Raw genomic sequence first — 55906 nt, forward strand, 5'->3', positions numbered from 1 at the left:
TGGAGCATTTGAAACTGCCCCATTACGTGGATTTCCAGGCCGAGCTCGGGCTGGTGCGCAAGATGCGCTCCGATATCGACAAAGCACGCTCCAAAGCCCGCAGCGGCGACAATCTTAGCCAGGAGGCAGCCGAGTGACCGATCTCGCCACCTATAATTTCGCTTACCTGGACGAACAAACGAAGCGGATGATCCGCCGGGCGATCCTGAAGGCCATCGCCATTCCCGGCTACCAGGTACCGTTTGCCTCGCGCGAAATGCCGATGCCCTATGGCTGGGGAACCGGTGGTGTGCAGGTGACGGCTGCGATCCTCGGGCCGGACGACGTGCTCAAAGTCATCGACCAGGGTGCCGACGACACGACCAATGCGGTCTCGATCCGCGCCTTCTTCCAGAAGGTGGCCAATGTCGCCGTGACGACGCATACCAGGGATGCCACCATTATCCAGACGCGCCACCGGATTCCCGAGGAGAAGCTGACGGAAGGCCAGGTCCTTGTTTATCAGGTGCCGATCCCCGAACCCTTGCGCTTTCTTGAACCGCGCGAGACCGAAACGCGGAAGATGCATGCGCTTGAGGAATACGGGCTCATGCATGTGAAGCTCTACGAGGATATCGCCCGCAACGGCCATATCGCCACGACCTATGCTTATCCCGTCAAGGTCGCTGGCCGCTATGTCATGGACCCCTCGCCGACGCCGAAATTCGACAATCCGAAAATGCACATGTCCGAAGCGCTGCAGCTCTTCGGTGCTGGCCGCGAGAAACGCATCTATGCGGTACCGCCCCATACGGAGGTGGTGAGCCTAGACTTCGAGGACTATCCGTTCGAGATCCAGAAGTTCGAGCAGCCCTGTGCGCTGTGTGGAGCCCATGACGTTTATCTCGATGAAGTGGTTCTCGACGACAAGGGCGGCCGCATGTTCGTTTGCTCCGACACCGACCATTGCGAGGACCGCCGCGACCACGGCCATGCCGGCGCCATGCTGGCCCCGAAGAAGGAGGCCGCGGAATGACTGACACTCCTCTCCTCAAGGTTGGCGGTCTCTCGAAATTCTATGGCAGCCGTATCGGTTGCAAGGATGTTTCCTTCGAGCTGTGGCCCGGCGAAGTGCTGGCCATTGTCGGCGAATCCGGCTCCGGCAAGACCACGCTTCTCAACTGCCTTTCGACGCGGCTGATGCCGACAACGGGTAGTGTCGAATACCGCATGCGCGACGGAAACTTTCGCGACCTTTACCATCTGAGCGAAGCGGAACGCCGCTTCCTGATGCGCACCGACTGGGGCTTCGTGCACCAAAACCCCGCCGATGGGCTGCGCATGACGGTCTCGGCCGGCGCCAATGTCGGCGAGCGGCTGATGGCGGTCGGCGACCGGCACTATGGGAATATCCGCTCAACCGCCAGCGACTGGCTTTCGCGCGTCGAAATCGGCACCGACCGGATCGACGACCAGCCGCGGGCCTTTTCGGGCGGCATGCGGCAGCGCCTGCAGATCGCCCGCAATCTGGTCACTGGCCCACGCCTCGTCTTTATGGACGAACCGACCGGCGGGCTCGATGTGTCGGTGCAGGCCCGCCTGCTGGATCTGGTGCGCGGTCTTGTCAACGATCTGGGGCTCGCCGCCATCGTCGTCACCCATGATCTGGCGGTCGCACGCCTGCTGTCGCACCGGATGATGGTGATGAAGGACGGCTACGTGATCGAGCACGGGCTGACCGACCGGGTGCTCGACGATCCGCGCGAGCCTTACACCCAGCTCCTCGTGTCTTCCATCCTGCAGGTTTGATGAGGAATATCGATATGGCCACTCCCCTCGTCGTTTCCGAGGTCTTCAAGAGCTTCACCATGCATTTGCGCGATGGCATCAAGCTGCCGGTCATCAACGACGTCAATTTTTCCGTCGCCGGCGGCGAATGCGTCGTGCTTGGCGGACCTTCGGGCATCGGCAAGAGCTCGATCCTGAAAATGCTCTACGGCAACTATGCCGTCGATGCGGGTCAGATCCTCGTTAACCATCAGGACCGCATCGTCGACATCGCCCGGGCCGACCCGCGCACGATCATCGACGTGCGCCGCCACACGATGGGCTATGTCAGCCAATTCCTGCGCACCGTACCCCGCGTCCCCGCCGTCGACGTGGTTGCCGAACCGCTTTTCGCCCGGGGCGTCGATGCGGCGGAAGCCCGCGAAAAGGCTTCGGATCTGCTCGCCAAGCTCAATCTGCCGCGGGAACTCTGGAGCCTGCCGCCCGCGACGTTTTCCGGCGGCGAGCAGCAGCGCGTCAACATTGCGCGCGGCTTCATCACCAGCCACCGCATCCTGCTTCTCGACGAACCGACGGCGTCGCTCGATGCCGTCAACCGCCGGGTCGTGGTCGAGATGATTGCTGCCAAAAAGAGCGACGGCGTCGCGCTTCTCGGCATCTTTCATGACGAAGAAGTCCGCGAGGCTGTGGCCGACCGCATTCTCGATGTGCTGGAATTTTCTCCCCGAAAGGCTGCAGCATGAGTGTCAAGGTCGGGCTGGAGCCCGCTGTCCATTCCACGGCTTCCGTCAAGAATTCGACGCTCGGCCGCTACACGGAAGTCTCCGAACGCTGCCGCATCGAAGATTCTGAGATCGGCGACTATTCCTACATCATGCAGGACGGCTCGATCTGGTGCGCGACGATCGGCAAATTCGTCAACATGGCCGCTTCCGTTCGCATCAATGCCACCAATCATCCGACCTGGCGGGCAACGCTGCACCACTTCACCTATCGTGCCGCCAATTACTGGGACGATGCGGAAAACGAGCAGAGCTTCTTCGAATGGCGCCGCGATCACCGCGTCATTATCGGCCACGACGTTTGGATCGGCCACGGTGCAACCGTGCTGCCCGGCGTGACGATTGGCAACGGCGCCGTGATCGGTGCCGGCGCGGTGGTTTCCAAGGATGTCGCTCCTTATGCGATCGTCGGTGGGGTTCCAGCCAAACTCATTCGTGAAAGGTTCACAAAGGAGGTTGGCGAAGGCATGGACCGGCTCGCCTGGTGGGATTGGGATCACCTCCAACTCCGTGCCGCACTCGATGATTTCCGGGCACTTTCGGCCGAAGAATTCCTGTCGCGCTATGCGCAATCGCAGGCAGGCAACGTGCCGCTCGCTTTGTAACAAAAGCTCCATAGAACCGACATTCAGGCTTCATCAAGCATCGCTAATCGAAACCCCATGTACCCTGGACTGAACGGATAAAGAACATGAAGTTCGAGCTGAGGAACGTCACCCGCAGGTTTGGAGATCGCGTTGCGGTGGACGCCGTAAACGTCGAGATTCCCCAGGGCCAGATGGTCGGCATTATCGGCCGTTCGGGCGCCGGCAAGTCGACGCTGCTGCGTATGATCAACCGCCTGCAGGAGCCGAGTTCCGGCTCTATCCATTTCGGCGGCTTGGAAGTGTCTTCTCTGAAGGGCGCCGGCTTGCGCAACTGGCAGCGCGACTGCGCTATGATCTTCCAGCAGTTCAACCTCGTGCCGCGCCTCGACGTGATGACCAATGTCCTGCTCGGTCGTCTGAACCATCGCTCCACCACGATGAGCCTGCTCAGCATCTTCACCCGCGATGAGCGCATCATGGCGATTGCCGCCCTTGAGCGGCTCGGCATCGAGCAGACGGCGCTGCAGCCGGCAGGCACGCTTTCCGGCGGCCAGCAGCAGCGCGTGGCGATTGCGCGTGCGCTCATGCAGGCCCCGAAAATGCTGCTGGCGGACGAGCCTATCGCCTCGCTCGACCCGCTCAATGCGAAGATCGTCATGGATGCGCTGCGTGACATCAACGAGCGCGAGGGCATCACCGTCGTCACCAACCTGCACACGCTCGATACCGCCCGCAGCTATTGCGAGCGCATCATCGGCATGGCTGACGGACGTGTTGTCTTTGACGGCCCGCCAAGAGAGCTTACCGCATCTGCAGTGCGCGAAATCTACGGCTCCGACAAGGATGGTGCCGGCATCGACGAAACCATGACCTCCACAAGCCTCAAGCCCGCCCGCCGGGCCGAGGCCGCCCCATCCGCCATGATCGCCGAAACCGCCGTAATGCGCTGATCGCTTACCCGCCGCATGCAAGCGGCGGTGAAAACCCTAACCCATGCACTGAGATCTCATCACCAAAGGAGACTTCCATGTCTGCATTTCGCAAGATTCTGATAGCTACGCTTGCCATTTCCGCACTCGCCGGCCAGGCTCTCGCCCAGGACACCAAGGTCCTGCGCATCGGCCTCGATGGTGGTGAAAACGAGGCTGACCAGGTTCGCCGCACGGAATGCGTCAAGCCGGGCCTCGTCGCCGCAACCGGCGTTTCCGAAGTCCAGCTCTTCCCGTCGCCGAACTATAATGGCGTCATCCAAGGACTGCTTGGCGGCACGATCGACATCGCCATGATGGGCGCCTCCTCCTACGCCTCCATCTACCTGAAAGACCCCAAGGCGGTTAATCCGGTTCTGACCACGGTACAGGCCGACGGTTCGACCGGCTATTACACGATCATGGTCGCCCGCAAGGATTCGGGCATCAAGACGCTGGCCGATGCTAAGGGCAAGAAGCTCGGCTTCGCCGATCCGGATTCCACCTCCGGCTATCTCGTGCCGAACGTTGCATTGCCGAAGGATATCGGCATGCCGGTCAAGCAGTACTTTTCCGAAACCGGCTTCGGCGGCGGCCATGAGAACCTCGTTCTCGGCGTGCTCGACAAGAAGTGGGATGTCGGAACAACCTTCGGCTCCGGCACGGGTGACTGGGCTCAGGGCTATTCCTCCGGCAACCTGCACATGATGGTCAGCAAGGGCCTGCTTGACATGGACGATCTCGTCGAGCTCTGGAAGTCGCCGCTGATCCCGAACAGCCCGCTGATGGTGTCGCAGAAGCTGCCGGCCGACATCCAGCAGAAGGTCACGGCCTATTTCGCTGACCTGCCGAAGAAGGACAAGGCCTGCTTCGACAGCTTTACGGGCGGCGGCTATGTCGACTGGAAGCCGGTCACCCAGAGCACCTACCAGACGATCATCGACGCCCGTAAGGCCGTGATCGGCGGCTGATCTTGCAGCCTCTCAAAAGCAATAGCGGCGGCCTTGCAAAAGTGCCGCCGCCGACCTCCCGCGCCGCATTTGGTTGAGACCATGCGAAGCGCGTTCGACGATTTTCGACCTGCGTTGAACCTTCTCCGGACCACGTCGTCGCGGAGCATCATCGCGAGCAAGGATGCCGACAATGGCGCACGTGGCAGCACCCGACCGCATGAGCGGCCTGCAAGAAAGCTCCCGCACCATCCTCGATCATTATCAGGCGCAAGTGCAAACAAGGCGGATCTACACGGTCGTCTGCATCGTCGTCTTTTTGATCGTGCTCGGCGCGTCGCTGGATTTCGCCAATGACGCCAATTCCGGCAAGTTCTTCGAGAGGCTTCCCTATTTCTTCGATTTCATCAAGAGCTTCGTGCCGAACGGCCCGCTGGAAATTTTCCGCGCCATGTTCGATCTGCCATCGCCTTATGCAGACGGCTCGATCAAGTTCGACTACACGAGCGACCGCGTCTACATTACCGACAGTTTCTATATTCCGTATTTCTTCTACGAGCTGGCGATCACCGTCAACATTGCGCTGGTCTCCACCATTCTGGGAGCCGGCGGCGCGTTTCTGCTCTGCTTCTTCGCATCCTCGAACCTCGTCGGCTCGCGGATGGTGCGCTGGGGCGTTCGGCGGGTGATGGAAATCATGCGGGCTTTTCCGGAGATTGTCATCGCCGGGCTTCTCGCCGCGATCCTGTCGATCGGCCCGATCGCCGCCATCATCGCCATTTCCTTCCACACGGTCGGAGCCTTGGGCAAGCTTTTCTTCGAGGTCATCGAAAACGCCGACATGCGGCCTGACGAAGGGCTGCGGGCTTCAGGCGCCAGTTGGCTGGAGCGTGTTCGGTTTGCGATCCTGCCGCAGGTCCTGCCCAATTTCGTGTCCTACACGCTGCTGCGGGCGGAGATCAACGTTCGCGCCTCGACCATTATCGGGGCCGTCGGCGGCGGCGGCATAGGCGAAGCGTTCAGCCTGTCTATCGGGCGCGACCACGCCGCCAAGACCTATGCGATCATCATCCTGCTTCTGATCACCGTCATCTGCGTCGACCAGTTTTCCGCCTGGCTGCGCCGCCGGCTGATCGGCAAGCAATCCTTCGAATTTGGCCGGGGAGCTGCATGATGTCTTCCACTCTCACCGTGAACGGCGCCGAACACGAACGCATTCTCGCCAGCTATCCGAAGATCTTCGAGCGCGGTTTTATGCAGCGCTGGGGCCTGCTGTTGGTCTCTGCCGTGGTGGTGATCTATCTCGCCTTCTGCTTTGCCTTCTTCAACGTGATCCCGACATTCGTGAACGGAAACTGGGACCGCGCGTCCGTTTATGTCCAGGACTGGTATTCATGGCGGGCCCAGCCGCGCCTGCGTTTCCAGAACGGCCAGGTCGTACCGCAGTGGACGAGCCGGGGTCAGTACCGCCCGGGAGCGGATATTTCCTGGCTGAAGCCGGGGGTCGGTGGGAGCAGCTATACGGTAACCTTCGGCAGCCATGACGATCGCCTGGAGGTGACGCCAGAGCGAGTCGATGTTTTCATAGACGGCACTTTCTACCCGGTTGTGATTACCCCGGAAAAGGCTTCGCTTCCGGCAGGTGCTCCCGATCGGATGGAGCAGGACGGCAACAAGGTGAATGTCTATTTCGGGTTTGCGGGCCAAGTGGAAATCCGCTCTTCCCAGGTTTATATCCAGCGCCGCTTTCTGGGCTGGGCAAATTTCTTCTTTGATACGCAATCGCCCTTCTGGGGCCGCAGCTTTGGCGAAGTCGCCGGCCTGATGCTTTTCGGTGAGCGGCTGGATCCGAACCAGAGCAATGCGTCCCTGGCGCTCGACAACTTTCTCAACAATGCCACCTGGCAGCATGGCGACATCCTCTCCAAGCTCATGCAGACGCTGGTCATGGCCTTTGTCGGTACCCTGCTCGGCACGCTGTTCGCTTTTCCACTTTCGTTTATCGCGGCACGCAATATTACCCGCAACCGAACGGCCAACTGGTTCATGAAGCGGCTGTTCGACTTTCTTCGATCGATCGACATGCTGATCTGGGCGCTGTTCTTTACCCGTGCCTTCGGCCCCGGGCCCATTCCCGGCATTGCAGCCATCTTCTTCACCGATACGGGCGCTCTGGGCAAAGTTTATGCGGAGGCGCTGGAAAATGTCGACGACAAGCAGCGCGAGGGCGTGAAATCGGTCGGCGCCGCCCCCATCAACGTCCAGCGCTACGGCGTCGTGCCGCAGGTCCTGCCGATCTTCATCTCGCAATCCCTGTATTTCTGGGAGAGCAATACCCGCTCCGCAACCGTGATCGGCGCCGTCGGTGCGGGTGGCATAGGGCTCAAGCTGCTCGAATCCATGAAAACCAATGCCGATTGGGACAAGGTTGCCTATATGGTGCTGCTGATCCTCATCGTCGTATTCCTCTTCGACAACATGTCGAATGCCTTACGTTCGCGCGTCATGGGCAAAAGGGGGCATTGACCGACCCCTTTTGCCGCCGCTCATTTACCGTCGTCTTTCGCTCAGGCCTGTTTCCCGAACCATCCTGCGGCTAAACTCGGCTCTTTCTCGATTCTGGAAGTACGCACTTGCGCTACGCTTTATATTTTTCTCCCGCCCGAGATCATGCGCTGACCATGGCCGCCGCCCGGTGGCTCGGGCGAGACGCCTTTACCGGTGAAACCTTTCCGGTGCCGCAGCTTGCCGATCTGCCGGCCGACACGGTGGCAAGCATGACGGCCGACCCGCGCCGCTATGGTTTTCACGCCACGATCAAGGCGCCCTTCGAGCTTCGACAGGATCGGACCGAAGCCGAACTCATCGCCGCTCTGGAAGATTTCGCCGGCAAGATGCCTTCCTTCGACATCCCCAACGTGGTGGTCGGGCAGCTCGGCCGCTTTTTCGCCCTCATCCCCAATCAGGTCTATCCGGATCTGCAGCGCTTCGCCGCAAGCGTTGTCGAGGCTTTCGAGCCTTTCCGGGCGCCGCTGAGCGAAGCCGACATTGCCCGCCGCAAACCGGAGCGGCTGACCGTTTCGGAACGCGCCAATCTCGATCGCTGGGGCTATCCTCATGTTATGGACGATTTTCGATTCCATATGACATTGACGGGCCAGGTGGAGCCGGATCTCGCCCCCGCCATGCGCCGTGCGCTCGACCAGTGCTTTGCTGAGTTCTCTGACCGACCTTTGTCGATCGATGGCTTGGCGCTGTTTATCGAACCTTCGCGCGGCGAGCCCTTCACCGTTCATCGCTGGCTGCCGCTGGCTCAGAATTCCGACAAGAGAAAGACCGATTCATGACCGCCGAGACCGTTTTCACCAATGCCCGCATCGTGCTGGAGGACAGCGTTATCTCCGGTTCGGTCCTGATCCGTGACGGGAAGATTGCGGAGATCTCCGAGGGCAATGTCCGCAGCGGCGAGGATTTCGAAGGCGACTACCTCATTCCCGGCTTGGTGGAACTGCACACGGACCATCTCGAACAGCATTATTCCCCTCGCCCAGGCGTCCGCTGGAACACGACCGCCGCGATCCAGGCGCATGACGCCCAGATCGCCACCTCGGGCATTACCACCGTATTCGATTGCCTGCGCATGGGTGCCGATGAGGACGGCGGTTTCGAGAAAGGCGAAATGCGCTCAATGGCCGATGCCATCCAGTCGGCCAGCCGCGAAGGCCGGCTGCGCTCCGAGCACCTCATCCATCTGCGTTGCGAAGTCTCGGCCGACAATGTTCTCGAGCATTTCGCCGATTTCGAAAACGATCCCTTCGTGCGCCTGGTCTCCTTGATGGACCATGCACCCGGCCAGCGGCAGTTCCAGACCATGGAACAATACATCTTCTATTATCAGAAGAAGCGCGGCCTTAGCGACGAAGTTTTTGCCCAATTCATTGCCAAGCGGCAGGCGGAATCAGCACGCAATTCCACCCCTCATCGTCTTGCCATTGCGCAGATATGCGCCGAGCGCCAGATTACCGTAGCCAGCCACGACGACGCAACGCTTGCCCATGTAGACGAAGCGATCGGCAACGGTGTCAGGCTGGCGGAATTCCCCACCAGCTTCGACGCCGCCAAGGCCTCGCATGAAGCGGGCATGAGCGTTTTGATGGGAGCGCCGAACATCGTGCGCGGCAAGTCCCATTCCGGTAATATCGCTGCCCGCGACCTCGCCGAAAAAGGCGTGCTTGACGTGCTTTCCTCGGACTATGTGCCGCTCAGCCTGCTGCATGCACCGTTTGTGCTGGCGGACGATGCGCAGGGCATATCACTTCCCAAGGCCCTGGCCATGGTGACGGCGACACCGGCACGCACCGTCGGTCTGGATGATCGCGGGCGGATCGCCGCCGGTCTGCGGGCCGATTTAGTGCGGGTATATCGCGACAACGGCGTGCCGGTGGCGCGTGCCACTTGGCGCGAAGGGCGGCGGGTCGCCTGATGGACCGGGCGCCGACGGACAATGATGCGCAGACACGCGGCCGTATGGTTGCAGTGGTCGGCCCGAGCGGTGCCGGCAAGGACACACTGATGGCCTATGCCGCTCGGCATTTTGAAGACCGGGAAGACGTCATTTTCGTGCGCCGGATCATCACCCGCGACACGGCTGCTGGCGGCGAGGACCACGATGGCGTATCGGAGGCCGAATTCCATGCACTGGAACAGGCCGGCCGCTTCGCCGTATCCTGGCAGGCGCACGGGCTCCGTTACGGCATTCCGGCGGAAACCCGCGACGCCGTGGACAAGGGACGGGTCGTCATTGCCAATGGATCTCGCTCAGCGCTGGCGCTTTTCAAGGCGGCCTATCCGTCGCTCATCGTCGTCAACGTCACAGCGCGGCCGGAGGTCCTGGCTTCCCGACTTGAGGCGCGTGGACGGGAAAGCCGGCAGGAAATACTGCAGCGGCTGGAGCGTAGCTCGCTGACTGTGGCCGGAGATTACTGTGTCATTACCATCGACAATAGCGGCGCGATGGAAGAAGCCGGGCAAGCCATGGTGGAAGCACTCTCCACTTGCTTGCCAGCCAAAGTGTGAGTGACGGGAAAAACTTGCGCCTCACGCTTTAAAGTTACAAATCGGCCTCTATCTGCTCTTCTACATTGGAAGGTGCAAGCGATGAGCCAGACAAAGCCGCGTGACGGACAAACCGCAGAGAAAGCCGGCAAAGCCGACCTGGAAGCGCGCGTCGTCGTGCTGGAAATCATGTCGATGACGGCACTCGCTCTGGCGCTTGACACATCCGAAAATGCCGATGCTGAGCATGCCCGCGGGATTGCCGGCCTCATCCTGGATACGGTGCGCCAGCGCTGTCATGAAGTGGGCATGGACGACAGTTCGCGGCTTTCCGCCTGCTCCTATGCGGACGAGCTTCTTTCGACGGCCTTGCTTTCACTCTATCCCGACGCACGCTAGCTTCGCCGCTCGAGAAGGCCCGAAAGCTGCACGGCGATCGAGTTAGTGAGCCTCGTCCCAATTGTGTGCCGCCCGCACATCGACCTTCAGGGGCACCCGCATTGCGATCGCCGGCATGGCCGCCTGTTCCATGGTCGAAACGACCACCGGCAGGGTAGCTTCGATCTCGGCGTCTTCGACCTCGAAAATCAGTTCGTCGTGAACCTGCAGCAGCATGCGCGCCGACAACTGCGCCTTGCTCATGACCCCTTCCATCTTCACCATGGCGCGGCGGATGATGTCTGCAGCCGAGCCCTGGATTGGCGCATTGATGGCAGCCCGTTCGTTGAAGGCCCGGACGGACGGATTGGATGAGCGGATGTCGGGATAATGCGCCCGGCGCCCGAAGATCGTTTCCACATAGCCGTGCTCGCGGGCGAAGGCCTTGGTGTTTTCCATATAATCGCGAATGCCCGGAAAGCGCTCGAAATAACGCTTGATATAGTCGCCCGCCTCGGAGCGCTCGATCGACAGCTGGTTGGCAAGACCGAAGGCCGAAATGCCGTAGATGATCCCGAAATTGATCGCCTTGGCGCGCCGCCGCACATCTGCCGGCATGCCCTCTACCGGCACTCCGAACATTTCCGATGCGGTCATGGAATGGATGTCGACGCCATCGGCAAAGGCCTGTCGCAGTTGCGGTATGTCGGCCACATGGGCGAGCACGCGCAGCTCGATCTGGCTATAGTCGGCGGAAACCAGCTTATGGCCCGGTGTCGAGATGAAGGCAGTGCGGATCTTGCGGCCTTCCGTCGTGCGGATCGGGATATTCTGCAGGTTCGGCTCGACCGAGGAAAGCCGTCCCGTCGTGGTGGAAGCCAGCGAATAGGATGTATGGACGCGCTTGGTCTGCGGGTGGACATAGCCCGGCAGGGCATCGGTATAGGTCGATTTAAGCTTGGTGAGCTGGCGCCAGTCGACGATCTTGCGGGGCAGTTCATGGCCGACGGCTGCAAGTTCCTCCAGAACCTGCGCCGAGGTCGACCATTGTCCAGTCTTGGTCTTGGCGCCGCCGGGGAGTCCCATTTTGCCGAACAAGATATCGCCCAGCTGCTTAGGAGAACCGATGGTGAATCTCTCTCCGGCAAGCTGGAAGATTTCGTCCTCGAAGGCTGCCGCCTTCTGCGCCAATTCCCCGGAAAGCCTGGACAGGATCTGCCGATCAATGGTGATGCCGCGCTCTTCCATCTCCGCAAGCGTGGCCACCATGGGCCGCTCCAGGCGCTCGTAGACCGCCGTCAGCCGCTCGGCAACCAGACGCGGCTTCAGCACCAGCCAGATGCGAAGAGCGAGATCGACCTTTTCGGCCGCATAGGTCATGGCCTTTTCGATATCGACCATATCGAAGGTAACGCCCGCCTTGCCGCTGCCGGCGACTTCCTTATAGGTCATGGGGATATGACCGAGCCAGCGCTCCGAAAGCGAATCCAGGCCTTGGCCGCCCTTGCCCGCCTCCAGCACATAGGACATCAGCATAACGTCGTCATAACTTTTGACGACGATGCCGTAGCGCTTCAGCAGCAGATAGGCGAATTTCAGATTATGGCCGACCTTCAGCACCGAGGCATCTTCGAGAACCGGCTTCAGCCGCTCCAGCGCTTCCGGCATGGAAAGCTGATTTTCCGACGTGCCGCCGCCCAGGAGATCACTGGCGCCGCTCTTATGGCCAAGTGGAATATAGGCCGAGCAGATTTCTCCTCCGGCCGGCGTATGGGTATTGTCGGCTAGGCTCAAGGAAATCCCGGCCAGCTCGGCCTGCATGGGATCAATCGAGGTGGCTTCGGCCTCGAACGCGATCAAGCCGGTTTCGGACGCCGCCCGGATCCAGTCGTCGAGAGCCTCGACATCGCGAATCGTGACGTAGCAGGACTTGTCGATCTTCGCCGTGGCAAAGGCGTCCGCGCGGGACTTGGCAAGCTCCGCCGGACTGGTTTCGCCGGTGACATCCGCATCCTTGCCCCTGGCCCCAGCCCTGGCGGGTGGTGCCGCGGATGGGCCAGCGTTCGGATCAGCGGCGTCGAGATCAGGCCCATGCGCCGCTTCCGCCTTTTCCACATGCAGCGCTGCGGGTTCTATGGCATCGGCGTCGCAATCGCAGGCGGCAGCAACGCGCCGGGTCAGCGTCCCGAATTCCATGGCTTTCAGGAAGCCGATCAGCCTCGGCCCATCCTGAGGCTCCAGCACCAGGGCGTCGAGATTGAGATCGAGCGGCACGTCGGTGCGCAATTCCACCAGCCGGCGCGACAGCCGGGCCTGGTCCGCATGCGCAAGAATGTTTTCGCGCCGCTTCACCTGCTTGATCTCGCCGGCCCGGGCCAGCAGGCCATCGAGATCGCCGAATTCCTCGAGAAGCTGCGCCGCGGTTTTCGGCCCAATCCCCGGAATACCCGGGACATTGTCGACCGAATCGCCGACCAAGGCCTGCAGGTCGATCATCTTTTCCGGCGGCACGCCCCATTTTTCGATGACTTCCGCAATGCTGATCTGCTTGTCCTTCATGCTGTCATACATGTGGACATTGGCGGTCACCAGTTGCATCAGGTCCTTGTCGGAGGAGACGATGGTCACGTCGGCGCCGATCGCCTCAGCCTTGCGGGCATAGGTGGCGATGATGTCGTCGGCTTCGAAACCCTCGGTCTCGATGCAAGGAAGGTTGAAAGCCCGTGTCGCCTCGCGGATCAGCCCGAACTGCGGCACCAGATCTTCCGGCGGGGCAGAGCGGTTCGCCTTATAGGCGTCGTAGATATCTTTGCGGAACGTCCTTGCCGAATAATCGAAAATTACCGCGAAATGGCTGGGCGTGACGCCGACGGAGGTATCGCGAGCATCCGTCAGCAGCTTCCACAACATGTTGCAGAAACCGGACACGGCGCCAACCGGGAGCCCGTCAGATTTGCGCGTCAGCGGCGGCAGCGCGTGGAAGGCGCGAAAGATGAAGCCGGAACCGTCGATAAGGAAAAGATGATCGCCTTTTTTCATGGGCATGGAATAGCGCGGGGCCAGCATGGCGTCCATGAAAACTTCGCTCCTTGGCGTGTCTGCCTTTCACCGGAACGTTACCATTTTGTAATTGCAGTTTCCCTTGAAAAGCCTCATTCGGCCACTCATTTCCTAGTCACCGGCGCCTGATCACGCCGCAGTCTGGAAGCCGGCCTGTCCCCCGCCGCACCAGGCTGGGCAAAGGCCTATCCCCCTCTCCGGGCCTTTGCTCTCTCCTTGAACCGCCACGGCTCGATCCCCTCCCGGCCGTGGCGGTTTTTCGTAATCTCCCATTCCAAATATCTTGCAAAGACGGCGCGCATGGCACAGGCTTGGAGAAAGCATGGCTTGCGATATACAAATGGAGTGGGCGCCTTCACGGGCTCGTCGAGGAGGAGTGGAGACCGAAGCTATGGCATTCGACCGTTCGCATTCGGCGACCTATCTGGCCGGCCAGGTGGCCAAGAGCTTCGCCCGCTCGCTGCAAAAAAGATCCGCCCTCCTCGGCTTTTCTCCAGGACAGTTTCCCGTGTTGCTCGAACTGTGGCAGCAGGATGGGCTTACCCAGAAGCAATTGCTCGACAAGCTGGAAGTAGAGCAGGCGACGCTTGCGAACACATTGGCGCGCATGGAGCGCGACGGGCAGATCCAGCGCCAGCCACATCCGACTGACAAGCGGGCCCAGGTCATCACATTGACGGAACTCGGGCGGGACCTGGAGCGCCAGGCAATCGAAGCGGCTGCCGACGCCGACGCGGCTCTTTTTTCCGGCTTCCGCCGCTTCGAGCGCGAGTTGATGATCGAATACATGCGCATGGTCATCGAGAATTCGCGCAAGCTTTAAAGCTGTATCGCATCACCCCGGATCCACTGGCATATCTTAAAGGGTCAGGCCCGCAAGCATGCGGGCCTGACCCTTTCGCTTTAGTTGACCACGACCATGGCCGTGAATGGCCATACATAGGCTTGCAGCATGACCAGCACGCCGACCAGGCAGGCAAGCACGATAGAGTGCCAGAAGACGAAGCGCAGGATGCTGCCTTCATGGCCGAACCAGTTGGTCGCCGTGGAAGCGACCACAATTGATTGAGCGTCGATCATCTTGCCCATGACGCCGCCGGAGGAATTGGCGGCGCCCATCAGGATCGGCGACAGGCCCAATTGCTCCGACGTCACCTTCTGGAGATTGCCGAACAGCACGTTGGAAGCGGTGTCCGACCCGGTTAGTGCGACTCCAAGCCAGCCCAGCAGGGTGCCGAAGAAGGGATAGAGTACACCGGTGCCGGCAAAAGCGAGGCCGAGGGTCGAATCGATACCGGACAGCCGCGTCAGCGTTCCAATCGACAGCATGGCGGCAATCGTGATCAGCGAATAGGTGCACAGTTTGATGGTCTGGCCGTAAACGCGCACCATCTGTCCGGGCCTGAAGCCCATGGCGAAGCCGGACAGGATGGCGGCGATCAGCATGCCGGTGCCGGTATAGGAAAGCCAGGTGAAGGCGAATGTCGCGCCTTCGGGCGTCGGAGCGGCCGCGACCGGCGGCATTTTGGCGATCATCTTGTCGAGGCCCGGCACCGGGTAATTCCAGACGGCCCAGGAATTGACGGCCGACTTGAACCAGCCCGTGCCCCAGATCAGCAGCACTGCGCATACGATGACCCAAGGCGTGATCGCCTTCCAGATCTCGGCACGCGATGGCCTCTGGACCGGTCTTGAATCGACGATACGGCCGTCGTCGGAAATATCGTGGCCGCGCAGCTTCGGCGAGGTCCAGATCTCTTTCGGCTGCCAGACGCGCAGGAAGCCGACAAGGCAGGCCATGGAAATCAGCGAGGCGCCGATATCGACAATCCAGGGATTGATGAAATTGGAAATGAGATATTGCGGCAAAGCGAAAGAAACGCCGGTGACCAGGATGACCGGCCAGATCTGGATCATGCCACGCCAGCCGGCAAACACCCAGACCAGCCAGAAGGGCACGAGAACGGAAAAGAACGGCAGCTGCCGGCCGACCATGGCGCCGAGCAGATAGGGGTCGATGCCCGTGACCTGCGAAAGGCCCTGGATCGGCGTCCCGAGCGCACCGAAGGCAACGGGGGCCGTATTGGCGATCAGGGACAGGCCGGACGCGGCAAGCGGCGAAAAGCCGAGGCCGATGAGGATGGCGCCGGTGACCGCGACGGGCGTTCCGAAGCCCGATGCACCCTCGAAAAAGGCGCCGAAAGCAAATGCGATCAACAGCAGTTGGATGCGCCGGTCGTCTGTAACGCTGCCGACCGTCTGCTGCAGCTTTTCGAACTGGCCCTTTTCGACCGTCAGCCGATACAGGAAGATGACGTTGAGAACGATCCAGCCGATGGGGAAGAAGCCGGTGACCGCTCCAAGTATCGAGGCCCGGATGGACATGTCGGCCGGCATGGTGAAGATGAAAATAGCCACAAGATTGGCGGCAATCAGCGCAATAATGGCTGCGATATGGGCTTTGACGACATTCGATGCGATCAGGCCGAGCAGTATGACGACCGGCACCGCCGCCAGCGCAGTCGAAAGAACGGCGCTGTTTAACGGATCATAGACTTGATTCCACATGCTTTTCCCTCCCAACGGCCAAACCGGCCAAGCCTCCAGAGTGGAGTATACATTTGGGACGTTCGCAGTCTAGGGTTGCTGTGGTTTCCGTTGCGATTGCAAGCGTGAGCCGTTGGGAAAACCACGTCGTCGCTGACCCGGCACGCTCACCGTTAGCTTTTATGTCTTTTCCGTTGTGTCCGGCGCATTCGGCTTGCTAACTAGATCACGTTGAATAGATGGCCGCTCCCGCCGGCGGCCCTTGCCGGCCTTGGCGTGCCTTTCCAAAAGACAGGATATTTTGATGACCGAACTTTCCGCCGTTCTCGATCGTATCGACCAGGATCTTCCTCAAAGCCTGGAGCGCCTGTTCGGCCTCGTGCGCATCAAGTCGATCTCGACCGATCCAGCCTTCGGCGCCGAATGCCGCAAGGCGGCCGAATGGCTGGTGGCCGAGCTGGATAATCTGGGTTTTGATGCCTCAGTGCGCGACACGGCCGGCCATCCTATGGTCGTCGGTCATCATGCCGGACCGGCTGAAGACGCCCCGCATGTGCTTTTCTACGGCCATTACGACGTCCAGCCGATCGATCCGATCGAATTGTGGGAAGACGATCCCTTTGACCCCAAGCTCAAGGATCTCGGCAATGGCCGCAAGGTTGTCACCGGTCGCGGTACGGCTGACGACAAGGGCCAGTTGCTGACCTTTGTGGAAGCCTGCCGCGCCTATAAGGCGGTGCATGGCACGCTCCCAGTGCGCGTCACCGTCCTCTTCGAAGGCGAGGAAGAATCCGGTTCCCCATCGCTGAAGCCCTTCCTTGATGCCAATGCGGCCGAGCTCAAGGCGGATTATGCGCTGGTCTGCGATACGGGCATGTGGGACGGCGAAACGCCGGCCATCACGGCCTCCCTGCGCGGACTGGTCGGTGAAGAGATCATCGTCACCGCAGCCAATCGCGACCTGCATTCGGGCATGTATGGCGGTGCAGCTGCCAATCCGATCCAGATCCTGTCGAAGATCCTCGCCGGCCTGCACGACGAAAACGGACGTGTGACGCTCGAGGGCTTCTATGACGGCGTCGAGGAAACGCCTTCCAACATCAAGGCGGCATGGGAAACCATGACGGGTGGCCGCAACGACATGCTGGAGGAAGTCGGCCTCTCCGAGCTTGCCGGCGAGAAGGGCCGCTCCATGCTCGAGCTCCTATGGGCGCGCCCCACCTGCGAGATCAACGGCATCAGCGGCGGCTATGCCGGCCAGGGCTTCAAGACCGTCATAGCCTCCAAGGCCTCGGCCAAGGTGTCGTGCCGGCTTGTGGGCGATCAGGATCCGGAAAAGATCCGAGCCAGCCTGCGGGCCTATGTGCAGTCGAAGATCCCGGCCGACTGCTCGGTGGAATTCCTCGAGCATGGCGCTTCGCCGGCCATCCAGTTGGCTTATGATTCCCCGCTTCTCACCAAGGCGAAGACCGCGCTTTCCGACGAATGGCCCAAACCCGCTTTGGTTGTTGGCGTCGGCGGCTCGATCCCGATCGTCGGAGACTTCCAGAAACTGCTCGGGATGGAATCGCTGTTGGTCGGCTTCGGCCTCAACGACGACCGGGTTCACTCGCCGAACGAGAAATACGACCTGACATCCTACCACAAGGGCATTCGCTCCTGGGCGCGAATCATGGCGTCGCTGGCAGACTGAGCACGCCCAAAAAGCAGAAGGCCCCGCGGTGGGCAGGGCCTTCAAAACAAAAAGGCCCGGGCAAGCCCGACCTTTCCACCCCCATTGCTTCGTGCCAGTACATCCGTGGTCACGGTCAAATGGGGCAAGCATTTCCGACGCGACCGCCTTTTGCCTTTTCAGGTCACAGCGGCTCGAGCGCTCATCGTCTCTCCGAAAGGTAAACATCCCGTTAACGCGGATGATGCCTACCGTCTCAAGACGGCACGGTTTCCCGTAATTGCCTTCATCTGACGGTCCAATCCTACTCGAACATGGGCCATGAGATCCGCCGGAAACGCTCTTGATGCTTGAAATGGGGATGGCAGGCCGGCTTTGCAAGAGGCAGCGTCCAGAAATAAAAAAGACCGGCGGAGCCGGTCTTTCCAAATCGATCTGCTTGAAGCAGATTACTCAGCCTGAAGGCGGTCGGCAGAAACCTTGCCCGAACGCTTGTCGCTGACCAGTTCGTAGGAGATCTTCTGACCGTCCTTGAGCTGGCCGAGGCCGGCGCGCTCAACAGCGGAAATGTGAACGAAGACGTCCTGCGAGCCGTCATCCGGCTGAATGAAGCCATAACCCTTGGTTGCGTTGAACCACTTTACAGTACCGGTCGCCATAACGAGGCCTTTCTCTTGCAAATGACCGACTATCCCCTGCGGAAACCGCGTTGGGGACGGTTTGAGTTTCGTATTTGAAGAAAGATCGTCGCAGGCAAGGCAAATGGGCCAAGTGCTGGCTTGTCAAACAAATATCGATGCGCCGGATTTAGAGTCTACGCCGCCGTGCGTCAAGAGTGCGACGCAACCCAGCCGATGATGTGCCGATATGAGACAAGCCATCTCGAAACAGAAAGCCCGGCGCGGGAGGAGGTGCGCCGGGCTTCTGATACTGACCAACAACCGGGAGGAGGAGGTGTTGCCGGTCCCATCGGAGGCGCTTGGGAGGAGGAGTGCGCCTGCAATGATTTGAATATACGGATCCTCCGATTAAAAAACAGTCACGATTTCGCACCGCAGCGTTGCGCCGCAAGCATAGCTCCAGGTGCGCTTGAACCGGAGGCCGTTCTGGGTCATCCTCCCAGGTCATGAGCCTTCAACCCGTTCGCGATTTCTTCGCTGCCAATGCTCCCGAAATTACCGTCATCGTTACTGCAGAAAGCTCGGCTACGGTCGCTCTTGCGGCGGCCGCCTATGATGTCGAGCCAGGGCAGATTGCCAAGACGATCTGCATCCGTGCAGGCGAGGTAACCGCCCTGGTAGTGATGGCTGGCACAAGCCGCCTAGACAATCGCAAGTTCAGGGATCGTTTCGGTATAAAGCCGCGCATGCTAGCCGGCGACGAGGTGGTGGCCGTGACCGGCCATCCGATCGGCGGCGTCTGCCCCTTCGGGCTAGCGACGCCGCTGCCGATTTATTGTGACGAATCGCTTCGGCTATATGATGAAGTCGTTCCGGCCGCCGGAGCGACAAATGCGGCTGTTCGCATTGCACCGGATCACATGGCAAAGCTGACCGGCGCCACCTGGGTGGACGTCGGTCAGATTCAGGCCGACGAAAATCCGACGGCGAAGGCCTAGAAGCGATCGCTCAAATAGCGCTGATACCAGGCCTGCTTGCTTTCCGCCGATGCGGTTGCGACCAGATAACCAACCGCAAAACCGATCGCGCCGATCAGGCTGAAAAGGGTCGTGGTCGCTGCGGGATGTTCGCGAATGGTGTCGGCGACCGAGCTTGCTTCGCTCGATACGTAGTCTGCGGCGCTGCTGGCGCGCCGCGCCACCTTGTCATAGGTCTGGCCGGTGCGCTCGGCGATGATGTCGCGCAGATTGGCAATTTCCGACCGCAGGTTTGCGATTTCGGTATTGTAGTTAATGTCATCGCCCGACCCCTGGTCGAACGATTCAGACTGCGACGTTGTCTTCAGGCTTTTGACGGGTTCTGCCATACCGGCCTCCTGCTTTGATCGAGAGGTCGGTCAACTGATAAAAGCCGGATAGGTTCCTCTGGAAGATGACAAACAGTCAGCGGCTCTTGGCCAAGGCCTCAGCCAATGATGCCAGTTGCTCCTCATCGCTCGCCCCCTTCTGCAGGGAGTTTACCAGGATCAAGGCAAGCGCTTCCGCGTCAGGGCTCGCTTTATCGATCTCGTATTCGACGCATGCGTCGTCAAATACTTTCTGCAAAAGATTGAGCTGATCCGGGTTAACCGGCGTGCGAACCATTTGTGTAGGCATATTATCCTCCCGATCACGAGGCCTGAAATCGCAGACTCGTTCCTCCCCTTCCCTGGGGCCGCTCTAAAAGCGAAGATCATCAGGCCGATAATGCTACAGACTTGCGCAGACCTTACCGACGAAGGGTCTTGGGAGTCGTTTTGACCTAAAGCAACCGCAGTTTGAGGCACGCCTAATAAAATAGCAATAACAAGTTAAGACAGGTGCGATTTAAGGGTTAACCCCTAGGCGGATTTCCTTAGCCAGCCTTAAGGCGGCGGATTGCCTCCGCCGCCTCGATTGAAATCAGGCTATTCCTGCCGGATCGCCGATCGGCAGAAGAGCAGGTTCAAGCGTCGGATCCTGGGGATTCTTGGTATCGCCAGGATCCTGCGCCGGTGTTAGTGGCGGCTTTTCCTGCGTCCTGTCCGGGATGCCGGCACTGGGCGTTGGGCCCCGCGGGGTGTCGGGTCCGGGCGTGGGAAGCGGGTCACGATTAGGCATGACTGTCTCCTTCTCAGTGTTGCCGCAGGACCAACGGACGGCCGGATGGATAGTTCCGGAACCGTTAAGACATAGGATATGTCTTCAGCATCGTTCCCCAAGAGCGGGGATCAGCGCCAGCCATACCAATCAGTGCGGCGGCTGACCGATCAAGCGCCCATAACATAGCCCACTGCGAAAGCCAGCAGGCCGACAGCCGCGAGGGCGGATCCGGTGACGGCGGGATGATCCACGGCATGCGCCGCCACCATTCCGGCTTCGTCCCTGACCCGGCTGACGGCCGACTTCGTTGCGGCCACGACGCCCGTCTGCTCCTCAACATCGCCTGTAAAGCCCGCACCTAGCGCTCTCTTAGCCATGGGATCTCCTTTCGCTCTGCGAAACAACCCATGACCAAAGGAGAGGTTCCGCTCGACCGAAGATGCTCCCCAGGGTCGGCTTCGGCAGATCCATCGCCTAAGTGGCGCCAATCTTATTTCAGCCTGGACAACATGTCCCGGTTGACGAAGATATCCGTTTTTCCAGCTTCATAGCCGGGATGGCTGAACTCGAAACTTTCCGCAGCCGGCAGATCCAATGCCTGCTTCACGCTGATCAAGCCAACGGGAACCCTTAGATCCCCTTTCTTGACCACTGCTTCCACGATCCTGTTCATGTCCTCCTCCTCCAAGGCGAATCCGTTAGAACAGCCTTCGGCAGATTTTGTTCCGGCTTAGTCGAGCTTTATTTTCCTTATGAGTGGAATGCGCCGCCGCCGGTGCCGGCCGCTGGGCTTTACTCCTCCTTAAATCGCCGCATTTAAAGTCCAGTCAGGCGCTGGGCGACGATCATTTACATCAAGACCTGCGCAGGCAGGCGAGCGACGGGGGTATGTCGGCTCATCATGGCAGCCAAGGACAGATCGGGAAAGCGTGTCGAGCCATCCTTCGACGGATCACGTGCAAAGGATGACCTGCGCCTGGATGCAGGCGAACGCATCATCGGAAACGGGCGTTCGTCCAAACGCCAAAGCCCCACCGAAGAGATCGTGCCCGACCGTCCTTCGAAAAACGCGTCCAAGTCCCGTACGCCATCTCGGCGGTCGTCCCCCCGGACCCCATCCGGCGGATTTTTCGCGCCCTTCCGCAGGCTTTTCTACTGGTGCGTCGTGCTTTCGATCTGGGGCGGCATCGGCGTAGGGGGGCTTGTCCTTTATTATGGCGCACGCATGCCCTCAGCCAGTACATGGGCCATTCCCGATCGCCCGGCGAACATGAAAATCACCGCCACCGACGGTACTGTCTTTGCCAATCGCGGCTCGACCGGCGGTGAGGCTTTGGCGCTGGAAGAAATGTCGCCTTACCTGCCGCAGGCCGTCCTCGCCATCGAGGACCGCCGCTTCTATTCGCATTTCGGGGTAGACCCGTTCGGGCTGGCGCGCGCGCTCGTCAACAATTTGACCGGGCAGCCCATCCAGGGCGGCTCGACCATCACCCAGCAGTTGGCCAAGAACCTCTTTCTTTCGCCGGACCGAACCTTCGAGCGCAAGATCCAGGAAGTGCTGCTGTCCTTCTGGCTCGAACATAAGTTCAGCAAGGAGCAGATCCTCACCATGTATTTGAACCGGGTCTTCTTCGGTTCGAATGCTTATGGCGTGGAAGCGGCATCGCGGCGCTATTTCAACAAGTCCGCCCGCGACGTCAATCTCGGCGAAGCGGCAACGCTTGCCGGCCTTCTTAAGGCTCCCTCCCGGCTTTCGCCGGCCCGCGACCCGCAAGCGGCGGAAGCCCGGGCACAGGTGGTGCTCGGTGCCATGCGGGAAGAAGGCTATGCCAGCGACAGCGATCTTAAGACCACCATGTCTCAGCCGCCCGCCAAGGCGAAGAGTAACTGGACCGGCGCCCAGCACTATGCGGCCGACATGGTCGTCGACGAGGTCAAAAGCCTGATCGGTGAGCCGAAACTGGACGTGGTCGTCGAAACCACGATCGACCGCCGCCTGGAAGAAGCAGCCGACAAGGTGTTGAACGCGACGCTCAAGAAGGATGGGTCTAAGGCCAATGTTTCCCAGGCGGCGCTCGTCTCGGTTGATGCGACCGGGGCGATCCGGGCGCTCGTCGGCGGCCGCGATTACGGCGAAAGTCAATTCAACCGGGCGACGCGGGCCAAGCGGCAGCCGGGTTCTTCCTTTAAGCCCTTTGTTTACGCATCCGCGCTCGAGGCCGGGCTGCGGCCGGAAACGATCCGAAATGACGCGCCGATAAGGATCGGCAACTGGACCCCTGAAAACTATGAGAAGGAATATAAAGGAGCAGTCCCGCTTTCCTATGCGATGGCCCATTCGCTGAACACGATCGCGGCACAGCTCGTCATGGAAGTCGGTCCGGACAAGGTCATCGCCACGGCGCATCGGCTAGGCGTGGATTCCGAGATCCCGCCGAATGCCTCTATCGCGCTCGGCACGTCGGAAGTTTCGCCTCTCGAACTGACCTCTGCCTATGCGGCCTTTATGAATGGCGGTTACAAGGCGAGCCCGCATATTGTCAGGCGCATCACCGATGCCGAGGGCAAGGTGCTTTACGACGCCGATTACGGTAATCCGCCACGCGTCCTGAGCGAGCCTATCGCCGCCGCGATGAACGGCATGATGGCCGGCGTGGTCAACGAAGGCACGGGTCGTGCGGCCAGGCTGGACGGATGGCAGGTCGCCGGCAAGTCCGGAACGACGCAATCCTTTCGCGATGCCTGGTTCGTGGGCTTTACCAGCATCATGACCACCGGCATCTGGATGGGAAATGACGACGGCAGCTTCATGAAGAAGGTGACGGGTGGCGGACTGCCGGCCAAGGCCTGGAAGGACTATATGACGGTGGCGATGAAGGGCTATACGCCGACGCCGCTGTTCGGCTTCAACAGCGGCCTGACGCTGCCGGCCGCCGAGGAGCAGCCGCAATCGCCGACGACGACGCTCGGCGACATCATCTCCGGTATTCTGCCGGGAGAGCATCCGCAGCAGCCGCTGCCGCCGGTCGGAGGTGATTTTCCGCCGGCGCCGCGGGCGCCGGGACAGCAGGCGCCTGCCGCGCAAATCCCCGCCCAGGCCGAAGCATCTTTGGAGCAGCCGGCGCGGCGCCCTCGTCCACAGCCGTCGCAACAACCGCTTGATGAACCGGTGGCGTCCCGAAACGGCCGTCAGCCGGCCCAAGCCGCCCGCCCTGTTCCTGCCTCCCAGGCGCCGTGTGCCTATGGTGACAACGCCGTCTGCGACGATGACCGCGCGGTCGACGACAATCGCTCTACGACGCGGCGATACGGCGATACCGGCAACTATGATCGCAGCCAGCCGCGCGACTACCGCCAATACAAGGGGCCGTATGACGCCGCAGGGCCGATTCCGCCCGGCGATGTGGGCGGCGGTTTGAGGCCTCCGGCCGATGTCGGACAGGTCTATGCGCCCCAGCAGACGCGCCGAACCACGCTCTATGATGTGATCATGGGCGAGTAGCCCGGCCAAATAGCCGAAGCGCAAGGGATTTTTTGCGCCTAAGCAGATGATTTCCTGCCTTGCAGTCCGAAAAACCCGTCCTTATATACGCCGCATGACCGCAGCCGATGCTGCGATATTCAAAGACCATCCCAGTCGAGGAACTGTCAGTGGAATGCCTCTTGGGGTCCAGACGGTTCGCTTAAAGGAGAGAGAAGAAATGGCTAAAGTAATTGGCATCGACCTCGGCACCACCAATTCCTGCGTCGCCATCATGGACGGCAAGGATGCAAAGGTGATCGAGAACGCCGAAGGCGCCCGCACCACGCCTTCCATGGTCGGATTTTCCGACGATGGCGAGCGTCTTGTCGGCCAGCCGGCCAAGCGCCAGGCAGTGACCAACCCGACCAATACTCTATTTGCAGTGAAGCGCCTGATCGGCCGCCGCTACGAAGACCCAACCGTCGAGAAGGACAAGGGTCTGGTTCCCTTCGACATCGTCAAGGGCGACAATGGCGACGCCTGGGTCCAGGCTCAGGGCAAGGGTTATTCCCCCGCACAGATTTCCGCGATGATCCTTCAGAAGATGAAGGAAACGGCCGAGTCCTATCTCGGCGAAAAGGTCGAAAAGGCCGTCATCACCGTTCCCGCCTACTTCAACGACGCGCAGCGCCAAGCCACCAAGGATGCCGGTCGCATTGCGGGCCTTGAGGTTCTGCGCATCATCAACGAGCCGACCGCAGCCGCGCTCGCCTACGGCCTCGACAAGAAGGACGGCAAGACCATTGCTGTCTACGACTTGGGCGGTGGTACCTTCGATATTTCCGTTCTCGAAATCGGCGACGGCGTCTTCGAAGTGAAGTCCACCAACGGCGATACCTTCCTCGGCGGTGAAGACTTCGACATGCGTCTGGTCGAATATCTCGCGGCTGAGTTCAAAAAGGATCAGGGCATTGACCTGAAGAACGACAAGCTGGCTCTGCAGCGCCTCAAGGAAGCATCCGAAAAGGCCAAGATCGAGCTGTCGTCCTCGCAGCAGACCGAAATCAACCTGCCGTTCATCACGGCTGACGCTTCTGGTCCCAAGCACCTGACGCTGAAGCTGACCCGCGCCAAGTTCGAAAGCCTGGTCGACGACCTCGTGCAGCGCACGATCGCTCCTTGCAAGGCAGCCCTTAAGGATGCCGGTGTTACCGCAGCCGAGATCGATGAAGTGGTTCTGGTCGGCGGCATGAGCCGCATGCCGAAGGTCCAGGAAGTCGTCAAGCAGCTGTTCGGCAAGGAGCCGCACAAGGGTGTCAACCCCGACGAAGTCGTGGCACTCGGCGCTGCCATCCAGGCCGGCGTTCTGCAGGGCGACGTCAAGGATGTTCTGCTCCTCGACGTGACCCCGCTGTCGCTCGGCATCGAAACGCTCGGCGGCGTCTTTACCCGTCTGATCGATCGCAACACGACGATCCCGACCAAGAAGAGCCAGGTCTTCTCGACCGCCGAGGACAACCAGTCGGCCGTTACGATCCGCGTTTCGCAAGGCGAGCGTGAAATGGCGCAGGACAACAAGCTGCTCGGCCAGTTCGACCTCGTCGGCCTGCCACCATCGCCGCGCGGCATGCCTCAGATCGAAGTCACCTTCGATATCGACGCCAACGGCATTGTTCAGGTTTCCGCCAAGGACAAGGGTACCGGTAAGGAGCAGCAGATCCGCATCCAGGCTTCCGGTGGTCTTTCCGACGCCGAAATCGAAAAGATGGTCAAGGATGCCGAGGCCAATGCCGAAGCCGACAAGAAGCGTCGTGCCGGCGTCGAAGCGAAGAACCAGGCCGAAAGCCTTGTTCACTCGACCGAGAAGTCCCTGGCCGAGTTCGGCGATAAGGTTTCCGACGCCGACCGCCAGTCGATCCAGGATGCGATCGATTCGCTGAAGGCCGCTGTCGAAGCTTCCGAGCCGGATGCCGACGACATCCAGGCGAAGAACCAGACGCTGATGGAAGTTTCCATGAAGCTCGGCCAGGCCATTTATGAGGCCCAGCAGGCTGAAGGCGGCCAGGCGGCTCAGGGCGGCAATGAGGACAGTGTCGTCGATGCCGACTATGAGGAAATCAAGGACGACAAGAAGTCGGCCTGATCGCCCGGTTGCCGGATGGCGAGACCTCGACCATAGTTGACCTAAGTATCCGGCTGCCATCGTGCAGCCGGAATCCTTTCAGGAGCCGTTTACGTCTATGGCAAAAGCAGACTATTACGAAACGCTGGGCGTCGGCAAAACCGCTGACGAGAAGGAGCTGAAAAGCGCCTTCCGTAAGCTTGCGATGAAATATCATCCCGACAAGAACCCGGGCGACGCCGAAGCCGAGAAGAAGTTCAAGGAGATCGGCGAGGCCTACGAGACCTTGAAGGATCCCCAGAAGCGCGCAGCCTATGACCGCTTCGGACATGCCGCCTTCGAGCAGGGCGGAATGGGCGGTGGCGGCTTCTCCAGCGCCGGCGCCGGTGGGTTCTCCGACATCTTCGAAGACATATTTGGCGAGATGATGGGCGGAGGACGGGCCCGTCGCTCGTCCGGCGGTCGCGAACGCGGCGCCGACCTTCGCTACAATATGGAAATCACCCTGGAAGAAGCCTATGCCGGCAAGACGGCGCAGATCCGGGTTCCAACCTCGATCACCTGCGACGTTTGTTCCGGCTCCGGCGCCAAGCCGGGCACGCAGCCGAAAACCTGCGGCACCTGCCAGGGTTCCGGCCGGGTTCGTGCGAGCCAAGGCTTCTTCTCGGTCGAACGCACCTGCCCGACCTGCCACGGCCGGGGTCAGACGATCACCGACCCCTGCACCAAGTGCCACGGCCAAGGCCGGGTCACCGAAGAGCGCTCGCTGTCGGTCAACATTCCGGCCGGTATCGAGGACGGCACCCGAATTCGCCTTCAGGGCGAGGGCGAGGCCGGCGCGCGGGGCGGACCTGCGGGCGACCTTTACATCTTCCTGTCGGTGACCCCGCACCAGTTCTTTCAGCGCGACGGCGCCGATCTTTATAGCGCCGTGCCGATCTCCATGACGACGGCGGCGCTCGGCGGAACTTTCGACGTGGCGACCCTCGACGGGACCAAGTCGCGCGTCACGGTGCCGGAAGGCACCCAGCCGGGCAAGCAGTTCCGGTTGAAGGGTAAGGGCATGCCGGTGCTGCGCTCGTCGCAGACCGGAGATCTTTACATCCAGATCCAGATCGAGACACCGCAGAAGCTCACCAAGCGTCAGCGCGAACTGCTGCAGGAATTCGAGGAAATCTCGTCTAAGGACAACAATCCAGAGTCGACCGGCTTCTTTGCCCGGATGAAGGAATTTTTCGAAGGGTGAGGAACGGTCGGCCTTTGGCCGACAAATCGCTCCAGTGGAGCGATTTGAGTGACGAACGCCCGGAGCCCCAAGCGACGGGCCGGGAGACGATGCGGCACTCGGAGACCCAAACGACGATGTCCTGACCCGTAAATGTCTCAATCGACGCCGGCCCTACTCAAGGGCCGGCGTTTTCATTTTCGTGGCGCAGAAGTGGCTGTTTACAGAAAAGATATGCCTCTGCAGATTTCCCGCCTGTGCCCTATCTTTCCTCGGCGTGGGTAAAGGAGAGACCATGGCCGAAAGCAAACATCATTGGCTGCGCCAGGACGGCAGGGAGTCCACTAAGGCAAGCTTTCCAGAACTCTTCTTCGACCTGGTATTCGTGTTCGCCTTTATCCAGCTTTCGGAAACCCTTGCAGCCGATTTCAGCGTCGGGCTCGCAGCAGAATCGCTGCTCTTCATCCTGGCGCTCTGGTGGGTATGGATTCATACAACCTGGACCACCAATCTTCTTGATGCTGAGGCCGAACCGGTGCGGCTGCTGCTGTTTTCGCTGATGTTTCTGGGCATCGTGCTGGCGATCGCGCTTCCCCGCGCCTTTGCCGATCTCGGGCTTGTCTTCGCGATCGCCTATGCAGCCATGCAGCTCGGCCGCAGCATATTCGTGCTTTATGCCTTTCACGGAACGGACAAGGCCTCGTTCATCACCTTCCTGAGGATTACCATCTGGCTGGCCGTTTCCGCCGCCTTGTGGATCGCAGGCGGCCTCATGGAGCCGCAATTGCGGGTCATCTTCTGGTCTGCCGCACTGGCCGTCGAATATTTGGGACCGCCGGCTGGCTACTGGATCCCCGGCATCGGCAGGGCCCCGTCCGAAGCGCTTGCCATCAACGGGGAGCATCTGGCCGAACGCTGCGCGCTGTTCGTCATCATCGCGCTCGGCGAAACCATCCTGACGACAGGCAAGAATGCGTCCAGCCACCTGGAAAGCGCCGGGACGGCCCTGGTGTTCTGCAGCGCCTTCCTGAGCACGGTCATCATGTGGTGGATCTATTTCCACGATGGCCAGGAAAAGGCCTCGGACAAGGCGGATGACAGCGCCGAGCCGCAGACCACCGCCCAATATCTCTTCACCTATGGCCATCTGCCCATCGTCGCCGGGATCATCCTGGCCGCCGTTGGCGAGGACTTAAGCCTATCCCACCCGGAGGAGAAGGGCTCCTACATGCATGCCTTGGCACTTCTGGGCGGGCCCATACTGTTTCTCGGCGGCACCATGTGGATGAAATGGGTGGCGAGCCGGATCATGCCTTTTTCCCACCTCGCCGGCCTGCTTCTGCTGCTGGCCGGATTTTTCGCGGTTCCGCTCGCTGCAAACTTTTCCATGCAGATCTTTGCCACGGCGATCCTGCTGATTGTCGCCACCTGGGAATATGTGGCGCTGAAACGGTTGCAGCCTCGCGCCGCCTGAAACGGCTGTCGTCAGTAATGCGGGGGCCGGGTAATCGCCGGGGCATCGAGCGATGTTTCTTCGAGCGTCAGAAAGCGCTCGGTCAGCCGGTCGAGCTTGGTTCTTGTCTGCTCGACGACCTTCCATTGCTCGGCCAGCTGGTCCGATAGTTCCTCGATGACCTTGGCTTGGTAAGCAACAAGCTCTTCGAGCTTGATCAGTCTTTCCTCATCATTCACTCGCATCGCCCTCCATCAGCTTTGTATTATTACCACCGGCTCTTGCGGCACGCAGCCTGTCCGGCAAGCCGTCATGGTTTCCCATGCTCCGGTCCGGCACGTCGTCCCACCAGTCGGACCGCATGGGCCGCCGCTCCGGATTTTTCGGATAGAAGATGCGGTTTTCCGGTTTTGCCGTTTCGCCCACCACCAGAAGAAGGACATCGGTGCTGGAATTGTTGATGAAGGTATGCGCTAGGCCGGTGCCTGGGGGGAAACCGACGCCATCGCCGGGATGTAAGCGATACAGCTCGCCATCCAGCCAGACATCAGGATTGCCTTCGATGACGTAGACGAACTCCTCCTCGGCGCTTTCCGCATGTGGGAAGGAGGTGCGGCGCCCGGGCGGCAGCCGCTCATGATGGATGCCGAGCCGGGTCAGGCCGAAATGGCGCGCAAAGGGCGCGCCTATGCTCATCAGTTCATCGTCACCCTCGTAGTGCCCGTCATCCGCCCCCTCGATCTCGGTCCAGTGGCGGATGCAGGAAGGACGGTGCTTGTCGGTATCGTTCACGGCCAAGGGTCTCCCTTTTGAGGGCGCGACCTTAGCCGAGCGACACCGCCGGGTCCATCGGCTCTAGGCGCGCAGCCGTGGCCGCTCCGACCGAGCTTCGCGTCCCGATTTGGTCTTAAACCGGCCGATCAGGGCGGCCAGCCTGCTGCTGATGCCGACAAGGTTCTGGCTGGAGGCATTCGTTTCCTCCATCAACGCGGCATTCTGCTGGGTGATCTGGTCCATGCTTCGGACGGCCGAGTTGATTTCGTCAATGCCGGACGCCTGTTCCTGAGCCGATCGCGCGATCGAGCTGATATGCTCGTCGATGGATTTAACCCGCGCACCGATGCCGGTTAGCGCCTGACCCGTCTTGTTGACGAGGTCAACGCCGCGATTGACATCGGCTGAGGAGCGGTCGATCAGCTCCTTGATCTCCTTGGCGGCAGCAGCCGAACGCTGCGCCAACTCGCGGACTTCCTGCGCGACAACGGCAAATCCCTTGCCCTGTTCTCCGGCACGCGCCGCCTCGACGCCCGCATTGAGTGCCAGCAGGTTGGTCTGGAAGGCAATCTCGTCGATGACGGCGATGATCTGCGTCATCTTCTGCGAAGACTGCTCGATATCGCCCATGGCGGTCACGGCCTCCTCCACCACCTGCCCGGATCGCTCCGTATCGGCGGCCGATTCGCGGACAATACCCTGCACTTCGCGCGTGCGCTGCGCCGATTGCGCGGCAATCGTGGTAATTTCCTCCAGGGCGGCAGCCGTCTGTTCCAGAGCCGAAGCCTGCTGCTCGGTCCGCTTGGCCATGTTGTCGGCGGCCGAGGATATGCCGCCGACTTCCGCGCGCACCTGTTCGACCGAATTGCTGACTTCGCGCATGGCGGCGTCGAGCTCGGAAACAGACGAATTGTAGTTCTGCTGCAGCTTTGCGAAACTCGGCGCCAGGTCCTGCCAGAGTTCGGCCGTGAGGTCGCCGTCCGCCAGCGCCTTCAAGGCTGCGTCAAGCGCAGAAAGTGCTGCGTCCTGCTCGCCCTTTGCCTTTTCCCGCTCTGCTTCCGCCTGCTTGCGCTCGTCGCTCAGCACTTGGAGATAGACCGAGATCGCATAGTCCATGTCGACCAGTGCCGCCTTGGTGACTGCAGAAAGTCGGTCAGCGAGCAACTTGCCCTTCTTCTGCTGCAGGAACCCGCTCATCTCCTTGGCGATAATGGCGCGGATGATGCCGTCGAGGATCAGCGCATAGCCGCCGATATACCAGCGCGGCTCCAGTCCGAGCCGTGCATGGGTGCGGCCGATCGCCGAAACAGCATCTGTATAAGTGGCGTCATATTGTCCCGATGCGATGACGTCCCAGTGGGTCGCCTGGCGTCCCTTGGCATGGGCGACATGGGCGTCGTTGGCGAAGAATTTCGCCGTATGAGGATGGGCCTTCGCCTTGCGATAGAAGGCATCCAAAGCGCCGCCGACTGCTTCTTTAACGACCGGGCGAACCTCGGCGAGCTGACGGCGCTGCTCCTGGCCAAGTCCAACAAATTCCAGGCGTTCGGCGAGGTCTGCGCTTTGGTTGTGGTGATTCATGGTATCTCCGGCGAAAAGAATGCGCCGGCAAAGAAGAACCGACACGACACCATCAGTTCTAGGAAGCAAGCTTTAACAGTCTGTTAGCCATGATCCCTAGGTAATCACTAATTATAAGTTGGTGTTCATATAGAAACATGCGGTTGAATGCTGTGTCCGGGGCCATGTCTTGCAGCGCACCAGGAACCAAAATGCCTTTGCCCTCCTCTCTTGAATGGTCGCATATCGCGCTTCGGAACCAGCGACGTGAGCACGGGCGCTTGCCATACGGGCGGCGAAACCTTAGCTCCTGTAGAACCGCAACAAGAATCCCGATGGCGCAGAAGACTTCCCTTTCCCGGCTGAAACTGACGGACTTTCGCAATTATGCGGAGGCCTCGCTTCCGCTCGACAACCGGCATGTGGTGCTGACGGGCGAGAACGGTGCCGGCAAGACCAATCTCCTGGAAGCCGTATCCTTTCTGTCGCCCGGCCGTGGCCTGCGACGGGCCGTGCTGGGTGACGTCACGCGGGTTGGCGCCCCGGCCGGTTTCTCGATCTTCTCCGACGTGGAGGGCATGGAAGGCGAGGTTGCAATCGGCACCGGGATCGAGCCCGGCGAGGGTGAGGCGATTTCACGCCGGCTGCGCATCAACGGCACGCCGGCCAGATCGACCGAAGAACTGTCCGATCACCTGCGCGTGCTGTGGCTGACGCCGGCTATGGACGGGCTATTTACCGGTCCCTCCGCCGACAGGCGCCGGTTTCTCGACAGGCTCGTCCTGTCGCTCGACGCCGCCCACGGCCGTCGCGCCAGCGATTTCGAGCGCGCCATGCGCAGCAGGAACAGGCTTTTGTCCGAAGGGCGGTTCGACCCTTCCTGGCTTTCAGCCATCGAAGCCCAGATGGCCGGGCTTGGCATTGCCATGGCGGCGGCGCGGGAGGAAATGCTGGGGCTTTTGCGCCGGCTTTCCACCCACAGTGGAGAAACGCCCTTCCCGAACCCGGTGCTTTCGCTCTCGGGCTTCATGGACGGCGCCATGGATCGACCGGCTGCGGATCTCGAAGACAGCTACCTCGACATGCTGCAGAACAGCCGCGGTCGGGACGCTGCAGCCGGGCGCACGCTCGATGGCCCGCATCGTTCCGATCTGCTCGTGCGGCATCGCGAAAAGGACATGGAAGCGGAACGATGCTCGACCGGCGAGCAGAAGGCGCTCCTGATCGGCCTCGTCCTGGCTCATGCACGGCTGACCGGCGACATGACCGGTTATGCGCCGATCCTTCTGCTCGACGAGATTGCAGCGCATCTCGACGAGGGACGCCGGGCCGCCCTGTTCGATCTGGTCGACGGGCTTGGCGGACAATCCTTCATGACCGGCACGGACCGCAGCATGTTTTCGGCGCTTTCCGACAGGGCACAGTTCTTTACCGTTTCGCATGGCGGCATCGGCAAATGAGTTTTCCTTAACGCCCTCCCCTCGCAGTGCTATGATCAAGCCATGGAAAACCAGCCCTCCGACAGCCTGAGCCAAGACGAGATCGAGCGTTACCGCCGCCATATCCTGCTGCCCGAAATCGGCGGCAATGGCCAGCAGCAGCTCAAGCGGGCCCGCGTACTGGTGATCGGCGCTGGCGGCCTTGGTGCTCCCATTCTGGAATATCTGGCGGCAGCCGGGGTCGGCACGCTCGGCATTATCGATGACGATATGGTTTCCCTGTCCAATCTCCAGCGCCAGGTGATCCACGATACCGGCACGATCGGCGAGATGAAGACGAAGAGCGCTCGCGCGGCGATTGTTCGGCTCAACCCGCATGTACGGGTTATGGATTTCGAGGAGCGCTTCTCCCTGGACTGGAGCAGGTCGCATCTTGCGCGTTTCGATCTGCTTGTTGATGGATCTGACAATTTCGACACGCGATATGCGGCGGCCGATGCGGCCGAGGCTGCTCGCATCCCTCTGGTCACCGGAGCAGTTGGTCGGTTCGACGGCTCCGTCACCGTGCTGAAACCCTATGAAGCCGGAGCGGACGGCGTGCTCAACCCCACCTACCGCGATCTTTTTCCAGAAAAGCCGCCGGAGGGTCTCGTGCCCGTTTGTGCGGAAACCGGCGTTGTCGGCGCACTGACCGGGGTGATCGGCACCCTGATGGCCATGGAGGCGATCAAGCTGATCACCGCCATAGGCGAGCCCCTGATCGGCCGGCTGATGCTCTACGATGCCCTTTCGGCGCGCTTCGACATCATCAAATACAGGCGCCGGCCGAAGCAGGCAGCCGCCGAATGATTGAGATCTCCAGGATTGATGGCCAATTCCGCGGCTGGGACGAATTGCTCGCGCTCATCCTTTCGTCCTTCGCCTATATGGAAGGCGTCATCGACCCGCCTTCATCGGCGCATCGGCTAACGCTGGCCTTGCTTGCCCAAAAGGCACGCGACGAGATGGCCTTCATCGCCAAGGACGGCCGCAGCCTCGTCGGCTGCATCTTCCTTAAACTTGAACTCCGATGTGTCTATGTCGGCAAGCTGGCGGTGGCGCCGGATAGACAGGGCAAGGGGATCGGCCGGCGGCTGCTGGACGTGGCGGAAACCGTCGCCCGGGAGCATGGCGTGCCGGCGCTGAGGCTGGAAACCCGCATAGAGCTTGCCGCCAACCATGCCGGCTTCTTCCGCTGGGGATTTCTGAAGACCGGCGAGAATTCGCATCCCGGCTATGCCCGGGTGACCTCGATCGAGATGACGAAGCAGCTCGGCTGATCAGTTTCGGCCCGGCAGAACCCGGTTCGGCGGACGATGACCGTCGAAGAAGGTGCGGATATTGATGATGACCTTGTCGCCCATGTCGATGCGGCCCTCGATCGTCGCCGAGCCCATATGCGGCAAAAGGACCACCCGGCCCTGGTTGGCCAGCTTGACCAGCTTCGGATTGATGGCCGGCTCGTTCTGGTAGACGTCGAGGCCAGCACCGGCGATCTTGTTGTCGCGCAGCAGCTGGATCATTGCCGCTTCATCAATGATATCGCCGCGCGCCGTGTTGACGATGATCGATGTCGGCTGCATCAGCGCCAGCCGCCTGGCCGACAGGAGGTGAAAGGTGGCCGGCGTGGAGGGGCAGTTTACCGACACGATATCCACGCGTGCGAGCATCTGGTCGAGACTGTCCCAATAGGTCGCCTCGAGCTCCTCCTCGGTTGCCGGGTTGACGCGTTTGCGGTTGTGGTAATGGATCGAAAGGCCAAAAGCCTTGGCACGGCGGGCGACGGCGGTGCCGATCCGGCCCATGCCGACAATGCCGATCCGCTTGCCCCAGATGCGTCGCCCCAGCATCCAGGTGGGGCTCCAACCACCCCAGTCGCCCGGCTTGTCGGTGAGAATGCGCGCGCCTTCCGCCAGCCGCCGGTTGACCGCAAGGATCAGGGCCAATGTCATGTCGGCCGTGTCTTCGGTCAGCACATTTGGGGTATTGGTAACGGTGATGCCCTTCTTTGCCGCTGCATCCACATCGATGTGATCGGTGCCGTTGGAGAAGCTCGCAATCAGTTTCAGCTGCGGTCCAGCGGCTTCGATCAGCCCAGCGTCTATACGGTCCGTCACGGCCGGCACCAGCACGTCGACGGTGTTCATTGCTGCGGCAAGCTCATCGCGGGAGCGGGGCCGGTCGTCGATATTCAGTTCGGCATCGAAAAGCTCGCGCATCCGCGTTTCAACCGCGTCCGGCAGTTTGCGGGTAATGTAGACGTTCGGTTTCTTCTTGGCTGTCATGGTTCGCTTCGGATTGCCTTTTTTAGAGGTCCTTAACCAAGTCGCGCGATATTCGCTGCATCCAGGGCGTTTTCTACCAGACCCACCGGCGAAGACAAACAAAACCTCGCACGGGTCTGGAAGCGCCCCCGCGGAGTTTCAGCCGGAACCAGATCCATGCGCAGCAGCGTTATTCTTTCCTTCCTCATCGCCGTGAGCTTCGGCCTAGCCGGCAGTCTGCCGCTTGCGTCACCTGCCATGGCCCAAGGCGCCAGCAAGGGTGCAAGCGGGCTTCCCTTGCCGCGCTTCGTCAGCCTCAAGTCGCGAAAGGTCAACATCCGTATCGGCCCGAGTAGCGACTATGCCGTATCCTGGATGTATATGAAGGCCGGAACGCCTATGGAGATCATCCAGGAATACGAAAACTGGCGCCGGGTGCGCGATGCCGAAGGCACGGAAGGCTGGGTCAACCAAGCCCTGCTGTCGGGCGAACGCACCGCCCTTGCCGCCCCATGGATGCGGGGCAAGGGCAAGGACGTTTACGTCAATCTGCGCCGCGAACCCCAGACTTCTGCGGGCGTCCTCGCCAAGCTCGAACCCGGCGTTGTTCTCAAGATCAGCGAATGCAATGGCGATTGGTGCCATGCCGAAGCCGATGGCGCCAAGGGATGGGTTTCTCAAGGCGAGATCTGGGGAGCCTATCCGGGCGAAGCCTTCAAATAAGCTCTTCGCGCTGGGCGGCTTCCTTCAACGAAGCCAAGGGACGCGGGCCGATCTGCTGGATAACCAGTGCGGCGGCGAGGCAGCCGAGCTTGCCGCAATCTTCCAGCGGCCGACCCTGGGTATAGCCGAACAGGAAGCCCGCGGCAAAAAGGTCACCGGCTCCGGTCGTGTCCACCAATTCGGTGATCGCATAGGCCGGGATCCTGAACCGCTCATCCCCGCGAATGATAATGGCCCCTTCCTCGCTCATGGTGACTGCAGCGAGCTTGCAGTCCTGCGACAGCTTGGAGAGCGCCAGGTCGAAATCCTCGGTCTCGTAAAGGGACAGAGCCTCCTGCCGGTTGGCAAACACGATGTCGACGGTGCCGGAGTGCATCAGTTCCAGGAATTCGCTGCGGTAGCGGCCGACGCAGAAAGGATCCGAAAGGCTCATCGAGACTTCGCGGCCATTCGCATGGGCAATGCGGGCGCATTCGAGGATCGCTTCCTTGGCGCGCGGCGGATCCCAGAGATAGCCCTCGAAATAGGTGACTTTCGCTTCCGCGACCACAGCCTCTTCGACATGCTCCGGACCGAGCTCGACGCAGGCCCCGAGATAGGTATTCATCGACCGCTCGCCATCCGGCGTCACGAAGATCATCGAGCGTGCGGTCGGCGGATGATTGCCTTCCGGCTTGGTCTGGTAGTGGACGCCCTGGGCGCGGATATCGTGCTGGAAGATATTGCCGAGCTGATCCTCTGCCACCTTGCCGAAATAGGCCGCCCTGCCGCCGAAGCTGGCTATGCCTGCCGCCGTATTGCCCGCCGATCCGCCCGAAGCTTCCACCGCGGGGCCCATCTTGGAATAAAGAAGTTCGGCGCGCTCCGCATCGATAAGGTTCATGGCCCCCTTGATGATGGCGTTTTCGCTGAGAAAACCGTCTTCGCAGCGAGCCAAGATATCGACAATGGCATTGCCGATGGTGAGCACGTCAAACTGAGGCATATGGTCTTGATCCGTGTGGAGAAGCGTTGGGGACATCGGTAGCCAGCTTTGGCCTGGATGGGAAGAGAAAATGCCGGACCCAGCCGGCAAGCGGGCAACACGCCCGACGTCATGCCACTGTTACTTTTCACGACTAGAAGATAACCAGCTGCTGCAGCGCCGACCACGGATGAACTGGCGGCCAAGCGGCAGGCGACCTGGCAGGACCAGGAGGGAAAGCGGGGGATTTGCCCCGCTTTTTTCGTGGGCATGGCTGCCCGTCCTTCAGGCCTCGTCTGCATCATAAGCATTTGTTGCGGCGGCCGACATGCGTTAGACGCATATGATCCCTCCGCGAAAGTATGCTTCCCGTGTCCGTAGTCCTTGCCAATGTCGTTCCGGTCTTCGTTCTCATCCTGATTGGCTGGATTGCGGCACGGACGGGGCTCTTGAAGCAAGAAACCGGCGATGCGCTGGGCGAGTTCGTTTTCAAGATCGCCGTTCCGACGCTGATCTTCCGGACGCTGGCGAACGCCAACTTCGAAGGCGCATCGCCCTTCCGTCTCTGGATCGCCTACTTCCTGGGTGTCGGGGTCACCTGGACGATCGCGCATCTGTTGGCGAGATATGCATTCCGCAGGGATGCCAAGGTGGGCGTCATCGCCGGCATGTCGAGCTCGTTTGCCAACAATATCTTCATCGGCCTGCCCCTGGTGGCGCATATGGTCGGCACGGAGGGACTGGTGGCACTCTCCATCCTGCTCGCCATCCACCTTCCGATCATGATGATCGTCGGCACTATCCTGATGGAAGGAGCCTCGGCCCGTGTCGACGGTGGCAAACCACGCAACATACCTGCGGTGCTGCGCCAGGTGGGCGGCAATCTCACCCGCAATCCGCTGGTTGTCGCACTGGTGGTGGGTATTCTCTTCAACTTCCTCGGCTTGTCACTAACACCGGCAGTCGCAACCGTGATCGATCAGCTAGCCGCGTCGGCTGGACCGGCGGCACTCGTGTCGATCGGCATGGCCCTGACCCGATATCCCATCCGAGGCGATATCGGCCTTTCCACCAGCGCCGGCGTCCTGAAGCTCGTCCTGATGCCGAGCGTCGTCTACCTGACCAGCCACCTTCTGGAATTGCCGGCCGATTGGACTGCGGCCCTGGTGCTGACGTCTTCTGTGCCGACCGGGATCAATGCATGGCTCATTGCTCAGCGCTTCCGCTCCGGCCAGAGCCTCGCCGCTTCGGTTATCAGCATCACCACAGCCTTCGGCGTCCTCACCGTCAGTTTCTGGGGCTGGGTGCTGTCATAGCCGCCTCTGCAGCCAGACACTGAAAACAGAAACGCCCGGCGATCAAGCCGGGCGTTCAGCAGTCAGATCATCAATCCAATCAATTGGTGGCCGGAGCCGGAGCATTCGGATCAGGAAGCGGCGCGGGCGTGTCGGCCAGCGAGCGCAGATAAGCGATCAGATTGGCGCGCTCTTCGTCCTTCTTCAAGCCGGCAAAGCCCATAGCCGTACCCTTGATGTAGGCTTTCGGTGCCGTGAGGAAGTGGTTCAGGTGATCAAAGGTCCAGTGCTCCGATCCGCCCTTGGAAAAATCCTTCATCGCCGCAGAATAAGCAAATCCTTCATGCGAAGCGATCGGCCGATCGACGATACCCCAGAGATCGGGGCCGACCTTGTTCGGTCCGCCCTTCTCCCCGGAGTGACAGGCCTGACACTTCTTGAAGACCGTTTCGCCGGCCTTGGCATCGGCTTTTGCCAGAAGCTGACCGATCGGCACGGCCGCAGGAGCCGCCTCGCCACCGGCTTCGGCTTCCGTCGGCTCGGCCGCGACAATGGCGAATCCTTCTTTTTCAGGAGCGGCCGAATGGAAGATCCCTTCCGACGCGATCGACACGGACATCAATACAAAAACAGTGGCAAGCAGGGCGCCCACCGCCATGTTCACGTAAGGGTTCATCAGCAAAGGCTCCTTCCCACCCGCTCCGTCCAAGCGGACATCTTGAAATTGCGCGAAACCTATGTCTTTTGCATTGGTGTTGCAATACGATTGTCGGCCCGCGATTGAGACGTTTTGCCACTGTTTGTGCGGGATTAGAAGGGTCTTCGATGAAGAATTCGGCTTTCGACCGAACGCTGGTGCTGATACCGGCGCGCATGGCATCCACACGCCTGCCGGGAAAGCCCCTGGCGGATATTGCAGGCCTGCCGATGATCGTCCAGGTGGCCGAGCGCGCCCGCGAAGCGGCTGTCGGACGAATCATCGTCGCGGTCGATCATCAGGACGTCTTCAATGTGGTCGAAGCTGCCGGCTTCGACGTCGTCATGACCCGTGCGGACCATCAATCCGGCTCCGACCGCATCTTCGAAGCCGTTCAGAAAGCGGATCCGGACGCGCGGGCGGAATTCATTATCAACGTTCAGGGTGACCTGCCAACCATCGAACCGGAGGCGGTGCAGGCCTCGCTGCGTCCGCTCCTGGAAAGCCCGGCGACCGATATCGCAACGCTGACTGTCGAGATTGAAGACGAGCTTGAGAAGACCAATCCGAACATCGTCAAGGTCGTCGGGGCGCCGCTTTCGCCGAGCCGGCTGAAGGCGCTTTATTTCACCCGTGCGACCGCTCCCTACGGCAACGGCCCGCTTTACCACCATATCGGGCTTTACGCTTATCGCCGCGCGGCATTGGAAAAATTCGTTTCGCTCGGACCGTCCACGCTTGAAAAACGCGAATCGCTCGAACAGCTCCGGGCGCTCGAAGCTGGCATGCGGATCGATGTGGAAATCGTCGATTCCGTTCCGCTTGGGGTCGATACGCCGGGCGATCTCGACAAAGCCCGCGAAATTCTCTTACGGAGCTTAGCATCATAACGGATATCTTATGAACCAAATCACCAATCGCATCGCCTTCCAGGGCGAATTCGGTGCTAATTCCGACATGGCGAGCCGCGACATGTTTCCGGCGCTTCAACCCTTGCCCTGCCCGACATTCGAGGACGCCTTCCAGGCACTGGAGAACGGCGAGGCGGATCTCGCCATGATCCCGATCGAAAACACCATTGCCGGCCGCGTCGCCGATATCCACACCCTTCTGCCCGAATCGCGGCTGCATATCATCGGCGAATATTTCATGCCGATCCGTTTCCAGCTCATGGTCCTGCCGGGCGTGAGGCGGGAAGAGATCCGCACCGTCCACAGCCATATCCATGCGCTTGGCCAGTGCCGCAAGATCATCCGCTCGAACGGCTGGAAGGCCGTCGTCGCCGGCGATACGGCCGGCGCAGCCAAGCTGGTTTCCGAGGTCGGCGACCGGAGCATGGCAGCGCTTGCGCCGCGTCTGGCCGCGGAACTCTACGGTCTTGAGATCATCGCGGAGAATGTCGAGGACACGGAAAACAACGTCACGCGCTTCGTGGTTCTTTCGCGCGACGAGAAATGGGTGCATCGCCAGGACCCGGACGAACTGCTTGTCACGACCTTCGTGTTCAACGTCCGCAACATCCCGGCCGCGCTCTACAAGGCCATGGGCGGCTTTGCCACCAATGGCATCAACATGACCAAGCTCGAAAGCTATCAGCTCGGGGGCAAGTTCGTGGCGACCCAGTTCTATGCGGATATCGAGGGCCATCCGGACGACCTGCCGGTGCGCCGTGCGCTGGAGGAACTGCGCTTCTTCTCCGAAAAGGTACGCATTCTCGGCACTTATCAGGGGCATCCCATGCGCGGTACGCTGCAAAAAGGCTAACGCGCCGCGGTCGGGGTGTCAGGCGAGCAGCAGTCTATGGACACTGACCGCAGCCCCCACCGCAGCTAGCCATTGGCTTGGGTTCCGCAGCTAGCCTTGGTCACCCGTCCCCCATTCGATCCAGTCGCGCAGCAGCCGATGGGCAATCGCGCCCTTAACCGGTGCAAAAAAGGGGCTGTCCGGCCCGGCATCCAGCATGGCAGCGGCGTCCGCCCGGGAAAACCAGCGCACGTCCTGCATTTCCTGCGGATCGATCTTGATCTCGCTGGATCTGGCCTCGCCGTAACAGCCGATCATCAGCGAATGCGGCATCGGCCAGGGCTGTGATGCGTGATAGCGCACGCGGCCAACCTCTATGCCGGCCTCCTCGGAGGTTTCCCGGCGCACGGCATCCTCGATGGTTTCGCCGGGCTCCAGGAAGCCTGCCAGACAGGAATACATGCCTTCCTGGAAGTGGTGACTGCGGCCGAGCAGGCAGCGGTCGGTTTCCAGATCGATGGTCAGCATGATCACCACCGGATCGGTCCGCGGAAACAGCATGTGTTCGCACTGGGTGCAGACCCGCTTATAGCCGCCGATCTTCATTTCGGTCGGCGAGCCGCATTTGCCGCAGAAACGATTGGCCGCGTTCCAGTTGAGAAGCGCGATCGCCTGCGCCGCCTCGCCCTGCAGCTCGTTGTCCAGGAGTTCGTCGCGAAACAGGGCTCGGGCTTCAGCAGGCTTATAGTGGGATGCGAGCTCTTCCGGCTGGATGAGGACCGGCACGGCGACCCGCGGCTCGCCACTGTCCTTGAACCCCAGCAGAACGGCATTGTCGAAATCCGGCTCCAGCTCTGCCAACTCATAGGGCGCAAACAGCGGATCGAGAATCTGGCCGTCGTGCTTGAGGATCAGCCGGCTGCCGGTAAAGGCCAGCACGTGGGCGTTCTCTCCGGCCAGCGCCTTCTCGACGCAGTCGTCCGCGCGATATTCGGCCTGCCGGTCCAGCTTGTTGCCTGAAAAGGCAGTCAGCAGACTGGGTTCGGGATGGGGTGCATCGCTGTCGAAAATGTTTGCTGTCATGAGGAAAGCGCTTCAGCCAGTTTGTTGATGAAAATTTGTCGCGAGCCGTCGTCGTAAGGTTCGGGTTTGCCGAAGCCCCAGATCGGGCCGGGCCAGTTCGGATCGCCTTCGAAACGTGCCACCACATGGACATGCAGCTGCCGGACGATATTGCCAAGCGCTCCGACATTGATCTTCGTGGCGCCGGTCACGGTCTTTAAGGCGGCGGCGACACTATTGGTTTCGAAGGTAAGGAGCGCCTGGTCGAGCGGTGTAAGTTCAAAGACTTCGCTCATGCCGGCGCGCTGCGGCACCAGCATCAGCCAGGGCCAGCGGCTGTCCTTCAGCAGGCGGAGCTGGCATAGACCGAGCACGGTGATCAGGTCAGAATCCCGAGCGAGCCTCTCGTCCAGTTCGAAAACACTCAAGCTGCCCTCCCCTGTCTGAAAATTTGATAGCAGTTTTTTACAGGCTTGGCTTGCATTTGGAAGCGTTATTGCCGATATGTGCGGCGGGAGGTTGGTGGTGGACGAGCCACTCGCCAACCGGGTCAGGTCCGGAAGGAAGCAGCCCTAACGAGCCAGGCACGGGTCGCCGTGCCAGCCTCCCACCCTTTTACTTGTACTACCATCTTGGTCAGCTTCCGGCACGGTCAAGACCGCGCTCAGGAATGGCCCGTTCAGGCCGGCAGGCCAGAGTCAGGACCATATGAGCGATACCGGGCCCACATCTTCAAGCACTTCCGTGGTTAGTCCCGCCACAGGCGGCGGCTACCGGGTGCTCGCCCGCAAATATCGCCCCAAGGATTTTTCGGACCTGATGGTCGGCCAGGAGCCGATGGTCCGCACGCTGACCAATGCCTTCGAGACCGGCCGTATTGCGCAGGCCTATATGCTGACCGGCGTACGCGGGGTCGGCAAGACGACGACGGCGCGCATCCTGGCCCGCGCCCTGAACTACAAGACAGCCGAAATCGACAAGCCGACGATCGACCTGCGCATTCCCGGCGAACACTGCCAGCCGATCATGGAAGGCCGGCATGTCGACGTGATCGAGATGGATGCCGCCTCCCATACGGGCATTGACGATATCCGCGAGATCATCGAGCAGGTCCGCTACCGGCCGGTCTCGGCGCGCTACAAAGTCTATATCATCGACGAAGTGCACATGCTCTCGACCCAGGCTTTCAACGGCCTGTTGAAAACGCTCGAAGAGCCGCCGGAGCACGTCAAGTTCATTTTCGCGACGACCGAAATCCGCAAGGTGCCGATCACCGTGCTGTCGCGCTGCCAGCGCTTCGACCTGCGCCGCATCAGCGCCGCCGATCTCGTCGGGCTGTTCACGACCATCCTGGAAAAGGAAGGCATTCCGGCAGAGCAGGAAGCGCTAGCGATGATTGCGCGTGCCGCCGAAGGTTCCGCCCGCGACGGGCTTTCGCTGCTTGATCAGGCGATTGCCCATGGCGGCGGCAGCGTGGTCGCCGAAACGGTCCGCAGCATGCTGGGGCTGGCCGATCGGGCCCGCATCGTCGATCTGTTCGAGCATGTTGTACGGGGTGACGTGACATCCGTGCTCTCGGAATTCACCGTACAGTACGAAGCCGGCGCCAATCCTGTCGTGGTTCTGACGGATCTTGCCGATTTCACCCATCTCGTGACCCGTTTCAAATACATCCCGGAGGCGGCAAACGATCCTTCAGTAAGCGAAGTCGAAAGGCTGCGCGGCCGCGAATTCGCCGACAGCGTCGCAGTCAGCACCCTGTCGCGCCTTTGGCAGATGTTGCTCAAGGGCATTCCAGAAGCGGAAAATTCGTCGCGACCGGCCGGCGCTGCGGAAATGGTGTTGATCCGCCTCACCCATGCTGCCCATCTTCCTTCGCCCGAGGATGCTGCCCGCCGACTGGCGGAGTTCGGCGGTGGCAATGGTGAGGGCCAGCGGCCACCCATGCCTACTTCCGGCGGCAATGGCGCAGGACGATCGTCTTCCGCTTCCCAGCCGCCGCTGAACGCACGCGGGTCGGACATGGCCGGCGCCCGCATGCAGACTGGCGGGCCGACCGGCGGACCGACTGCCATGCTGCAGGCCGTGCCGGGCGGCGCTCCACGGCAAATTCCGCTTGGCCGTACGGAAGAACAGCCGGCGCCAGCCGTGCCGGTGCGCTCCCTGCAGGACATTGTCGACCTTTGCGGCAAGAACCGTGACCCGAAGCTGAAGGCGCTGGTTCGCAATTTCGTGCGCCTCGTCAAGCTGGAGCCCGGCCGGCTGGAAATGCGGATGACCGACGGCGGTCCCGGCACCCTGCCCGGCGAACTGGGCGTCAAGCTCAAGGAATGGACGGGCATCCACTGGATCGTCACTCTCAGCAAGGAAGAGGGCGAGGCGACGCTGGTCGAGGTGGATAATCATGCCCGCGAAGTGCGGTTGACCGACGCGCGCGCCGATCCCGACGTGGCGGCGATCCTTGCTCAGTTTCCTGGCGCACGGATCACCGACGTGCGCATCCGCGCCGCGGAAGAAGACAACGAGGCCGAAGACGTCGCACCGCCGGCAATTGCGGAATCCGAAGAGGGCGACATCCTGCCCGGCGACGACATCGAATTTTGAAGAAGAGGACAGGCTAGATGCGCGACATCATGGGCATGATGGGCAAGGTCAAGGAAATGCAGGCCAAGATGGAGAAGATGCAGGCGGATATCGCCGCACTCGAAGTCGAGGGCACGTCCGGCGGCGGTCTCGTCACCGTCAAGATGACCGGCAAGGGCGATATGGTCGGCCTGAAAATCGACCCATCGCTTTTCAAGGAAGACGATGTGGAGATTCTCGAGGATCTGATTGTCGCCGCCCACAAGACGGCCAAGGAGCGCGCCGAGGCGATCGCTGCCGAAAAGACGAAGGAATTGACGGCCGGACTGCCGATTCCGCCCGGCATGAAACTTCCCTTCTGATCACTCTTGGCGGAATTGGGGCCCAGCCTATCTCCTGGAGGGGCTGGAGACTGCGAACCTTCATCTCGTCGTCCAACACCTATGGTTCGGAGTACTCATGGACCAAGAACGCCTCGCAAGGGCGCTCCGCAATACGGATGATGTCGGCGTCTGGGAACTCGATCTCGACGCAGACAGGATCAGCATATTCGGCTCGCTGCGCGGCCGGTATGGGCATGAGGGGGAGAGCGGATTCTGGTCGGATGCCACGGACACGGTGCTCTCTCGCATCGTTCCGGAAGACCGCCATATCTTTTGCGAGGCCATAGCCAAGGCTATCGAAGACGGGGAACGTTTCTCCATCTTCTACAGGGTGCGGCGGCCGGATGGGGCCATCATCTATTCCAACACGCATGGCCGATGCCTGTTCGACAAGGACGGCCGTCCGGTTACCGTTTCCGGCGTCACCATAGACGTCACGGCACGCAAGCTTGCCGAAGATGCGCTGGTCGCCGGTGAAGCACGCTATCGCGCAATGACCAACGCGATCGAGCAGATGATCTGGTCCACCACGGCGGACGGAATCTATGACTTCTACAATGACCGCTGGTACGAATTCACCGGCACGCCCAAGTCCAGCCTGACCGGCAAGAGCTGGCAGAATCTGCTTCACCCCGAGGATCGTGCAGCCGCCCAGGCGGAATGGCAGAAGTCCCTTGTTACAGGAAAGCCTTACAAGGCTGAATACCGACTGCGACACCATAGCGGCGAATATCGCTGGGTCGTCGCCCGGGCGCAGCCCATGTGCGACGAGAGCGGCGTCATCACGCGCTGGTACGGCACGAGCACGGACCTCCACGAACGCAAGCTCGCCGAGCAAAGGCAGCAGTTCCTGCTGGAGTTGAACGACCGGCTGCGCTCGTCTGCCCACGCCACCGATGCCACCTCGATCGCGGCGCAGATGCTCGGCATGCAGGTGGATGTTCCCAGAGCCGGTTATGGCGAGATTGACGCCAACGAAGAGGTCGTCCGCGTCGAGCGGGACTGGACGCGCGGCGAGACGACCCTGTCGCTGGCCGGAGAGGCCCGGATCCTCGATGGTTTCGGACCAGCCGTCGTCGCCGAACTCAAGGCCGGGCGCACGCTTGTGGTCGACGATTGCTACCGGGACGCACGTGCCGGCGCCGCCTATGCGGAAACCTGGGACAGCATCGGCTGCCGCTCGTTGATCGTCGTGCCGCTGATGCGCGACAACAAGTTCACCGCCATTCTCTACCTTCATGACACGAAGCCGCGCCAATGGGGGCCAGAAGACATTGCGCTTGCCGAGGACGTGGCACAGCGGACATTTGCTTACGTGGAGCGCCTTCGGGCCGAAAACGAGATCAGGCTGCTCAATGCGACCCTGGAGCAGCGGGTCAGGGACGAGATTGCCGAGCGGGCAAAGACCGAAGAACAACTTCGCCAGGCCCAGAAAATGGAAGCAGTCGGCCAACTTACCGGCGGCATTGCGCATGATTTCAATAACATGCTTGCGGTGATCATTGGCGGCCTCAACCTCATCCAGCGTCGTTTGAGCCGGGGCGACACGAATGTCGAACGGCTGATCGCCAATGCCATGGAAGGAGCGGAACGGGCAGCGGCACTGACCAAACGGCTGTTGGCATTCTCTCGACAGCAGCCACTCGATCCTAAAACTATCGACGCCAACCGCCTGATCGAGGCAATGACGGAGCTGCTGTCGCGGACGATCGGCGAAAACATCACAGTAAAAACCCTGCTGTCACCGGACCTGTGGGCGGTTCAGGCGGACCCGGCCCAGCTTGAGAACGCGATCCTCAACCTGTCAGTCAATGCGCGCGACGCCATGCCCTCGGGAGGCAAACTGACCATCGAGACCGCCAATATTACCGTTGATGCCGCGGACGGCGCCGAGCAGGGGATCCCGCCATGCGATTATGTCCGTCTCGCCGTGACCGATAGCGGGGAAGGCATGTCAAAAGAGACTATCGCCAGAGCCTTTGACCCCTTCTTCACCACCAAGCCCGTCGGCAAAGGCACGGGTCTGGGCCTTAGCCAAGTCTACGGTTTCGTGCGGCAATCCGGGGGACATGTCCGGCTGCAGTCGCAACTGGGGGTCGGCACATCATCGTATATCTACCTCCCTCGGGCGGCGGGCCAATCCGACGACGAGCCGGCCGATGAGCCCCAGCCGTCACAGCCGGGGCAATCCGCCGAGACCATATTGGTGGTTGAGGACGACGAGCGGGTGCGGCGCCTGTCTGTCGAGGCTCTGCGGGATCTGGGCTACAGCGTCATTGAAGCAGGTGATGGCCGAGACGCCGTGAAGCTGCTGCAGTCGCGTCAGGACATTTCGCTGCTTTTCACCGATGTGGTCATGCCCAACATGACCGGGCGCGAACTGGCTGCGATCGCCAGGCAAATGCGACCGAACCTGAAGATCCTCTATACCAGCGGCTATACCCGCGATGCCACCATGCAAGACGGCATCCTTCAAGATGGCATCCAGCTGCTGGCGAAACCCTTCACCATGCAGGAACTGGCCGCAAGACTGCGGAATGTTCTGGACGCTTCCTAAGCGCCTGTTGGCACAGGCGCCATACTTTGACGGCAGCATGATGCGGCAAGCCCTTGCTGTCCTCATCCCCTGCTACCGCTGGGACGTTGTGCAATACCGCGGCTAGGTCAGAAGCTTGCCATCACCAAGCCCATGGCAGCTAGGCTGAAGGAGAGGATCAGGAAACCGACGACTGGAACGTGTGCACTCATGTTTTGCCTCCGCAAGCTTTCCTTGCTAACCAGAGGGGCAGCGCGGAGTTCCGAAAGCAGGCGGTATTTCCAACGAGTTTTCGATCGGAAATGGCGAAGACAAAAGACGAACTGCTGCTATTCTGCAGCCAGACCTTCTGCCTGCAGGCGCCACATGCGGTCGAAGAGATTTCCCTTCTTGCGCAGTTCCGCGGGCTTGCCATCTTCGACAATCTGGCCCTGCTCGACGACAATGACCCGGTCAAAGTTCGAGAGCGTCGACAAGCGGTGGGCGACCGCGATGACCGTGCGATCATGCATGAGCTCCACGATCGATCGCTGGATCTCCATCTCAGATTCCGTGTCGAGTGCCGAGGTCGCTTCGTCAAGGACAATGATCGGCGCGTCCTTGAGGAAGGCGCGGGCGATGCCGATCCGCTGCCTTTGTCCGCCAGACAACTTGGTGCCACGCTCACCGACAATTGTGTCATATCCTTCCGACAGTCCGTGGATGAACTTTTCGCAATGGGCTGCCTTGGCCGCCCTAAAGATTTCATCATCGGTCGCATCGGCCCGGGCAAACCGGATATTTTCCATGACCGTGCGGTGAAGCAGGGTTATCTCCTGCGGGACCACGGCCAGCGACTGGCGGAGACTATCCTGGGTGACTTCGTGTATGTTTTGCCCGTCGATCCAGATGCTGCCGGAATCGATGTCGTAGAGGCGCTGGAGAAGATGGACCAGCGTCGACTTGCCCGCTCCCGATGGGCCTACGATCCCCACCTTTTGTCCGGCCGGGATCTTGATATTGATGTCATGCAGGGCTTCGCCGGCCTTGCCATAGGAAAATACCACATTGCGGAACTCAACCGATCCGCCGCGGCGGGAAAGCACCGGCGCGTCATCGACGTCACGCACGGTCTGGCGCTGGCCGATCACCTTCAGCGTATCTTCGATGAAGCCGAAATGCTGTACGAGTTCGACGAGCGACAAGGCCATGTCGCGCGAGCCGTGCAGGATACGGAAGGTCAAGGCGCTGACGACCACCACTTCCCCCGGGGTGATGCTGGCCCTGCTCCACAGCAGCACAGCCCAGGTCAGCATGCCGCCTGCCAGCACCCATAGAGCAATATCGTGCATGAAGCGGGCGCGCTCGGTATACATCCAGCTGGCGCGCTGGGCATCGGCTTCGGCCGTGAACAGGTTGGAAAGGCGCTTCCTTTCGCGGGCATGGGCCGAGAATGCCTTGACCGACCACATATTGGAGATCACGTCCACGAGGTCGCCGGATGCTTGGTTTGCTTCTGCCGCAAAGGTCCGGTGCAGATGGCGGCCGCGCTCGCCGAACATGATCAGGCCGGTCATCAACAGGACAACAGCGACGGCAAGCGCACCCGTCATGCCCCAGTCGACGGTGGAAAAAACGATCAGGGCGCCGATGAAATCGATACAGGGCGGCGAAATGCGCCAAACAAGCGTGTTGACGAAAGCACCGAATGCGCCTGCCGTCGAGGTCAGCCTCTGGCCGAGCGAACCGGCAAGGTTCTCAGCAAAATAGCGGATCGGCTGGCCAGCCAGATAGTCGAACAGATCAAGACGCATCTTGACGCCGACGCCGACAGTGGCGCGGCATCCAAGCCAGCCGCTGCACCGCCAAAGCAGGCTTTCGGCCGCAATAAGGCCGATGAAGCCGGACAGGGCAATGAAGGCCGGCGTCGTATCGTGCTGCGAAGCCATGGCGTCTACCAAGAGCTTCATCATGTACTGCACTGCCACAGCGCAGGCGGCCGCAGTCGTCGCCATCACCATCAAGGTGGCGAACTGGCCGGGCCGCGTCTTGACGTAGTGCCAGATGAAGGCTTTAGGACCGGTCAGATAGTCCGGCCTGTCGACGTGATGGGGCTGAGCTTCGTTCGAGTGAGCGCCGGTCAAGCTAAGCATCGGCAAAGCTCCCAGCCTTGCGCGCAAGGTCCGACAAATGGCCATAGCGGCGCATTTCATCGAGCAGACGGTGATGAACCTGGCGCTCTCCGCCTGGACCCGGTGTCCCGAGCAGGCCCACTTCGCAGGTGCGGTCATTCTCCCAACCGGGATAATCCAGTACGGGATAAAGGCAGATCCCCTTGATCGGCACGCCGCGCCTCAAGGCATCCTCCACTTCGGAGCAGACATAATGCATCCAAGCCGGAGCAGCCGAACCTTCCGCACCGGTTTCGCTGATAACGAGCGGGCGCCGATAACGTTCATAAGCTTCCACCAGCATGTCTGAGAGGGGCCGATAGGAATGATGCCCCAGCGGGATGGTGGAGCCGCCGAGATACCATTGATTGTCCGGATAGAAGTTCAGGCCTATGAAATCGATATTGTCGATCCGTCCGCCGAGTTCCGGCTCCAGGCAACCGGTCAGCAGATCCGTCGCCTCGAACTGCGACAGGCGGTAATTCTCCGCTTCGGTCTGCCAGGCCTGGTCGCCGCTGCCGCCCGAAACATTGATCAATGGCTCTGCTGTGATGAAGCGTGCCTGCGGATCGACCTTGCGGATCTCATCTGTCGCCGCAATCGCTGCCCTGACCAGTTGCCGCTTTAGTTCGGCTCCACGACCGGTCGCGCAAGGGTTGATCTTTTCGGAATCGCCGCCGGCCCAGGCCCAGAAGGACATTTCATTGACCGGGCAATAGAGCCCGCTGCGCCCTGTTTCGCTGCGGATCAGTTCCGCTGCTGCCGCGGCGAAGCGGGAAAAGCTGCTGACGAATTCCGGCGACCAGATATCGAGATGATCCGGCCAGCCATAATGACACAGGTCCCAAATCACTTCGGTCTGGCATTCCGCTGCGCCGCGCAGCATAGGCAGGAAGCTCGACCAGTCGTATTGCCCCGGTGAAACTTCGATGAGGTGCCAGCGCAACCCGTCCCGGACCGTGGAGATTCCGCAGTTCTGCAGCTGCCGGTAATCGGAGCCTGCCAGGACGTCATGGGTCGTGGTTCTCAAGAGGTCCAGGCGGACCCCGTCGGCACGCCGATGGCTCGAGCATTCAAAACCGCCGAGGAAGAAACTGCGCAGCATGTCGTTGCTCATGCCAGGGCTCCGTCGAGTTCTTCCGCAGAAGCGGTCGACGCTGCAATCGTATAGCCTGAAGCCTTCGGCGTGAAGCGGGATAGTGCGTCAAAAAGCGATGGCATGATGGCCCCCCGTATGCTTTCCAAGGCGACGACGCCGGATTGGCTGCCGGAAGAATAGGATTTTGCTGCTGGACTGCTTGAAAGCCCGTCCATCAGAAGAAGCTTCGCCAACTCGGCGGCGGAGCTAGGTGGCTGACTGGCCAGGTGCCAGAGCCCCCATTCCTGATCGACCAGAAGATCCAGGGCTGCATGCGCGAGATCGGGCGCATAGGTCGCAGAAACGAGATCGGGCACGGTTTTGGCGCCCTTGTGGCTGGTCATCCAGCCCCGCTCCTGCTCTCCATCGGTGAACACCGGCGTCGTGCGCACAAGAAGGGCTCGCTCGTTGGCCTGGAAAATGGCTTGCTCCACGTCCCGGCGCCCCAAAGCCTCTTGCGTTTCAAGGTTAGGCGCTTCTGCCTCCGTCCAGGCATGCGCCCCGTTGATCGTGAACATCTGCACGGAAGAGATGGACATGAACTGAACCTTGGCACTGGCACAGGCGGCAGCCAGGGCTGTTTCCAATGCGCCTGTGACCGTACCGGTCGCGCCGGTGCCATTGACGATAACAGCCCATGGCCGCTCGGCCTCAAGGCGCGCTTTGAAGGCCAGCAGCTCCAGCGGCTCTTCCATCCGCAACGGCAAGCCAACCGGTCGCAAGCCGCGATGCCACGCGATCGTCGTCAGGCAATGAGCGAAAGAGCCGTCTGCCGAAAGGATAAACAAGGAACGCATCTGGTCGTAAGGCAGGGCGATCGACGGCTGGACGTAGAAACGCTGCTCCCGACGCCACCAGCCCGGCGCCTTGAGAACCGGATGATCGAAATTGCCGGTCTCGGCTATCTCTTTTGTTGCGCGGCCGATAGCGGTCCGCCGCGGCTGCGGCGAGCGTATGTCGTAGGCGCCCGGCTCGTAGTGCTGGTTGTTGAGCAGAAGAAGGCTGTTCCAGTCCTTCAACCCTAAAAGCGCCCAGACGGTGACGGCGCGGATATCGGCGCCCTCGGCCCGAAGCGCCTGCGCCGCATTCCAGACCTCGTGCAGCCACCGCAGTTGCTCGTCCCGGGTCGAGCCATGATGGCATTCGGTGGCGGCAAGCGGGCGCTTGTAACGGAGCCAGGCTTCCCTCAGCCGCGCCTGCGGCCCCGTTGCATCCGGCTCCATCGGCACCCGAACCGCTTCCAGGTCCGCGTAACGGTGACGGCCATTGCCGCCAAGGCCGATGCCCGGCGGTATGGCGCCACGCCGGTTCTCCAGGAAGCGGTCGCTCGTGAGATAATGGTTGATCCCGATCACGTCCGGCATGCAGGGATTGTCGACGAAAGCCTCAAGCTCGGCCTCGTCTATGCCATGACGGCAGAGGATTTCAAACCAGGGGTGATGCCGGTCGACCAGGCCATGCAGCAGGTCGAAGGTCAGCCAGCGACGCTGGTTCTCGTGTTCGGCCTGATAAGCCAGGGCCGGGGAGCTGAAGATCTTGCCGAGATCCTCCGTCTGGATCAACCTCGCGCCCGGCGTCACCTCTCGTATGGCACCCATGGCATCCGCGATGGCGCGGCACTGGTTGACCATCATTCTGGCAAAGGCATTCATGCTTTTGCGATGGGGATACCAGTGACCATAAAGACCGGAAAAGCGGGCCGTCGTCAGGGGTTCGTTGATGGGCGTGAAGTCGGTGACATGCGGACAGCGCCGCGCCACTTTTTGGGCATAGGCGGCGAACAGGGCCGGGAATTCCCGGTCCATAAGGCCCGTGAACGAAGGACCACTGCCGTGGTGCAGCAGGCCGAGGATCGGCCTGATCCCTAGATCGCTCATTCGCGCCAGGCGGCGATCATGCCAAGAGAAATCTACCTTCGAAGGCGAAGGGCAGACCTTCTCCCACAGCACCGGATAGCGCAGCGTGCGGATGCCCAGGGCGGCGATCCGATCCAGATCCTCCTCGCGATCCAGATGGCCGGTTTCAGCCACCTGGTCCCGCCAATCTTTCCTGATCCGGACAACTGAACATTCAACGCCGCCCCAGAGCTCCAGCTTGTCGGGCTGAGCCCTTGCGGTCATAAAGGCAGACCCGCAGGCGTGACGAAGTCGGCCGCATGACCATTGGCCTTGCCCAAACGCTCATCGCCCAAACTGTGATCGGCTGGAACTTCCGCCTGAATACGCTTGAACGTCGCCAGGGCCTGGCCCACCACCTGGTCCATATTGTAGTAGCGATAGGTGGCCAGCCGTCCGACGAACCAGACATCCGGCGTTTGCCGCGCCAGTTCGTCGTATTTGCGGAAACGCTCGGCATTTTCCGGGCGAGGGATGGGATAATAAGGATCGCCATCGGCAGCCGGATATTCGTATGTCAGGCTCGTTTTCGAATGCTGCTGGCCGGTCAGGTACTTGTATTCCGTTACACGCGTATAGTCGTGTTGCATCGGACAGTTCACTACCGCGACCGGCTGATGCCATTCCTTTTCGAGCGTCACATGCTCGAAGCTCAAGGAACGGTACGGCAGGCGCCCGAACCGGTATTCGAAGAATTCGTCGATCGGGCCGGTAAAGATCAGCCGCTTGAACTGAACCTCATCCACGACATCTGCATAATCCGTCTGCAGCATGATGTGGATGTTGGGGTGAGCCAGCATCTGCTCGAACATCTTCGTATAGCCGTTCAACGGCATGGCCTGATGCTGGTCGGTAAAATAGCGGTCGTCCCGGTTGGTACGGGTGGGAACCCGCGACGTCACGGACTTGTCGAGCTGCGACGGATCCACGCCCCATTGCTTCAGCGTATAGCCGCGGAAAAACTTCTCATACAGCTCGCGCCCGACCTGGCTGACCACGACGTCTTCCGAAGTCTTGATTTCCTCAACCGTTTCGGCCCGAGCTGCAAACCAGTCCGTTAGCTGTTCGGAGGTCAGGTCGAGGCCGTACAAACCGTTGATCGTATCGAGGTTGATCGGTATCGGCAGCTGCTTTCCGTCCACTTCTGCCAGCACCCGGTGCTCATAGGGCCGCCATTGGGTGAACCGCGACAGGTAGTCGAAGATCTGGTCGGAATTGGTGTGGAAGATATGCGGCCCATATTGGTGGATCAGCAGACCGGCCTCGTCGAACCGGTCGTAGGCATTGCCACCGATATGCGGGCGACGGTCGATGATGAGAACCTTTTCGCCCCGTTCCGTGGCCAAGCGCTCCGCCAGTACGCTGCCGGCAAAGCCGGCACCGACGATCAGCCAATCATACATTCACGCTCTCCCGACGGGCCGGCGCACGGATCTTCTCAACCGGCAGCATGACGCGGTCGATCGCTTCCCTCATGCGGTCCCAGGTCTTGTCCCAGGAGTTCTTGGAAAGATGCTCATCAACGGTCAAAAGCCAAGGCTGCTTCGGGCGAGACAAGAGCAGATCGCATTTGGAAATCATTTCTTCCGCCCCATCGGCTATTTCCACCAGCCCCATCTTGCCATAGGGCCTGACGACATCCTTGATCGGCGTCGAAACAACGGGAACGCCGGCGGCCAGGAATTCAGGCGTCTTGGTGGGGCTGATGAAACGGGTGGCTTCGTTCATGGCAAAAGGCATGATGCCGACATCCCAGCCCTTCAGATAGCGCGGCAGGTCGCGGTATTCGCGACCGCCCAGCCAATGCAGGTTGGAGCGCTGCGGCAGCGAGTTCGGGTCGATCTTGACGACGGGGCCGATCATCACGAACTGCCAGTCCGGCCGCAGGTCGGCAAGCTGACCGACAAGATCGATATCCATGCGCTCGTCGATGACGCCGAAGAAGCCAAGCCGCGGGCCCGGCAGGCTTGATTGGTCTTCAGCCTGATCGAGGGAGGCAAGGCGCGCCTTTCCGAAATGGCTGACATCTATGCTGCTGGGGAAACAGCGCACATTGTGATGACGGCCCTGCTTTGCCTCATAGAGGCTTTCGCCGCCGGTAAACACGATGTCGGCGCGCTCGAACAGCTCGCGTTCCAAGGCGAGAAGCGGAGCCGGAGCACCGCGAAATGCTGAGAGCTCGTCCATGTTGTCGTAGATGCAGACTTCCGGCCGCACATGACGGGAGAATTCCAGGGCCATCGGGGTATAGTACCAGAAGATCAACGGCCGGTCCGGCAGGGTCGCCAGCAGATCATCAAGCAGCTCCCGCTGGATGTTCACCACCTGCTCTCCCGACAATCCGTGCGGCAGAACCGGCACTCCGACAACCACACCTTCATCGGTCGTACGCAGGTCCAGACGCGGGGAACTTACGTCCTCAAAGACAGGTTCTTCCAGAAAATAAACGATGTCCGACTTGGCAGCGCGCGAAAGCAGATGCTGTGGTCTCTGATAAACAAAGTTCCAGCGAAGATGTGAAAAGCAGATGAGAAGGTTAGTGGATGCGGCAGGTATGTTTGGAATAAGGCTAGAGATTGCACGCATGAACGCTCCTTGCGGTGCCGATGTGATGACGATCTACATTGAAATGTTCTGCAGTAGGGCATGCTGCAAACCGGACTGAGAGGTGGAAGTTCCCGATCCGGTGATATTTATTGTCACGGCACGATACTGCCTATGTTAGAGGCATTTCTGTGCGTCCGCTTGGCCACTGGATGTGAACAGGCGTGACTTCGACAAGGCGGCCGGCGCTTCAACCCGACGCACCACCGGCACAGGTCATCGGGCATCAGTGCCGTTGATCCCCTTCTAAAGGACGTATCCGTGAGACTGTTTCGCGTGCTTCTGGCTGCTGTTTTCGCTTCGTCCGTGGCGGCAGTATCTCCTGACACTGTCGTTGCCGTTGACGTCGACAAAGGGAATACCAGCGAATGCCTGTTCAAGAGTAACGAGGAGGATGCCTCCCGGCAGCTTTGCATCCGGCGTGACAGCTACGGGCCGGATCTCTGCCATGTGATGGAATCCGCCGCCCTCGCCAATGCCGTGCCGCCTGAGTTTCTTGCCCGGCTCATCTGGCGCGAAAGCCTCTTCCAGGCTGATGCAGTCAGTCCCAAGGGCGCCGAGGGCATTGCCCAATTCATGCCGGAGACCGCACGGCGCAAGGGCCTTTCGAACACATTCAACGTGGTCGAGGCTCTTGCCGCCTCGTCGCGATATCTCAGCGACCTACGTCAGCGCTTCGGCAATCTTGGCCTCGCGGCAGCGGCCTATAATGCCGGTGAGGCGGGCCTCGACAACTTTCTCAGGACGGGCAGGCTTCCTATAGAAACGCGCGACTATGTGTTTGCAATTACCGGCTATCCAGCCGAGACCTGGCGTGACAAGCCGCCGGAGACCGCTGCTCCGCCACTGGACGCTTCTAAGTCCTTCCTAGACGGGTGCATCGAGCTTGCAGCAAGCCGCCGCCTCCGGGAGCCGATCCTGATGAATTCTGCGGACTGGGCGCCTTGGGGCGTGCAGTTGGCCGCTCATTACAATCCGAGCGTCGCCAGCCGCCTTTTCGTCAATGCGGTGGAGAAGCTTCCCCAGCCGCTGAATTCTGAACGAGCGCTGGTGGTGCGCCAGAAAAGCGGAAACTTTGGCCGTCGGACGCGCTATGCGGCACGGATCGGGCGGAGGACCCGGGTCGAAGCCACCAAGCTCTGCAGTCAGATCAAGGCAGCCGGCATCCCCTGTACGGTGTTCCGGAACTGATTGTTAGGCGGCGATATCTGATCTGCGTCAGGCGAGCCAAGGTTGGAACCATGGGGCCGAGATCCGGTTTGGGCAGCAAAGGAGAAACACCATGCTC

The 55906-nt window shown here is 60.8% G+C and carries 53 protein-coding genes and 1 other RNA gene (2 of these 54 cut by a window edge); 33 read left to right on the plus strand and 21 right to left on the minus strand.

Features of this window, described 5'->3' with window-relative positions; translation table 11 throughout:
• The 13 genes from E2F50_RS14865 to E2F50_RS14925 form a co-directional block, all read left to right on the plus strand.
• Nucleotides 1-137 carry the end of a carbon-phosphorus lyase complex subunit gene (locus tag E2F50_RS14865; protein WP_133316934.1) on the plus strand. The gene continues 982 nt to the left of window position 1, outside the view, so the window shows 137 of its 1119 coding nt (coding positions 983-1119); its start codon lies off the left edge, out of view; its stop codon occupies nucleotides 135-137.
• Nucleotides 134-1015, plus strand: a complete 882-nt coding sequence (locus tag E2F50_RS14870) for an alpha-D-ribose 1-methylphosphonate 5-phosphate C-P-lyase PhnJ (protein ID WP_133316935.1) — start codon at nucleotides 134-136, stop codon at nucleotides 1013-1015. Before E2F50_RS14865 ends, E2F50_RS14870 begins: the two co-directional genes overlap by 4 nt.
• Complete coding sequence (gene phnK, locus E2F50_RS14875) at nucleotides 1012-1788, plus strand: phosphonate C-P lyase system protein PhnK (RefSeq protein ID WP_133316936.1); 777 nt, start codon at nucleotides 1012-1014, stop codon at nucleotides 1786-1788. Before E2F50_RS14870 ends, phnK begins: the two co-directional genes overlap by 4 nt.
• A 14-nt stretch (nucleotides 1789-1802) precedes the next feature.
• Entirely contained in the window at nucleotides 1803-2510 is a 708-nt protein-coding gene (phnL, locus tag E2F50_RS14880; protein WP_133316937.1) for a phosphonate C-P lyase system protein PhnL, read from the plus strand.
• Nucleotides 2507-3154: a DapH/DapD/GlmU-related protein gene (locus tag E2F50_RS14885; protein WP_133316938.1), complete on the plus strand. Its 648-nt coding sequence runs from the start codon at nucleotides 2507-2509 to the stop codon at nucleotides 3152-3154. The genes phnL and E2F50_RS14885 overlap by 4 nt, the downstream gene beginning before the upstream one ends.
• A gap of 86 nt (nucleotides 3155-3240) precedes the next feature.
• A complete protein-coding gene (gene phnC, locus E2F50_RS14890; RefSeq protein WP_133316939.1) occupies nucleotides 3241-4086 on the plus strand; it encodes a phosphonate ABC transporter ATP-binding protein in 846 nt (281 codons plus the stop codon).
• Between the two features lie 77 nt (nucleotides 4087-4163).
• Nucleotides 4164-5075 carry a phosphonate ABC transporter substrate-binding protein gene (phnD, locus tag E2F50_RS14895; protein WP_133316940.1) on the plus strand — a complete coding sequence of 304 codons (912 nt, stop codon included), beginning with the start codon at nucleotides 4164-4166 and terminating at the stop codon, nucleotides 5073-5075.
• 172 nt (nucleotides 5076-5247) lie between these two features.
• Entirely contained in the window at nucleotides 5248-6228 is a 981-nt protein-coding gene (gene phnE / locus E2F50_RS14900) for a phosphonate ABC transporter, permease protein PhnE (protein ID WP_133316941.1), read from the plus strand.
• A complete protein-coding gene (phnE, locus tag E2F50_RS14905; protein ID WP_133317126.1) occupies nucleotides 6228-7580 on the plus strand; it encodes a phosphonate ABC transporter, permease protein PhnE in 1353 nt (450 codons plus the stop codon). The genes phnE (E2F50_RS14900) and phnE (E2F50_RS14905) overlap by 1 nt, the downstream gene beginning before the upstream one ends.
• Before the next feature lie 107 nt (nucleotides 7581-7687).
• The gene (locus tag E2F50_RS14910; RefSeq protein WP_133316942.1) at nucleotides 7688-8401 is read left to right on the plus strand and encodes a DUF1045 domain-containing protein; all 714 of its coding nucleotides are present in this window, start codon (nucleotides 7688-7690) and stop codon (nucleotides 8399-8401) included.
• Complete coding sequence (locus E2F50_RS14915) at nucleotides 8398-9537, plus strand: alpha-D-ribose 1-methylphosphonate 5-triphosphate diphosphatase (protein ID WP_133316943.1); 1140 nt, start codon at nucleotides 8398-8400, stop codon at nucleotides 9535-9537. The genes E2F50_RS14910 and E2F50_RS14915 overlap by 4 nt, the downstream gene beginning before the upstream one ends.
• Nucleotides 9537-10130 (plus strand): phosphonate metabolism protein/1,5-bisphosphokinase (PRPP-forming) PhnN, encoded by a 594-nt coding sequence (gene phnN, locus E2F50_RS14920; protein ID WP_133316944.1) that lies wholly within the window; start codon nucleotides 9537-9539, stop codon nucleotides 10128-10130. Before E2F50_RS14915 ends, phnN begins: the two co-directional genes overlap by 1 nt.
• 81 nt (nucleotides 10131-10211) lie before the next feature.
• Complete coding sequence (locus tag E2F50_RS14925; protein WP_133316945.1) at nucleotides 10212-10508, plus strand: hypothetical protein; 297 nt, start codon at nucleotides 10212-10214, stop codon at nucleotides 10506-10508.
• A gap of 42 nt (nucleotides 10509-10550) precedes the next feature.
• Here E2F50_RS14925 and polA read toward each other — a convergent pair whose 3' ends face one another.
• Nucleotides 10551-13526 carry a DNA polymerase I gene (gene polA, locus E2F50_RS14930; protein ID WP_133317127.1) on the minus strand — a complete coding sequence of 992 codons (2976 nt, stop codon included), beginning with the start codon at nucleotides 13524-13526 and terminating at the stop codon, nucleotides 10551-10553.
• 412 nt (nucleotides 13527-13938) lie between these two features.
• Between polA and E2F50_RS14935 the strand changes: the two genes are divergently transcribed.
• Nucleotides 13939-14370 (plus strand): MarR family winged helix-turn-helix transcriptional regulator, encoded by a 432-nt coding sequence (locus E2F50_RS14935; protein WP_133316946.1) that lies wholly within the window; start codon nucleotides 13939-13941, stop codon nucleotides 14368-14370.
• 80 nt (nucleotides 14371-14450) lie between these two features.
• Here the strand turns inward: E2F50_RS14935 and E2F50_RS14940 are convergent, their stop codons facing one another.
• Complete coding sequence (locus tag E2F50_RS14940) at nucleotides 14451-16115, minus strand: L-lactate permease (protein ID WP_133316947.1); 1665 nt, start codon at nucleotides 16113-16115, stop codon at nucleotides 14451-14453.
• A 283-nt stretch (nucleotides 16116-16398) separates the two neighbouring features.
• Here E2F50_RS14940 and E2F50_RS14945 point away from each other — a divergent pair, with 283 nt between their 5' ends.
• On the plus strand, nucleotides 16399-17787 hold the full coding sequence (locus tag E2F50_RS14945) for a M20/M25/M40 family metallo-hydrolase (protein ID WP_133316948.1): 1389 nt from the start codon (nucleotides 16399-16401) through the stop codon (nucleotides 17785-17787).
• Between the two features lie 428 nt (nucleotides 17788-18215).
• Here the strand turns inward: E2F50_RS14945 and E2F50_RS14950 are convergent, their stop codons facing one another.
• A complete protein-coding gene (locus E2F50_RS14950) occupies nucleotides 18216-18425 on the minus strand; it encodes a cold-shock protein (RefSeq protein ID WP_133316949.1) in 210 nt (69 codons plus the stop codon).
• Nucleotides 18426-18892: 467 nt separating this feature from the next.
• Here E2F50_RS14950 and E2F50_RS14955 point away from each other — a divergent pair, with 467 nt between their 5' ends.
• Nucleotides 18893-19384, plus strand: a complete 492-nt coding sequence (locus E2F50_RS14955) for a YbaK/EbsC family protein (protein ID WP_133316950.1) — start codon at nucleotides 18893-18895, stop codon at nucleotides 19382-19384.
• Here the strand turns inward: E2F50_RS14955 and E2F50_RS14960 are convergent.
• The 5 genes from E2F50_RS14960 to E2F50_RS14980 form a co-directional block, all read right to left on the minus strand.
• Nucleotides 19381-19752 (minus strand): hypothetical protein, encoded by a 372-nt coding sequence (locus tag E2F50_RS14960; protein ID WP_133316951.1) that lies wholly within the window; start codon nucleotides 19750-19752, stop codon nucleotides 19381-19383. The genes E2F50_RS14955 and E2F50_RS14960 overlap by 4 nt on opposite strands.
• A gap of 76 nt (nucleotides 19753-19828) precedes the next feature.
• Nucleotides 19829-20029, minus strand: coding sequence for a hypothetical protein (locus tag E2F50_RS14965; RefSeq protein ID WP_133316952.1), 201 nt, complete (start codon nucleotides 20027-20029; stop codon nucleotides 19829-19831).
• Nucleotides 20030-20326: 297 nt separating this feature from the next.
• Complete coding sequence (locus E2F50_RS14970) at nucleotides 20327-20524, minus strand: hypothetical protein (RefSeq protein ID WP_133316953.1); 198 nt, start codon at nucleotides 20522-20524, stop codon at nucleotides 20327-20329.
• A 149-nt stretch (nucleotides 20525-20673) separates the two neighbouring features.
• Nucleotides 20674-20883 carry a hypothetical protein gene (locus E2F50_RS14975; protein ID WP_133316954.1) on the minus strand — a complete coding sequence of 70 codons (210 nt, stop codon included), beginning with the start codon at nucleotides 20881-20883 and terminating at the stop codon, nucleotides 20674-20676.
• 113 nt (nucleotides 20884-20996) lie between these two features.
• Nucleotides 20997-21179, minus strand: a complete 183-nt coding sequence (locus tag E2F50_RS14980; protein ID WP_133316955.1) for a hypothetical protein — start codon at nucleotides 21177-21179, stop codon at nucleotides 20997-20999.
• Nucleotides 21180-21407: 228 nt separating this feature from the next.
• Here E2F50_RS14980 and E2F50_RS14985 point away from each other — a divergent pair, with 228 nt between their 5' ends.
• From E2F50_RS14985 to E2F50_RS15000, 4 genes are all read left to right on the plus strand, one after another.
• Nucleotides 21408-24008 (plus strand): transglycosylase domain-containing protein, encoded by a 2601-nt coding sequence (locus tag E2F50_RS14985; protein ID WP_133316956.1) that lies wholly within the window; start codon nucleotides 21408-21410, stop codon nucleotides 24006-24008.
• 199 nt (nucleotides 24009-24207) lie between these two features.
• Complete coding sequence (dnaK, locus tag E2F50_RS14990) at nucleotides 24208-26112, plus strand: molecular chaperone DnaK (protein WP_133316957.1); 1905 nt, start codon at nucleotides 24208-24210, stop codon at nucleotides 26110-26112.
• Between the two features lie 97 nt (nucleotides 26113-26209).
• Nucleotides 26210-27337, plus strand: a complete 1128-nt coding sequence (dnaJ, locus tag E2F50_RS14995) for a molecular chaperone DnaJ (RefSeq protein WP_133316958.1) — start codon at nucleotides 26210-26212, stop codon at nucleotides 27335-27337.
• A 274-nt stretch (nucleotides 27338-27611) separates the two neighbouring features.
• Entirely contained in the window at nucleotides 27612-28790 is a 1179-nt protein-coding gene (locus E2F50_RS15000) for a low temperature requirement protein A (protein ID WP_133316959.1), read from the plus strand.
• An 11-nt stretch (nucleotides 28791-28801) separates the two neighbouring features.
• On the opposite strand, the gene E2F50_RS15005 is transcribed toward E2F50_RS15000, so the two are convergent.
• The 3 genes from E2F50_RS15005 to E2F50_RS15015 all read right to left on the minus strand — a co-directional run bounded on the left by E2F50_RS15005 (nucleotide 28802) and on the right by E2F50_RS15015 (nucleotide 31124).
• Nucleotides 28802-29008, minus strand: coding sequence for a SlyX family protein (locus E2F50_RS15005; protein WP_161974175.1), 207 nt, complete (start codon nucleotides 29006-29008; stop codon nucleotides 28802-28804).
• The gene (locus E2F50_RS15010) at nucleotides 29001-29561 is read right to left on the minus strand and encodes a cupin domain-containing protein (RefSeq protein WP_245515422.1); all 561 of its coding nucleotides are present in this window, start codon (nucleotides 29559-29561) and stop codon (nucleotides 29001-29003) included. The genes E2F50_RS15005 and E2F50_RS15010 overlap by 8 nt, the downstream gene beginning before the upstream one ends.
• A 63-nt stretch (nucleotides 29562-29624) precedes the next feature.
• Nucleotides 29625-31124 (minus strand): globin-coupled sensor protein, encoded by a 1500-nt coding sequence (locus E2F50_RS15015; protein WP_133316961.1) that lies wholly within the window; start codon nucleotides 31122-31124, stop codon nucleotides 29625-29627.
• Between the two features lie 314 nt (nucleotides 31125-31438).
• Between E2F50_RS15015 and recF the strand changes: the two genes are divergently transcribed.
• Genes recF through E2F50_RS15030 form a run of 3 tightly spaced genes read left to right on the plus strand, consistent with a single transcriptional unit; the run spans nucleotide 31439 to nucleotide 33861 of the window.
• A complete protein-coding gene (gene recF, locus E2F50_RS15020; protein WP_133316962.1) occupies nucleotides 31439-32563 on the plus strand; it encodes a DNA replication/repair protein RecF in 1125 nt (374 codons plus the stop codon).
• A gap of 42 nt (nucleotides 32564-32605) precedes the next feature.
• A complete protein-coding gene (locus tag E2F50_RS15025; RefSeq protein WP_133316963.1) occupies nucleotides 32606-33391 on the plus strand; it encodes a molybdopterin-synthase adenylyltransferase MoeB in 786 nt (261 codons plus the stop codon).
• Nucleotides 33388-33861 (plus strand): GNAT family N-acetyltransferase, encoded by a 474-nt coding sequence (locus E2F50_RS15030; protein ID WP_133316964.1) that lies wholly within the window; start codon nucleotides 33388-33390, stop codon nucleotides 33859-33861. Before E2F50_RS15025 ends, E2F50_RS15030 begins: the two co-directional genes overlap by 4 nt.
• On the opposite strand, the gene E2F50_RS15035 is transcribed toward E2F50_RS15030, so the two are convergent.
• Entirely contained in the window at nucleotides 33862-34866 is a 1005-nt protein-coding gene (locus E2F50_RS15035; protein ID WP_133316965.1) for a 2-hydroxyacid dehydrogenase, read from the minus strand. It lies immediately after the preceding gene.
• Nucleotides 34867-35022: 156 nt separating this feature from the next.
• Here E2F50_RS15035 and E2F50_RS15040 point away from each other — a divergent pair, with 156 nt between their 5' ends.
• On the plus strand, nucleotides 35023-35568 hold the full coding sequence (locus E2F50_RS15040; protein ID WP_133316966.1) for an SH3 domain-containing protein: 546 nt from the start codon (nucleotides 35023-35025) through the stop codon (nucleotides 35566-35568).
• Here the strand turns inward: E2F50_RS15040 and E2F50_RS15045 are convergent.
• Nucleotides 35561-36553: an adenosine kinase gene (locus E2F50_RS15045; protein WP_133316967.1), complete on the minus strand. Its 993-nt coding sequence runs from the start codon at nucleotides 36551-36553 to the stop codon at nucleotides 35561-35563. The two genes, E2F50_RS15040 and E2F50_RS15045, sit on opposite strands and share 8 nt — an antisense overlap.
• 350 nt (nucleotides 36554-36903) lie before the next feature.
• On the opposite strand from E2F50_RS15045, the gene E2F50_RS15050 reads away from it, so the two are divergent.
• Nucleotides 36904-37848, plus strand: a complete 945-nt coding sequence (locus E2F50_RS15050; RefSeq protein WP_133316968.1) for an AEC family transporter — start codon at nucleotides 36904-36906, stop codon at nucleotides 37846-37848.
• 79 nt (nucleotides 37849-37927) lie between these two features.
• Here E2F50_RS15050 and E2F50_RS15055 read toward each other — a convergent pair whose 3' ends face one another.
• On the minus strand, nucleotides 37928-38503 hold the full coding sequence (locus tag E2F50_RS15055; RefSeq protein ID WP_133316969.1) for a c-type cytochrome: 576 nt from the start codon (nucleotides 38501-38503) through the stop codon (nucleotides 37928-37930).
• 149 nt (nucleotides 38504-38652) lie between these two features.
• On the opposite strand from E2F50_RS15055, the gene E2F50_RS15060 reads away from it, so the two are divergent.
• Together E2F50_RS15060 and E2F50_RS15065 are read left to right on the plus strand one after the other, a co-directional pair.
• The gene (locus E2F50_RS15060) at nucleotides 38653-39414 is read left to right on the plus strand and encodes a 3-deoxy-manno-octulosonate cytidylyltransferase (protein ID WP_133316970.1); all 762 of its coding nucleotides are present in this window, start codon (nucleotides 38653-38655) and stop codon (nucleotides 39412-39414) included.
• 10 nt (nucleotides 39415-39424) lie between these two features.
• Nucleotides 39425-40288 (plus strand): prephenate dehydratase, encoded by an 864-nt coding sequence (locus tag E2F50_RS15065; protein ID WP_133316971.1) that lies wholly within the window; start codon nucleotides 39425-39427, stop codon nucleotides 40286-40288.
• Nucleotides 40289-40378: 90 nt separating this feature from the next.
• Here E2F50_RS15065 and nudC read toward each other — a convergent pair whose 3' ends face one another.
• Complete coding sequence (nudC, locus tag E2F50_RS15070; protein ID WP_133316972.1) at nucleotides 40379-41350, minus strand: NAD(+) diphosphatase; 972 nt, start codon at nucleotides 41348-41350, stop codon at nucleotides 40379-40381.
• Entirely contained in the window at nucleotides 41347-41757 is a 411-nt protein-coding gene (locus E2F50_RS15075) for an HIT family protein (RefSeq protein WP_133316973.1), read from the minus strand. Before E2F50_RS15075 ends, nudC begins: the two co-directional genes overlap by 4 nt.
• Nucleotides 41758-41843: 86 nt before the next feature.
• Here E2F50_RS15075 and ffs point away from each other — a divergent pair.
• From ffs to E2F50_RS15095, 4 genes are all read left to right on the plus strand, one after another.
• Nucleotides 41844-41940, plus strand: an RNA gene (gene ffs / locus E2F50_RS15080) — signal recognition particle sRNA small type.
• A gap of 97 nt (nucleotides 41941-42037) precedes the next feature.
• The gene (locus tag E2F50_RS15085; protein WP_133316974.1) at nucleotides 42038-43933 is read left to right on the plus strand and encodes a DNA polymerase III subunit gamma/tau; all 1896 of its coding nucleotides are present in this window, start codon (nucleotides 42038-42040) and stop codon (nucleotides 43931-43933) included.
• Between the two features lie 17 nt (nucleotides 43934-43950).
• The gene (locus E2F50_RS15090) at nucleotides 43951-44274 is read left to right on the plus strand and encodes a YbaB/EbfC family nucleoid-associated protein (protein WP_133316975.1); all 324 of its coding nucleotides are present in this window, start codon (nucleotides 43951-43953) and stop codon (nucleotides 44272-44274) included.
• A 97-nt stretch (nucleotides 44275-44371) separates the two neighbouring features.
• On the plus strand, nucleotides 44372-46852 hold the full coding sequence (locus E2F50_RS15095) for a PAS domain-containing protein (RefSeq protein ID WP_133316976.1): 2481 nt from the start codon (nucleotides 44372-44374) through the stop codon (nucleotides 46850-46852).
• A 308-nt stretch (nucleotides 46853-47160) separates the two neighbouring features.
• Here the strand turns inward: E2F50_RS15095 and E2F50_RS15100 are convergent, their stop codons facing one another.
• From E2F50_RS15100 to E2F50_RS15120, 5 genes are read right to left on the minus strand one after another with little or no spacing between them, the layout of a single operon-like run.
• Nucleotides 47161-48963, minus strand: a complete 1803-nt coding sequence (locus tag E2F50_RS15100) for an ABC transporter ATP-binding protein (protein WP_133316977.1) — start codon at nucleotides 48961-48963, stop codon at nucleotides 47161-47163.
• The gene (locus tag E2F50_RS15105) at nucleotides 48956-50098 is read right to left on the minus strand and encodes a beta-glucosidase (protein ID WP_133316978.1); all 1143 of its coding nucleotides are present in this window, start codon (nucleotides 50096-50098) and stop codon (nucleotides 48956-48958) included. The genes E2F50_RS15100 and E2F50_RS15105 overlap by 8 nt, the downstream gene beginning before the upstream one ends.
• Complete coding sequence (locus tag E2F50_RS15110) at nucleotides 50095-52239, minus strand: family 1 glycosylhydrolase (RefSeq protein ID WP_133316979.1); 2145 nt, start codon at nucleotides 52237-52239, stop codon at nucleotides 50095-50097. Before E2F50_RS15110 ends, E2F50_RS15105 begins: the two co-directional genes overlap by 4 nt.
• Nucleotides 52236-53417 carry a UDP-galactopyranose mutase gene (glf, locus tag E2F50_RS15115; RefSeq protein ID WP_133316980.1) on the minus strand — a complete coding sequence of 394 codons (1182 nt, stop codon included), beginning with the start codon at nucleotides 53415-53417 and terminating at the stop codon, nucleotides 52236-52238. Before glf ends, E2F50_RS15110 begins: the two co-directional genes overlap by 4 nt.
• A complete protein-coding gene (locus tag E2F50_RS15120; RefSeq protein ID WP_133316981.1) occupies nucleotides 53410-54600 on the minus strand; it encodes a glycosyltransferase family 1 protein in 1191 nt (396 codons plus the stop codon). Before E2F50_RS15120 ends, glf begins: the two co-directional genes overlap by 8 nt.
• 285 nt (nucleotides 54601-54885) lie before the next feature.
• On the opposite strand from E2F50_RS15120, the gene E2F50_RS15125 reads away from it, so the two are divergent.
• Together E2F50_RS15125 and E2F50_RS15130 are read left to right on the plus strand one after the other, a co-directional pair.
• A complete protein-coding gene (locus E2F50_RS15125) occupies nucleotides 54886-55809 on the plus strand; it encodes a transglycosylase SLT domain-containing protein (RefSeq protein ID WP_425375390.1) in 924 nt (307 codons plus the stop codon).
• A gap of 91 nt (nucleotides 55810-55900) precedes the next feature.
• Nucleotides 55901-55906: the 5' end (the start) of a hypothetical protein gene (locus tag E2F50_RS15130; protein WP_133316982.1), read on the plus strand. Its footprint extends 288 nt past the window's final position; the window shows 6 of its 294 coding nt (coding positions 1-6); it begins with the start codon at nucleotides 55901-55903; the stop codon falls past the right edge of the window.

It is taken from the genome of Rhizobium deserti, from assembly GCF_004358025.1.
Lineage (GTDB): Bacteria > Pseudomonadota > Alphaproteobacteria > Rhizobiales > Rhizobiaceae > Neorhizobium > Neorhizobium deserti.

Excerpts from the sequence above, each read along its gene's own strand:
- phnK (WP_133316936.1), top strand. The coding sequence starts at position 1,012 with ATGACTGACACTCCTCTCCTCAAGGTTGGCGGTCTCTCGAAATTCTAT.
- phnL (WP_133316937.1), top strand. The coding sequence starts at position 1,803 with ATGGCCACTCCCCTCGTCGTTTCCGAGGTCTTCAAGAGCTTCACCATG.
- E2F50_RS14885 (WP_133316938.1), top strand. The coding sequence starts at position 2,507 with ATGAGTGTCAAGGTCGGGCTGGAGCCCGCTGTCCATTCCACGGCTTCC.
- phnC (WP_133316939.1), top strand. The coding sequence starts at position 3,241 with ATGAAGTTCGAGCTGAGGAACGTCACCCGCAGGTTTGGAGATCGCGTT.
- phnD (WP_133316940.1), top strand. The coding sequence starts at position 4,164 with ATGTCTGCATTTCGCAAGATTCTGATAGCTACGCTTGCCATTTCCGCA.
- phnE (WP_133316941.1), top strand. The coding sequence starts at position 5,248 with ATGGCGCACGTGGCAGCACCCGACCGCATGAGCGGCCTGCAAGAAAGC.
- phnE (WP_133317126.1), top strand. The coding sequence starts at position 6,228 with ATGTCTTCCACTCTCACCGTGAACGGCGCCGAACACGAACGCATTCTC.
- E2F50_RS14915 (WP_133316943.1), top strand. The coding sequence starts at position 8,398 with ATGACCGCCGAGACCGTTTTCACCAATGCCCGCATCGTGCTGGAGGAC.
- phnN (WP_133316944.1), top strand. The coding sequence starts at position 9,537 with ATGGACCGGGCGCCGACGGACAATGATGCGCAGACACGCGGCCGTATG.
- E2F50_RS14925 (WP_133316945.1), top strand. The coding sequence starts at position 10,212 with ATGAGCCAGACAAAGCCGCGTGACGGACAAACCGCAGAGAAAGCCGGC.
- polA (WP_133317127.1), bottom strand. The coding sequence starts at position 13,526 with ATGAAAAAAGGCGATCATCTTTTCCTTATCGACGGTTCCGGCTTCATC.
- E2F50_RS14935 (WP_133316946.1), top strand. The coding sequence starts at position 13,939 with ATGGCATTCGACCGTTCGCATTCGGCGACCTATCTGGCCGGCCAGGTG.
- E2F50_RS14940 (WP_133316947.1), bottom strand. The coding sequence starts at position 16,115 with ATGTGGAATCAAGTCTATGATCCGTTAAACAGCGCCGTTCTTTCGACT.
- E2F50_RS14945 (WP_133316948.1), top strand. The coding sequence starts at position 16,399 with ATGACCGAACTTTCCGCCGTTCTCGATCGTATCGACCAGGATCTTCCT.
- E2F50_RS14950 (WP_133316949.1), bottom strand. The coding sequence starts at position 18,425 with ATGGCGACCGGTACTGTAAAGTGGTTCAACGCAACCAAGGGTTATGGC.
- E2F50_RS14955 (WP_133316950.1), top strand. The coding sequence starts at position 18,893 with ATGAGCCTTCAACCCGTTCGCGATTTCTTCGCTGCCAATGCTCCCGAA.
- E2F50_RS14960 (WP_133316951.1), bottom strand. The coding sequence starts at position 19,752 with ATGGCAGAACCCGTCAAAAGCCTGAAGACAACGTCGCAGTCTGAATCG.
- E2F50_RS14965 (WP_133316952.1), bottom strand. The coding sequence starts at position 20,029 with ATGGTTCGCACGCCGGTTAACCCGGATCAGCTCAATCTTTTGCAGAAA.
- E2F50_RS14970 (WP_133316953.1), bottom strand. The coding sequence starts at position 20,524 with ATGCCTAATCGTGACCCGCTTCCCACGCCCGGACCCGACACCCCGCGG.
- E2F50_RS14975 (WP_133316954.1), bottom strand. The coding sequence starts at position 20,883 with ATGGCTAAGAGAGCGCTAGGTGCGGGCTTTACAGGCGATGTTGAGGAG.
- E2F50_RS14980 (WP_133316955.1), bottom strand. The coding sequence starts at position 21,179 with ATGAACAGGATCGTGGAAGCAGTGGTCAAGAAAGGGGATCTAAGGGTT.
- E2F50_RS14985 (WP_133316956.1), top strand. The coding sequence starts at position 21,408 with ATGGCAGCCAAGGACAGATCGGGAAAGCGTGTCGAGCCATCCTTCGAC.
- dnaK (WP_133316957.1), top strand. The coding sequence starts at position 24,208 with ATGGCTAAAGTAATTGGCATCGACCTCGGCACCACCAATTCCTGCGTC.
- dnaJ (WP_133316958.1), top strand. The coding sequence starts at position 26,210 with ATGGCAAAAGCAGACTATTACGAAACGCTGGGCGTCGGCAAAACCGCT.
- E2F50_RS15000 (WP_133316959.1), top strand. The coding sequence starts at position 27,612 with ATGGCCGAAAGCAAACATCATTGGCTGCGCCAGGACGGCAGGGAGTCC.
- E2F50_RS15015 (WP_133316961.1), bottom strand. The coding sequence starts at position 31,124 with ATGAATCACCACAACCAAAGCGCAGACCTCGCCGAACGCCTGGAATTT.
- recF (WP_133316962.1), top strand. The coding sequence starts at position 31,439 with ATGGCGCAGAAGACTTCCCTTTCCCGGCTGAAACTGACGGACTTTCGC.
- E2F50_RS15025 (WP_133316963.1), top strand. The coding sequence starts at position 32,606 with ATGGAAAACCAGCCCTCCGACAGCCTGAGCCAAGACGAGATCGAGCGT.
- E2F50_RS15030 (WP_133316964.1), top strand. The coding sequence starts at position 33,388 with ATGATTGAGATCTCCAGGATTGATGGCCAATTCCGCGGCTGGGACGAA.
- E2F50_RS15035 (WP_133316965.1), bottom strand. The coding sequence starts at position 34,866 with ATGACAGCCAAGAAGAAACCGAACGTCTACATTACCCGCAAACTGCCG.
- E2F50_RS15040 (WP_133316966.1), top strand. The coding sequence starts at position 35,023 with ATGCGCAGCAGCGTTATTCTTTCCTTCCTCATCGCCGTGAGCTTCGGC.
- E2F50_RS15045 (WP_133316967.1), bottom strand. The coding sequence starts at position 36,553 with ATGCCTCAGTTTGACGTGCTCACCATCGGCAATGCCATTGTCGATATC.
- E2F50_RS15055 (WP_133316969.1), bottom strand. The coding sequence starts at position 38,503 with ATGAACCCTTACGTGAACATGGCGGTGGGCGCCCTGCTTGCCACTGTT.
- E2F50_RS15060 (WP_133316970.1), top strand. The coding sequence starts at position 38,653 with ATGAAGAATTCGGCTTTCGACCGAACGCTGGTGCTGATACCGGCGCGC.
- E2F50_RS15065 (WP_133316971.1), top strand. The coding sequence starts at position 39,425 with ATGAACCAAATCACCAATCGCATCGCCTTCCAGGGCGAATTCGGTGCT.
- nudC (WP_133316972.1), bottom strand. The coding sequence starts at position 41,350 with ATGACAGCAAACATTTTCGACAGCGATGCACCCCATCCCGAACCCAGT.
- E2F50_RS15085 (WP_133316974.1), top strand. The coding sequence starts at position 42,038 with ATGAGCGATACCGGGCCCACATCTTCAAGCACTTCCGTGGTTAGTCCC.
- E2F50_RS15090 (WP_133316975.1), top strand. The coding sequence starts at position 43,951 with ATGCGCGACATCATGGGCATGATGGGCAAGGTCAAGGAAATGCAGGCC.
- E2F50_RS15095 (WP_133316976.1), top strand. The coding sequence starts at position 44,372 with ATGGACCAAGAACGCCTCGCAAGGGCGCTCCGCAATACGGATGATGTC.
- E2F50_RS15100 (WP_133316977.1), bottom strand. The coding sequence starts at position 48,963 with ATGCTTAGCTTGACCGGCGCTCACTCGAACGAAGCTCAGCCCCATCAC.
- E2F50_RS15105 (WP_133316978.1), bottom strand. The coding sequence starts at position 50,098 with ATGAGCAACGACATGCTGCGCAGTTTCTTCCTCGGCGGTTTTGAATGC.
- E2F50_RS15110 (WP_133316979.1), bottom strand. The coding sequence starts at position 52,239 with ATGACCGCAAGGGCTCAGCCCGACAAGCTGGAGCTCTGGGGCGGCGTT.
- glf (WP_133316980.1), bottom strand. The coding sequence starts at position 53,417 with ATGTATGATTGGCTGATCGTCGGTGCCGGCTTTGCCGGCAGCGTACTG.
- E2F50_RS15120 (WP_133316981.1), bottom strand. The coding sequence starts at position 54,600 with ATGCGTGCAATCTCTAGCCTTATTCCAAACATACCTGCCGCATCCACT.